This window comes from Bacteroides xylanisolvens, assembly GCF_018289135.1.
Taxonomy (GTDB): Bacteria; Bacteroidota; Bacteroidia; order Bacteroidales; family Bacteroidaceae; genus Bacteroides; species Bacteroides xylanisolvens.
Genome location: NZ_CP072219.1, coordinates 1 through 57671, shown reverse-complemented (window position 1 = coordinate 57671; position 57671 = coordinate 1). Strand labels below are relative to the sequence as shown.

The following is a 57671-nucleotide window of genomic DNA, read 5'->3' as shown; positions in this document are numbered from 1 at the left end:
TCTTTACTGTTTTGCACACCGGGAATACCTGCTCAACGAAAAGGGAGAATGGGAACAATTTACCGTTATCGGCAAACAGGTAGTGACTATCGGAGAACTGGAAAGGCTTCTTTTGGCAATGAAGCAAAAGGGGTTCAACCAATACAGCCGTGAGGAATATGAAGAATTAATGTCTTCATATTTGAAAAAGTGAAGAATTAAAACCTTCATTACACATTTAAATACGAAAACAGGATGAAAATAGGATATGCCCGTGTTTCCACCAAGGAACAACATCTGGATATGCAACTGGAAGCGTTGAAGGCTGCCGGATGCGAGAAAATCTTCTCTGAGAAAATGACCGGACGTCAACAAAACCGCCCGGAACTGGATGCCTGCCTGAGCTTTCTCCGGGAAGGCGACACACTTGTCGTATATAAGCTGGACCGGCTTGGCCGTTCGCTGAAGAATATCCTTACGCTATTGGAAGATTTCAAGAATAGGGGCATCCAATTCACCTCACTGCAAGACAACATCAGTACGGAAGGCGCAATCGGCCAACTGATGAACAACATTCTCGGTGCTTTCGCTCAGTTTGAAAGAGACCTTATCTATGAGAGAACCCAAGAAGGCAGAAGAATCGCCAAGGAAAAAGGTGTCAAATTCGGCAGAAAGACACTTATCAACAAAAACAACATCGCCAAGCAGAAAAGCTGCATCCAACTCTATGAATCCGGAACGCCGGTAAGGGAGATACAGAAAATATTAAACATAGGCAGTAGCGGAACAGTATATCGCCTATTAAGAAGGAATGGAATTGCGCTGAAATCCGAGAACAAAAATAACAAATAACGAATAAACCTCTGCCCATCCTTCAAAGATGATTCTCAAAGATCGTCTGCAATTCCACCTCTCAGCAAGATTATAGGAAAGTCCCCTTCACGGGGACTGATTTTTTTTAATTTTAATACAATAACTCCATGCACTCCTGTACCGCTTTTTCCAATGCTTCTTCCAAACAACAAAAAGCGTCCGCATTACTTTCGGAGTCATACAACACATAATCTCCAGCCCTCACAACCACATGCCAGACCGCCACGTTTTGTTCTGTTTGAAACGTATATTCACGAGTCTGTATCATCCATTGGATACATGCTGCCAGTGTCGGGCACTCGCACATATACATCGGGGTATTCCTTCCCTCAATATCGGTGCGTAGCCTATCCTGTTTGTCATACCAATACTCACAAGGCACGTAATAGTATAATTCCTTCATCATAAGAGCTGTGTCGCTATTAACCAATCTCTCTTTGTTGATTTGTGTAATCAAATTTTCCATATTAGCATTATTTAAGTTGAACATCTGATTTATTCTTCAGCTAGATTCAAGACCTTTTCATTTTTTGTATCGGGAAGGTCTTTGGTCAGCCGACCTTTTTTTTGATGTCATTCCCCATCTGAGTTCTGAGCCTTTTTTCGGCATATCAAGGTCTGGATTGCAAGCAATAAGCCAAGTTTCACTTATGGAAAATGTCGGGAAGACACTTCTTCATCGTTATTTTCCATACAGTAAAGGCGCATGGCCGTAACTTGCCATTTGCGGAATCCCGAAACCTTTGCCGAGCAAAAAGCCGGACTCGGATCGGAGGAAAGAAGCCGGGGGAGGCAGCCCACAGAAAGGGCAATCCGATACAATCAAGAAATTAACCTGCTATACCCTTGTGCGAGTGAAATAATCCATCATAGACACTACATACCTAAGTAGTGGTATCAATACACCGATCACATATATCATAGCGTAGCCCAAAAGGACAAAAGGTAATGTTTTACGATAAAGACATGCAACAGCGAGCAATATAAACGAAAAAGAAAAGCCATAAACCCCATATTGAAAACCGGGTATCAACTCATAAACAGGTACGGGTTCCGGATGAAGCATGGCTCCGGCCACAATAGAATAAAGGCTGGTCAATAATATAAGCAGCGTATATAAGCAACTCTTAAGAATCCTGGGATCATTCCTTTTACAATAGAGAATCGTTCGGATATCACTTCTAAGAAACTCAATGCCCAGTAAGAGAGCCACCATAACGCCTGTATCAAAAGTAGAAAATACATTCATTCCGATCACCTTTGGCGCGAAGATATGTATTTATTCTGAAAAGCCACGTCTTTGCGTATTTTACGATGTCGCATCCGATAGTCCGGGAAGCATTTTTTTGGTTCTTTTTTGGGGTGACTGCCAAAAAAGAACCCCGAAGCCGAAATCCCGGGCAGACGGGATTTCTCCCGTCCACCTTACCTATTTTGCAATCTTCCCTCGTCCGCATAGCTATAATAGTTATTGCCTGCCACAATCACATGGTCAACCAAACGGATGTCTAATGTTTCAGCGGCTTTTTTAACTGCTTCCGTCAAGCGGTCATCCGCACTGCTGGGCTTGCGTGCTCCTGATGGGTGGTTATGTACCATGATAAAAGATACGGCGTTATAATACAATGCCTGCTTCATGATAACCCGTATATCCACAGGGGCGGTATTTATCCCGCCGCATGAGATACGGACTTTACGGATGAGTTTGGACGAACTGTTCAGCAACAGCACCCACATCTCTTCAGTAGCTATATCGCACAAAACAGGATGCATCATTTTATAAACATTATTGCTGGATAAAAGCGCAGGACTTTCAACTTGCCCTTCTTTCAGCCGTTTATATAGCTCAATCGCCGCATAAGCGACTTTTTTACGGCTGGGTGTTAGTGTTTCCAGTACATCAGACAAGCACAATCCTTCTATTTCCATCTGTTCATACTTATATTCTTCACGTTTCAGTTTCTCACTGTTCGTCAAGGTATAAATCAACTCGCTGTTTTCCATCACCCGATAAACGTCATTCACTTCAAATACGGTTCTCTTCGTTTTCATACTGCCAAAAATTAAAAGATTAATACTCGCAAACATCGCTTGTCGCCCCAACCATAAATTTTTCCTCAACTGATTGGGAACAGTGCATTGAAGAGAAAGCGGGAAAGACGGATCAGAACGGGATTGAACTGGTAAATACTACCTCCCGGAATGGGAGGATGGAGATTTGGCTTTTCAATATCGGGCGTTCCGGCCACGCCTACCTTCGCAATGTTCCTATCAGTTCAGGAAAAAATCATCATACCTCTCTTCCGGCATAGCCGGAGCGTAGAGCGTTAGGGATAGCAGGGAAAAGCCTGGAGGGTAACGAGGACTTGCAACGAATAGCCCGGTCAGAAGGGAACGCCCTGAAAAACTAATTCGGATACAGAAGATGAACAGAACCGCCTTCCAATCATATAAAAAAGCGTGAAAATCAACACATACTTCCGAAAAATCTTTTTCCGAAAGTACGTATAGGGCATGTGAAGGGAAAATTTATTTTCCCAGTCATTTCTATGTTATCGCTTTGGGGATATTTAAAGGGGTTAGGAGTTTAGGTCTTTATTATGTATTTTGGTGGATGGTTTTACACAGCCGATACCTTTTATTTAAAAATTTCTCTCTTTTATTTCACTGATATACCGACATATAAAAAAAACAGGGATTACCTATTCCCTTCATTAACGGGTGGACGGTTTTACACAGCTGACAAGTGAAACCGGACGCTTTTACACAACTAAAGCAAAAGGAGTGGACGGTTCTACACAACTAGAAGCAACAAACGGGACACTTCTACACAACTAAAACAGGCAAAGCGGATGACTCCACACATCTAATCACCCCAATAGGGACACTTCTACACAACTAATTCTATAAAAAACCGTGAAACGTGGACGGTTCTACACAGCTGGATCGTCCATGTTCACCGCCCCGTCCGTCTCCGGAGATATGAACTCTTCAGGAGCAGGAGCAACTTCCGTTCCATTGGCACTCTCCAACTCTTCCTGTGCCCATCCTTCCGGAAACCTGCCGAATACAGCCACGAAATCACTGATATATATCTGTTTCTTCTTTTCTACGCTTTCCGGGGAGTTTGCCCATAAAAGGAACTCTTTATACAGTCCGGCATCTTCCTCCACCTCTTTGATCTTCTTCCTCCTGACAGCCATATCCGTGTCCGGGTAGGCAATCTCGACATACAGCCCAAGCAGGTTCTTATAGAATTTCTTCACCACGACAGCATATTGTCCTTCATCAAAATAGTGCAGCGTATGCCTAGGAAACGAGAACAACACGGTATATGCCCATCTCTCATGATCGCCTTTCACAAAAGAGAAATTGAAATTGGTATATTTCAGGTAAGTATTCATCTTTTTCAGTATCGAGGCGACCTTCTTTTTCCGGTCTTTGGGTTCGGCAATCTCTATGCCGAGCTTTTTAGCCAGCTGATCGACTGTCAGCACATAAAAAGGAGCCTCATTCTTGGTGGTCTTATACTTGATCAGGTAAACCATCTTGGAAAGTTCCAGATAGAAATAGCGGTAACGGCTGGGCAGGCTACGGTAATCCTGAAGTTCCAAGAGGTTATAGAGCGAGAACATGAAATTCTTTATCTCCGGGCTTACCACTGCCGAGTACAGCCTTTTCGTTGACTTCTTCGTCTTGAAATCGGTCATTATGTCGAAACGTTTCAAGATCTGCACGAAATTATAGGATGTACGGCCATCCTCGCCAATGGTCGGATAGCAGAGGTTCTCCAATCCCAGTTTATAGAGAGCCGCCTCAAAAACCGTCTCGATAGGATGGCTGATTCTCTGTCCTGCCGTGTCGGTACATACATATTCCGGCTGCATATTCTTTCCGAACATGGCCGCGAGCTGCCGGCTATCCAGCTTGCGCTGCAAGTTGGTACGGTCATACCCCATCTTACGGCAGAAGTCTTCTACGGAGAACCAGGAAGTCCCGAACAAGTCTTTGAGGTGATAGCTGCCCAGGTATATGATCAGATCGAGCATGACATTTCCACCTGCCTCATACAACCGTTCAATCAGCACGGAATTATAGCTTTCCCCAAGCACCCTAGGGACACGAATCAGTTCTTTTGCCATGATAATACTTACAAAATCAATCCTTTCTCTGTTTTCATTGCCACAAAGATAGGCATACCGGCCAACATACGCGTCATAATTATCAATCAGTTTTAACGGTATGACCGGTATGGGAAAAGGAGAAGTACTTTCCTGAAGAATGCTTTATCCGCCCTTCATCAGAAAGAAAGCATCTTACACCTGTACCCCATAGACATCCTATATTACTTTTTCAGTTCTTCCGATAAAAAGGAACGGTCTATCAATACTTGCACCAATGGTTTCTCTTTGACAAACTCATCAAGCTCACGCTTTATCAATTTATTGCCCAACCCTATGCGTCGTCCAAATTCCTCGAAATCCTTCCGCCCTACCTGATGAGCAATTTGACTCCACATTGTCATCTGTAATCGACTCAACCCTCGGTCTAAGGTGTAGATCGTTAGGTTATCAGTACAGCGAAATCATCCGTTCTCTCATGAGTATCTACTTCTGTGGTGGCTCATGTATTGAGGATGTCACTACTCATTTGATGAACCATCTCTCGCTTCATCCGACACTTCATACTTGTAGTTCTGATACTATCCTCAGAGCGATAAAGGAACTGACGCAAGAAAACATCTCATACACATCAGATACGGGTAAGAACTACGATTTCAACACGGCTGACACTCTCAATACTTTACTGCTCAATTGTATGTTTGCATCTGACCAACTGAAAGAGGGTGAGAAGTATGATGCAAAGCCTACATACAAGAAGTTCTCTGGTTATCGCCCTGGCGTGGCGGTTATTGGTGACTTGATTGTTGGCATTGAGAATAGCGATGGTAACACAAAAGTTCCATTTCATGGCACGTTTTCTCGCCATGGCAGAGCTTAAGTAAACTTAGCTCTGCTCATCTGGCTTAACGAAAACCTTCGTTTTCATCAGAAGGACACGCTGAAGAGGTTCTTTGAGAGATTTGAACAGAACAGGCTCACTATCAATCGTTTCAGAGCTGATTGCGGATCATGTTCCGAGGAAATCGTGGAGGAAATAGAGAAACACTGCAAGTCCTTCTATATCCGCACTAACCGCTGCAGTTCGCTCTACAATGACATATTTGCTCTCAGAGGCTGGAAGACTGAGGAAATCAATGGCATTGAGTTTGAATTGAACTCTATCCTTGTTGAGAAGTGGAAGGGTAAAGCATACCGACTTGTGATTCAAAGACAGAAACGGATGGATGGTGTGCAGGATCTTTGGGAAGGAGAATACACATACCGTTGTATCCTGACTAACGACTATGAATCTTCCGTAAGAGAAATTGTCGAGTTCTATAACCTTCGTGGAGGAAAGGAACGTATCTTTGATGATATGAACAATGGTTTCGGGTGGGACAGATTGCCCAAATCCTTCATGGCCGAGAACACTGTGTTCCTTCTTCTTACAGCACTTATCCGTAACTTCTACAAGGCCATTATCCAAAGACTTGACGTAAAGAGGTTCGGACTCAATGCAACAAGTCGCATAAAAGCGTTTGTCTTCAGGTTTATCTCTGTACCAGCCAAGTGGATCAGGACATCAAGGCGGTATGTGCTGAATATCTATACCTGTAACAATGCTTACGCAGATATTTTTCAGACTGATTTTGGATAACGCCTACAACTTATGGGTATGATACTGCGTATTGTCTCAAGTCGCATTGTGGGGTAAGGGGATGTTGTAGGCAGAAGTGGGTGTTTCTGCCTCAATTTATCTGATAATTCAGTAATGAGAGGACGTGTACACGCAAGAAGGACGTTGAAGGGCTTAGTTGCGGATTTGAGGCAGGTAAGAAAATACAAAGAATTAACAGCAACCGAGAAACTGAAATACCGTATCGCAGTGAAAATGACGGCAGCCGACTACTTCCGCCTGCTGACACGATCGCATGAGGCGGGCGTATCACCAAGCGAGTACATGAGGGAATGTTTCCGTAACGGTCATGTGAAAGAACGGCTGTCGGAGGAACATGCCGGATACATCCGCCAACTCTGCGGCATGGCTAACAATCTCAACCAGCTTGCGCGTAAGGCAAACGCCGGAGGCTTCCACGATGAACGGTGGGACTGCAAGGTGGCAGTGGCAAGGATTCATGAACTTATAACCAAGATAGGGATATGATGGCGAAAATCGTAAAAGGAAGCGACTTCAAGGGTGCGGTGGATTACATCATCGACAAGAAGAAGGATACGCAGATAGTAGCAAGCGAAGGCTTGTTTATGGAAAATCTGGAAACTATCGCCATGAGTTTCAATGCCCAGTCACGGATGAACGATAAGGTGACAAAACCTGTCGGACATATCGCGTTGAGTTTTTCCAAAGAGGATGAGTTACGGCTGACGAACCGTATCATGGCAGGCATCGCGCTTGAATATATGGAACGGATGGGAATCAAGAATACGCAGTTCTTCATCGCCCAGCATTTCGACAAGGAGCATCCGCACGTGCATATTGCTTTCAACCGCATAGACAACAACGGCAATACCATATCGGACAGGCACGAGCGTCTGCGCAGTACCCGCATCTGCAAGGAATTGACCTTGAAATACGGCTTGCATATGGCTGGCGGAAAGGACAATGTCAAACGCAACCGCCTGAAAGAGCCAGACAGGACGAAATATGCGCTTTACGACATCATCAAAATGGAAGTCGGCAGATGCGGCAACTGGAACGTGCTTATCGCCAACCTGAAACGGCAGGGAGTGGAAGTACATTTCAAGCATAAGGGGCAGACCAGCGAGGTGCAGGGTGTTGTATTCTCCATGAATGGCTACCATTTCAACGGCTCCAAAGTGGACAGGCGTTTCAGTTATTCCAAGATTGACGCGGCTTTGCAGCACAACAGATGCAGGGAACGTATGGGAATAACAGCCGGAATATATGAAACGGCTACACCAAGCGCACCGTCCGGCACGGCACAAAGCGAGTTGTTCAACGGCTCTTGGGGATTGCTAAAAAGCAGTGGCTCATCTTATAACACTGCTGATGCGGAAGCCAATCAGGAAATGGTGGATATACTTCGCAGAAGGAAGAAAGTTAAGCGCAAGAGAGGTGTTGGGTTCTAATATTCTGTACTAATCCAATTCTCACGACACTTGCGCTCTATATTCATTCGGAGTGTAACCTACCTCTTTCTTGAACAGTCGGGTAAAATGTTGCGGGTACTGAAAACCGAGATTATAGGCGATTTCATTAACGGTGTCGTCTGTAGATGCAAGTTCCGTCTTGGCTATTTCAATAGACTTGTCATGAATGAAATGCAGGGCGGTTGAACCTGTTTCTTTTTTCAATAAATCACTGAAATAGTTGGGCGAGAGGCAGAGCTTGTCTGCACAATACTGTACAGTGGGCAAGCCTATCCGTTTAGCAGCCCCATCATGGAAGTATTCGTCAAGCAACCGCTCAAATCTTGCGAGGATGTCTCGGTTTTGGTTGTCGCGTGTGATGAACTGACGGTCATAGAAACGTGTGCAGTAATCAAGGAACGTCTTGATGCTGTCTGTGATGAGGTTCTTGCTGTGACGGTGTATCGGATGGTTCAATTCATATTGAATCTTGTGGAAGCAATCCATGATGATTTGCCGTTCTTCCACACTAAGGTGCAATGCCTCGTTTGTCTCGTAGGAAAAGAACGAATATTCACGCATTATCCGCCCGAGAGGTGTATTCCGCAGCAGGTCGGGATGGAACATAAGCAGGTAGCCATCTGGTTGGAACTGCATGCCGTCATCTTCCGCACCGAACACCTGTCCGGGCGCGATAAATATCAGTGTGCATAATTATTCCTAAGTCTGTGAAACCGGAACGCATGAAGCAGAATCTCGACATATTAGACTTCACCCTGTCGGCCGACGACATGGCACGGATAAAGACGCTGGATACCGACAAGCCTTTCTTACTCGGCTCGCACGAAGATCCAGAAATCGTAAAATGGTTCATGCAGTACAAAAACGCCTGAACATCAACAACCATATTTCGATAGCCGCTATCGACTATATTAAGAAGTTATTCGTATATGCCTTTATTGTAATCCGTCATGTACTGAGTAAATGTTTTGCCTGTTTGCTGTTTGAAGAAGCGCATGAGATGGCTCGGATCAGAGAAATTGAAATCATCCGCCATTTCACTGACAGTGCGGTTGGAGAATAGCAATTCGTTCTTCAGTTCCTCAAGCAGACGTTGTTTTATCAAATGGGTAGCTGATACTCCGAATTGGGCTTTTACTGAGTTATTGAGTGTGATGCGACTGACATGAAGCATGTCTGCATATTCCTGCACCCGCTGGTGGGTGCGGATATTCTGTTCCAACAAGTCCTTGAACCGAAAAGCGAAATTGTTTTTAGCAATTTCAGCGGGCAAGCAATAGGCGGCAGCGTATGTACGATTGATAATCAGCAAAAGATAATATAGTAAGGAAACAATGATATTGTACGTATCGGACACTGGATTCATCAGCTCATACTTAATCTTTCCGAGCAGCCGCATATATTCCTTCATTTCGTCATGTGTGGCATTGATGTAAGGCGGCGTATCTGTCTGGTAACAATACAAAAGGCGAAAAACGAAGAACTTGTCGGCGATAAAAGTACGCATGAAATCTTCGCGGAATATAAGGAACGTGTAATCCAACGCCGTCTCATCTACATGCCACTCTTGTTGCTGATGGGGTGAAAGCAGGAGAACCATGCCGTCGCGCAGTTCAATCTTGCGGAAGTTCAGTAGCAAATATCCGTTTGCCTTACGGAAAAAGTAGAAGCTGAAGAAGTCTGTCTTAAACCGCTTGTTTTCTGTCAGCACAAGTCCGATGTCCTTGTTTATGGCAGTATTGATGTAAAAATCCACGCCGCAGCGTGTCTTGTTGAACGGTACGCTGACCAGTCGATCAGGGTTGATTATCTCGTCCATATCCTTGTCGTTTTTGCAAAGATAATAATTTCATTTATCAAAATGGCATAATTACCGTTTTTTCAGGCATAGATGTTTCGCCGGATTCTTCCGAACTTTGCACCCGTAATCAATAACAAGACATATAGTCATGAAAAAGACATCTACAGTACAATTGGTGCGCAATGCCACCTTGAAAATCAGGTATGCGGGACACACCATGCTAATTGACCCCGTTTTAGCCGACAAAGGCACTTTGATATCGGCCCTCGGTGTGAATAAAACACCGAGGGTACACCTCACCATTCCTATTCAGGATATTATCGGAGGCGTGGACATGGTGCTCCTGACCCACAATCACATCGACCATTACGAGCCGAGTGTCCCCACACATTTGCCCAAAGAAATTCCTTTCTACGTTCAGCCCCAGGACGCGGACGCCATCAGAAACGACGGATTTACAAATGTGATACCCATCGAAGAAATAAAAACAATAGACGGCATATCCATTTACCGCACGACCGGACATCATGGTTTCGGGCAGATCGGGCAGATGATGGGACCTGTATCAGGTTATGTGCTAAAAGCCGAGGGCTTCCCGACCGTTTATATAATGGGTGACTGCCGATGGGAAGCATGTATCCGAGACACCGTGGAACGGTTCAATCCTGACTATATCGTGGTAAACTCCGGAGGTGCAATCTTTCCCGAATTTTCCAAAACGGACGGTCCTATCATCCCCGACGAGAACGAAGTGATGCAGATACTTGACGAATTGCCTTCGCATATCAAGCTGATAGCCGTACACATGGATGCCATCGACCATTGCCAGACCACCCGTGCAATTCTGCGCAATGAGGCAACGCATCACGAAGCCGACATGAGCCGGCTGATTATCCCGGAGGACGGAGAAACAGTTGTGTTATGAGTGTCTGCATTAAATCCCTGATAAAAAACATGAACATAGTGGTAGGGTGCACTATAGGATGCCCTTACTGCTATGCCCGTAACAACTGCCGCCGTTTCCACATTACCGACGACTTTTCCGTGCCTGAATACATGGAACGAAAACTGCGCATCATCGATACGTCCCGTCCTCATGTGTGGCTCATGACAGGAATGAGCGATTTCTCCGATTGGAAGCCTGAATGGAACGCAGAAATTTTCGAGCGGATCAGCAGCAATCCCCAGCACGCCTATATCTTTCTGACGAAGCGCCCTGACAAAATCAGTTTCTCCTCTGACGACGAGAACGTATGGATGGGCGTGACCGTTACGCGCAGTTCCGAGAAAAGGAGGATTGATGATTTGAAAAAGAATATCAAAGCACGACACTACCATGTCACGTTTGAACCTCTCTTCGATGATATCGGCGAGATTGATTTCGAGGGAATTGACTGGATTGTCATAGGCACAGAGACCGGAAACCGAAAAGGAAAGTCATATTCGCGCCCCGAATGGGTGCTTAGCATTGCAGAACAGGCAAAGGCTCATGGCATACCGGTGTTCATGAAAGAGGATTTGCTGCCGATTATGGGCGACGAAAGAATGATTCAGGAATTGCCGGAACAATTTACCAGACGAATACAATGAATATGGATACAATAAAGGAAATAGATGTAAAGAGTGTAATGACCAAATCCTCTCTGCCGGTGGGAGGATATTCGGTCAACCCTTATGTAGGGTGTCCCCACGCCTGCAGGTATTGCTACGCATCGTTCATGAAACGGTTCACCGGGCACACCGAGCCGTGGGGTACGTTTTTAGATGTAAAAAACTGGAAGCCGATAACGAATCCTCATAAATACGACGGTGAACGTGTTGTAATAGGGTCTGTGACGGACGGTTACAATCCGTATGAAGAAGAATTCCACCGTACCCGAAGGCTGCTCGAAGAGCTGCGAGGAAGCGATGCCGAGATTATGATATGCACAAAGTCCGATCTTGTCCTTCGCGATCTCGACCTGTTGAAGAGTTTTCCCAAAGTGACTGTGTCATGGTCTGTCAATACGCTCGACGAGCAGTTCTGCGCAGATATGGACAACGCCGTAAGCATTGAACGCCGTCTGAAAGCGATGCGTCAGACATACGAGGCAGGTATCCGCACCGTATGCTTCGTCTCGCCCATATTCCCCAGAATAACAGACGTAAAGGCAATAATAGAGGAGGTAAAAGATTATGCTGATTTAATCTGGCTTGAAAACCTGAATTTACGCGGGCAGTTCAAAGGCGGGATAATGACGTATATCCGTGAGAAGTATCCTGACCTCATACCGCTTTACGAGGAAATTTACAATAAAAAAAGGCTTGAATACTGGCAGGCATTGGAGCAGGACATTTCAAATTACGCCAAGGAGCAGGGCTTCCCGTATCGTATAAACGATCTGCCATACGGACGCTCGGAAAAAGGCAAACCTGTCATCGTAAACTACTTCTACCACGAAAAAATACGATTGACAAAATGAGGCTATGCCGGACTGATGCAGAAAAGTTGTAGCGCGGATAAAAGCACCATGTATGTGGATAATATCCGGCAATCTTCCGAGCGTATGCGGGAGATGCTCAACACGCTGCTGGATTTCTTCCGTCTGGACAACGGCAAGGAGCAACCCAACCTTTCCCCTTGCAGGATTTCCGCAATCACGCATATTCTTGAAACGGAGTTCATGCCCATTGCCATGAACAAGGGGCTGACTTTGATAGTGGAGAGCCACACCGATGCGGTGGTTTTGACCGACAAGGAACGTATCCTGCAAATCGGCAACAACTTGTTGTCAAACGCCATCAAGTTCACGGATAACGGTAGTGTATCATTGGCAGCGGATTATGATAACGGTTTGCTGAAACTTATCGTTGAAGATACCGGTACGGGCATGACCGAAGATGAGCAACAACGAGTATTCGGTGCATTTGAACGTCTTTCAAATGCCGCCGCAAAAGACGGCTTCGGATTAGGCTTCCTGCAACCAGCCGTTATCCAACAGCCGGGTTAAATGCGTCCTCCCTATCTCGGCCGTCCCTTGCAGGACGACACAGCGGTCTTTCTCCTGGAGCTTTCTTAATTCCTCCAGTGAAGCCGCCATTTTCTCCGCCATTGTTGCCATAACCGTTTTTATTTAGATTCTGATTATTTTCGTGCAAATACTCGTTTTTAGACACGTGTAAATACTCGTTTTTAATTATGTGCATTTACTCGTATTTGTTGCAAAAATACAATATTTGTTCCGATAATCAGCTACTAATGAAGTCTTTTTTTACTTGTTGTATCGTCGAAACGGCCTTTCCCGTGAGCTTCGCCACGTTCCGGATCGAGTAGCCTTTCTTTAACAAGGCGATCGCCTCCCGGTATTCCTCTTTCCTCTGTTCGGCCGTTTTCCGGCTTCCCGGCTTCCGTCCCAGCCTGCCCCCTTTCTGGATGTACAACTCCCGTCCGCTATTAAGGCGGTCGATGATCCCCTGGCGTTCGATCGCGGCCAGTTCCCCCAACAGGGTAGTGATCAGAGAGGACAAGGGGTTTACCGTCTTGTCCGGCCGTAACGTTTCCAGGTTCAGGTTTTGAATATACACGCATATTTTATGCGTGTGCAGCGTATCGAGTGACTTTAGGATCTCCAGGGTTGAACGCCCCAGGCGTGAGATCTCGGTCAGCAACAACATATCCACCCGGTTCTGCGGATCTGTGCAGTATTCCAGGCAACGGCTTAAAACCGGGCGTTCGATATTGGCCTTTCGTCCGCTTATCTTTTCCTCAAAGACCGCCGTCACCTCGTACCCCCGTCCGGCTGCGAACCTCTCCAGATCGACAACCTGCCGTTCGGTCGATTGCCTGGCCGACTGCGAGCTTACACGTGAATAAATAACCACATTCATCCCTTTTGCTTTTGTTCTTCCTTATCTATTGTTTTAATCACCTTATCCACCTCTTTCAAGGAGGCATTATTTCCGGATCTATCCAAAAAAGAAATTCGCTAATTAACCTATAATTACTATCTTTGCATTGTAATGCTTGGTAAAGCCTCTGTTATCAAAACACGTAACCAAGTCAAGGATATACCCGTTCATCAAGAACGGGTTTTTCTTTTGCGACAGCCCATTCATAAGACAAAGGATATTATAACAGGTCAGTAATCACAGCCGCCGGAATATCCAGCTTTGAGAAAGCGAACATCTTTTTCCCCAGATCCTTTAACGAGGCTCCGATATGGTACACGTCCGTTTCATCAACGATCAGGAAACGGTCGTGACTGTCCCGGTACGTCCTGATGTCGATAGGTGGGTACTGGCTGTTATGCCTGTCAAGATCAAGTTGGAGTTGCTGCGTGATACGCTGGGTGTAAATGGTGGCCGAGACACCGACGCTGCGTTTACTCAACATGAGCAAGACCGTTTCGTCCACATAGTTGTCGATAAGCACGATCGAACGCCTGGCCGACTTTACCAGATCGGTAGCGAACTTGTACGCATCGAAAATCTGGCCGTTATAAAAAATGCCTTCGACCGGGGGCAAGGCAGTACGCACAAAAAAATCTATCTTCTCGGTATGTTGAGCGACAGTCCTTTCAAGTTCTGACAAACGTTTATTAATGGAATACCCTTTTAAAAGATAGTCCTTTAAAACCTTATTCGCCCATTGCCTAAATAAAATACCTCTTTTACTATTGACACGAAACCCAATGGATATGATCGCATCCAAATTGTAATAAGTCAGATTGCGCATCACTTGCCGTTTGCCTTCCTGTCGAACTGTTCGGAAATCCCGAACAGTTGAACTTTCCTCTAATTCTTTCTGATCATATATGTTTTTTATATGCTCGCTTATATTTGCTTTGCTGGATTGAAAAAGATCCACAATTTGCGCCTGTGTCAGCCAAACGGTTTCATCTTCCAGCCTCACTTCCAACCTGACCGCTTCATCCGGCTGGTATAATATGATTTCTCCCTGTTCCATTACTTATTTACCTTTTCTTAATTCATCAAGCCTCTGCATCGCACCGCTGAACTTCTCACTAAACATCATATCATCGGGCAAAACAAACCAGGTGGGAATACCTCTCGACTGTGGATTACCTATACATTCATCTTGCCCGTTCTGTTTGCGGTAATCGTCCCATTCACTATAAGCGATGTTCCAACGAATACCTAATTTATAGGTATTTTCCCATTTAATAATAGCCAGTGAATAGGCCGGATCATCTTTGCCGTCATAAATCACTTCTACAACTTCAACCACCCCTTTAGGGGAATTTATAAACTTCGGATTTTTATACGAATAAGTGCTCATGTCTTTTATTTTTTATTCATAGCACACAAAGATACTCAAAACAAATATATACATATATACATACGTATGATTAACGTATAAAAACATTTATGGTTATTCTAATCTTTGATTAATTCCGGTACAGAAACAAAACGTACCGAAAGACGGAAACAGGATTTATTTCGGTACGCTTCCCCGATCGGTACAAAAAACACGCAAAAAACGAAAATACTACTTTTAGTCTTTTAGTATATTAGTATTTTGACTATATGTTGCGGACATGACAACCATTTAAAAAACTGAATTTATGAGCAAAGCAAAAGTAATCTCCGTATTGAATCACAAGGGGGGAGTAGGAAAGACCACAACCACGATCAACCTGGGCGGTGCGTTACGTCAAAAAGGGTACAAGGTTCTTTTGATCGACCTTGACGGGCAGGCCAACCTGACCGAATCGCTGGGCTTCTCTGCGGAGCTTCCCCAAACGATCTACGGTGCGATGAAAGGCGAATACGACCTGCCGATCTACGAGCATAAGGACGGCCTTAGCGTCGTTCCCTCCTGCCTGGATCTCTCGGCCGTTGAAACGGAGTTAATCAACGAGGCCGGACGGGAGCTTATCTTAGCCCACCTTATCAAGGGCCAAAAGGAGAAATTCGATTATATCCTGATCGACTGTCCCCCCTCGCTGTCGCTGCTCACGCTTAACGCACTGACGGCCTCGGATCGGTTGATTATCCCGGTTCAGGCTCAATTCCTGGCAATGCGTGGAATGGCCAAACTTATGCAGGTCGTCCACAAGGTGCAGCAACGTTTGAACTCGGATCTTTCGATAGCCGGGGTTCTGATAACCCAGTACGACGGAAGAAAGAACCTGAACAAGAGCGTTTCGGAACTGGTACAGGAAACATTCCAGGGCAAAGTGTTCAGCACCCATATACGCAACGCCATTACGCTGGCCGAAGCCCCGACACAAGGGCAGGATATTTTTCACTATGCCCCCAAATCTGCCGGGGCAGAGGACTACGAAAAGGTATGTAACGAACTGCTAACAGAAATAAAGTAACCATATGGCAAAGAAGAACGATTTAAAAAACAGTATGTCGGCCGGGCTGACCGGGGGATTAGACAGCCTGATCCAATCCACGGCCGGGCAAAAAGAGGCTCAAAAGCCGAAGAAAGCGAAAACCGTGCATTGTAATTTTGTCATGGACGAAACCTATCACCAGAACTTAAAGCTGATCGCGATCCGCAAAGGCGATTCGCTAAAATCGGTATTGCAAGAGGCTATATCTGACTACTTGGATAAAAACAGTTCCCTGCTATAACAGCGTATCGGGAATATACAGGGCAAACACTCCACAAAAGAAATTCTCCAGGAAAAAGGTACGCAAAAAGCACCCCTACACATCAAAAAGTATATTGAAAATGCGATTCCCTATAAAGAACCCGTTGGCGGGATTAATCTTGCGTATGTTTAACCTGCCAACGGGTACGATATTGATAAACTTTTTGTTTAAGGTTTAACGTTTACGTTGCTATTTGCATCAACCCAGCCTGTTGTCTCTGCATCAAACTGGATCGGATTCAACACAGCCTCTCCCTGATCAGTATAACCACCACCGAAAATCAACGTGTAGATATGACGCTTGCCCGCTACCCATGTATCTCCGAACGGAACATAAATTGTTCCGTAACTATCTGCTGAACCCAACAGATAACCTCCGGACTGCTGGATTTTGCAGGTGATCGACAGGTAACATTGATGCGCACCGTCGGCTTTTATCTTGGTATTGGTGGCTTCTTCGGAAACTTTCCATGCTGTCAGCTTCTGTGGTATATTCAGCATAGGAGTTTTTTCGGAAATATCGGTAGCTGTGGTATTACTATTGACCTCGATGAATTTGCCTTGCACTACGGTAATAAAACCTCCTCCTGTAGAGCTTTCAGGCCAATCACCCACAGCCCAACTTCCCGTTCCATCGGCTGTCGCAGGCAATGTGTAGACGCCGCCCATTTTTACATTAAAAATCTTGATGTCCTTTATATTCACCTGCATGTTATCGTATTCGGTCTTTGCTTTGAATACGACCTGTGACAGAATATGCTTGAAGTTAAATTTCACTACTCCGTTGTTCTTGTCTTTTGTCTGGCCTTTGGCTATGGCATACATCACGTCGTAGTTTTCATGAGCATTGATACCAGATCCATACTCATCGGAGCAGGAATAAGTTATCTTTTGAGTATCCTTGGTGGCTTCCCACATATAACTCCACTGCATGGCTTCATCAACCGTTCCGGGATTGAATGCGTAAAAGTCCAAAGCCTCGGTAGGCCAATAACGAAGGTCGCTCGCATTTTTATAATCCCACTTACCATTATTGTACACGATATTCACTCCGTCATGTCCAAAATCCGTGTCTACCTTTCCCATGAAGGCAGTACCATCCGCCGTAAAAGCGAACACGTCGAAATCGGTGTTCTTCAAGTTGGTGTTGGTAGTAGGGGTAGCCCTCGTTTCCGCCGCATTACTTAACACGTTAAAACCAATCGCATTCCGTGAGGAGGTTTCCACATTCGCAATCTCCTCGTCTGAGCAACCCATGAGTAGAGCTCCAAAGATTGCCCAAAGCATTACTGTACTTTTTTTCATAAATAAAAATAAATCAAATTGATACATATAATTAATAAACTCATATTACAACACTATATCCATATTCACATCATCCCAATCATCAACGTCCACATCAAATCCCGCACCGTCACTTCCCGGCTCGGATGGAACCTCATAATCAAAATTCAACACCAGATGCACATCACCGACATGCCCCACTACCGGGACATCATGCACTTGGCCGCTCACGTCCTGTTCCAATACAGACATGCTGCCTGAACGGTTCTTGAGATACAACCGGAAAACATTGGGCTCTCCTTCAAGTGCGGAATGTCCAAACGTATAGAATCCGCCTATAATCTGATTCCGTGAAACCATTCCATCAAAGAGCAGGCTCTCCGAAAGACCGGCGGGCAAACTGTCGGCGGACATGTTAAGCGAGCCGGACATGCCGGAAAGAGCGGCCCGCAAATCCGCCACCCTATCCAGTCCCCGAAGACCGTTCACCTCATACGTGTAGTGACATACCATGTTTACGGGAGTCAGCCGTACTATCTCCGCGCTTCCTCCCGGAATGTCCTTGAGGATAACTTCGTCTATATGGTCGCCACACAGCCAAGGTGGGGTGACAGCCATTGTCCGGTTATCCGGCGACTGCACATCACGCGTATCGGCAGTAAAAAGCGTGTAACTGCCGTTTTCTTTCCAAACCATCCCGTCGGTATCGTAGTTGAAGCAAATTACCCGGTAATCATTCTCGGGAAGCTCCACTTCCCCATCCTCTCCTCCGGGGAAATCAAATATCCACGTGTTGCTTTCATCGTCGGTCGGATAAAATACGACCCTCATGCCTTCAGGCTTGTCATGATTGGAAATCTTGGTCCAGTCGAATATTACCCGCACCGTGGCAAAGTGCGGATGATCGTAACATAAATCCTTATGCTCACAAGCCGTCAGTCCTATCCATAAAAATATGAACACCAGACTAAAGCGTATCCGTATCACTGCCTGCCTCCTTTCTTCCGGCTATAATTCCCCCGCCCGATCAACCACACCAAAGAGATACCCGCCTTGGTCGGGCCGAACCAGCGGCGGTTTTTAGTGGTCTGCCATACATAGTGACCGTCCAAAGGGATGTACTCCTTGTACGATCCTCCAAGGTAGCCGATTCCCAACGTGAAATCCACATTGAACCGATGTCCCACAGGTAACGAGTAGCCGTAAGCCACGCCTCCCCCGTAACTCCATTTATCCCCCAAGTAACCTTTCCCACCCAATTCGAAATCATAGGTGACGATCTGCCCGTACAATCCGACATGATGCCCGGAAAACGGTTTTTCCACCGCTCTCCGACCGAACCAGCGGCGCAACTCCACATCTCCCCCATAGATACGCCAATAATTATGCTTCCGATCACTTTTCCACCAGGCATACATCCAATTCCCGGCCACAGACCAGTTCTTCCCCAAACAGAACTCAACCCCGATGTCAGGTATCAAAACAGCGTCATAAAGCAAGTTTGTTTTCACCGCCATGCAAAACGGCCGTTTCTTTACCGGAGCTATGACGGTAACGGTATCACGGATGCACAACGTATCACGTGTATGTATATATACCGTATCTCTGACGGGATTTATCGGATCACTATCATAGCATATTTTCACCATCGACGAACGAAGTTTCGGAAAATGGAATTTATACAAATATGAGTATGGCCTCCCCCCTTTCAGTCTTTTCAGTTCTCCCCCCAAATAAGGGCTGTCCTGGTTTTCCAAACGGACGATCTTCTCCAACAAACGAAGGACATCCTCCCTCTCCGGAACATTCACATCCGCTCTCACCATCGTTATAAGTCCGTTCCAGTCGCTTCCCGAAAAATGAAAATCCTTCTCCAATACCGGAATCTTTATATAAGGTGATATATACCGCCACAAAACCTCTGCTCGTTTTTCAGACAGCCTTCCATTCAACAGCCCCCCTCCTTCCGGGGAAGCTCCTCCTATTATTTGAATTTTCCTGATAAGACGGACGGAGTCGTTCAATGCGGAACAGATTTTAGCAAACCGCTCCATCTCGTTCCCATTGTCAAGTAAACATGTATCTATATTTACCTTTCCTTGATGAAAATAGATCCTTACCGAATCACGCTTCTCCTGAGCGGATATTTCTCCGCTTATACTCAACACGAGCACGAACAATACACATTTAATATAAAAAAAACATCTTTTCGTCATTTAATCATTTGTTAATATGACAATCCAAACCCAGGCTTTTACACCCCCTGAATTTCAACCGCTAAAGATATGCACTTATAAACCAACCTCCAAAGCAAAAAACAAGTATTTTAAACTTATAAATACTTAAAAAGACAACCACACAACAGCTACAACACTTACCACAGCAGCCAATCACGCTTACACAACAATTAAAAACACTTAACATCATAAAGAAAAGTACTTAAACATACAAAAAAAAAAAAAAAAACAGTTATTTTTGCAGGAAACATTATACTTAATAACACTTAAAACAATAAAACACATGAAAATCAGCACAAAAGCCGCCTCTTTTCTAAGTTCAATAAAAACTCAAACTTACGACAAAAAAGAAAGAGAAATGATAATAACGTATCAACAAAAACGAGTCTTTCATCTATCCCTGCTCATGCTGGTCTTATGCGCACCCATATACATATATTCAGTTCCATTTCCCAATGAACAGTTTTATTATATTAACAGCGTATTATTCCTGTTTATCATTATGTGCACTCTCGCTTATTTTAAAAAGAGAGTAAATCTGACCACGACCTTTTCCATTATACTGATAGCCATACATATCGAGATTTTTATCGAAATAATTTATTGCTCAATATGTAGCGGATATGAATATAGTTATCAAAGAGCATTGATAATGAGTAACATTACTATCTCTCTCTTATTTACCATGCTTTCCATCTGTGCCTATATGAGTAATATCTCCATCCTATTGTCCTCCCTTACCATAGCTTCCTATACAATCTGCACACTTATCACCGACGAACCGTTCCTATACAGTTATCTGCCTTTGATCATCATCATATACACCATGATCCCCTTATTAGGAAGATCCTTACACAGTAATATCAGCAGCTTGCTAAAAAGTAGCAACTTGCTAAAAGAGGAAGAGGAAATGCTTTTGAAACGTCTCCAAATGAAAAAGGAAGAACTATTCGCGTTCGCCGAGTTGTTAAGCGAGAATAACCCGGAAGAAAAGACAAGCTCCCTGTTAAACATAATAGGGGAACAATCCAAAGAAAATCTTTTTACAGCCCTTGCCGCATACCAGAAAAAGGAAAAAAGTAAACTTGATACAATCAGGAGAATATATCCCAATTTATCCCCGTCCGAATTAAACATCTGCCGTTTAATACTGCAAGACAAGACCGTCAGCCAAATATGCGAATTATTACATCGGAGTAGCGGAAACATAACCAGCCAACGAGCGAACATACGTGCCAAACTCGGACTGAAAAAAAGCGACAATTTAAAAGAAGCATTACAAGAACGCATGAGGCTGTATGAAGAAGAAGAACACCGGCAAGAAGAGTTTTCAGCCATGCGTTAGGGATTGCAGAGTAAAGCCCACAGCCTTTAGGCGAGGACTTGAAACGTAAAGCCCGACCGTCCCACAGGAACGCCCAAAAGAAAAAGAATCCCCCGAACATTCATCCGGGGGACATCCAAGCCGTCACATCAATTATAATACAGATTCAGATCATCCGTGCCAATCTCCTTTCCGTCCCGGAAAACAAGGCGTAAATCAATCCTCTCTCTGTTTTCATTGCCACAAAGATAGACATACCGGCCAACATACGCATCATACTTATCAATCAGTTCTAACGGTATGACCGGCATGGGAAAAGGATACACCTATATTGCATATAGCGGAAAATTTGTAAGATTACCCTGTACTTTATAAGGCAACATAGAAAATCTCTCCGCATGCAATTCCGGTCTTTTTCCCAGTAATGCTGTCAACGAATTGGCCCGGACATTCCCTTCGGCCTTCACTTCTATCGGCACCATTTGGGCATTACGTTGAATAACAAAATCCAACTCAAGACGCGAATTGTCTGTGTTATGGTAATAAATCGGTGACACGCCCTTACTTTTCATCTGCTGCAATACATACTGTTCAGTCATTCCTCCCTTGTATTCCTTAAATATGTCGTTTTTAATCAAGACTTGGGCCGGATCTGTCTTGACCATAGCACCCATAAGCCCCAAATCAACCATATAGAGTTTGAAAGCCGACAGGTCTTCATAAATATCAAGCGGAAGCTCCGGTTTGGTACATCGAGGCACTTTATACAACAACCCGGCATTTACAAGCCATTGAATGGCCATCTCAAAATCATTGGCTCTGGCACCTTTTCGCAAAGCTCCGTAAATGAATTTCTTGTTTTCTTTAAATAATTGGGAAGGAATGCTGTTCCATACCATTCGGACACGCGGAACCTGTTCTTTGGGCGCATGTTTTGAGAAGTCAAGATCATAGCCTTGCAAAATCTCCGACTGTATTCTTCTGACTTCCAGCAAGGAATCCGTTTCTACATATTTGAGTACAACTTCCGGCATACCACCTACATAATAATATTGCCGAAGGAGATCCGTATATTTGTCATGCAGGAGGCTTATCGTTTCAAAATCCCCACTCATAAGCAATTTACAAGCTTCTTCTTCTCCCTTGGCGACAAGAAACTCTTCAAAGTTCATAGGAAATATATTGATGACATTTACCTTCCCTACGGGATAAGACACATCCTGATGAAGGGATATCCCCAAAAGTGAACCTGCCACAGCTATATGATACTCCGGAACCTCCTCTTTAAAATACTTCAAAGATTCCAGTGCTTCCGGGATATCTTGTATCTCATCAAGGATAATAAGCGTATCACCCGGAGTAATGTCAACGGAAGTCATCGCACGCAGCCCCCGTAAAATTCTGTCAACATTGAAATCCTGAGAAAAAAGCTGGCGTGCAAGGTTATTCTTACGGCATACCACATAAGCCTCTTTTTTGTATTCAAGTTTGGCAAACTCATGGAGCAGCCATGTTTTCCCAACTTGTCGGGCACCATTTAAAATCAGAGGTTTTCTATCCTCACGGTTTTTCCATTCTATAAGTTGTTGCAAAACAAATCTTTTCATCTACAAACAGCATTTTTATACATGTAAAAACAGCGTATAATACATTTATCCGCACTTATTTAAAGCACAAATATACTAAAATAAACAGATAATAGAAGCAATCTTATACATTTTTCCGCACTTTAATCAACTCCAATGGAAAGCAGTAGCCAATTTAGGATTGCCTTCTCCACGCTCGATGGCCACCAGCGTATTGATGCCCACGCCCGCCAGTTCGGAGAAGTTCCAGCTGATTGACCTTCAAACTCTTCCTGCACTCTTTAATCATCTTTCCTAGCTCTTTCATATTCACAACACATTGTGATTTTAGTCAGTTTTCATCCTAGTTCAAAGAAAAAAACAGCCGATAAAGCAACTATAATCATTGTATTCATATAGATTAACATCATATATTCAAGTTAATCTATATATTTACATGGATTATTTGTATATTTGCAAAAAAGGAACAACCATGTGGAATGAAATGAGCAATCCAGCTGTGCTGATGAGAATCGGCCAGCGCATCAAAGAGACACGTATCAGGCAGCATATCACGCAGGAAGAACTGGCAACGGCTTCCGGTGTAAGCCCCTTGACCGTTGCGAACATCGAGAAGGGCAAATCGGTATCGCTGCTGTTGTTCATCAGCGTACTCCGCTCGCTCGGCCTGCTGGAGAACCTGGAGCAACTGGTACCGGAAATCCGGGTCAGCCCGATAGAGCTCAAAAAACTGCAAGGAAAGAAACGCTACCGTGTACGCCATTTAAAACAAGATAACCATGAATGATTTGATAGTAGATGTAAAGCTATGGGGAGAAAGCGTAGGCTCTCTCTATTGGGAAAAGGAAAGCAATGCCGCCTTGTTCGACTATGAACGGAAGTTCATCCGCTCCGGTCTTGACATTTCTCCCATCATCATGCCCATCAGCCAGTACAGGAACACCCCCTACCGGTTCCTTGAAAACCGTACCGACTGTTTCAAGGGGTTGCCCGGCCTGTTTGCCGATTCACTGCCGGACACTTTCGGAAACCAGATCATCAATGAATGGTTTGCCAGCAAGGGATTGTCCGGAGAAGAGATTACCCCTTTAGACAGGCTTTGCTATGTAGGCAAACGTGGCATGGGCGCACTGGAGTTTGAGCCGTCCTCGCCAATCAACGGCATGAACGAATCATCAGTGCTCCATATCGAGGAACTGACTGAGCTTGCCAAATCCGTATTCACGGACAGAATGGCTTTTCAGGTCCAACTGCGCCAGGAAGGAAGAAACATTCTGGATATACTGAAAGTGGGAACATCTGCCGGAGGTGCCAAGCCCAAGGCCATCATCGCCTACAACGATATTACCGGAGAGGTACGCTCCGGACAGGTAAAAGCTCCTGAAGGATTCGGGTATTGGCTGTTGAAATTTGATGGCGGCAAATACAGCGAACACACGCAGATAACGGACAATCCACAAGGAATAGGAAATATCGAATATGCCTATCACCGGATGGCAAAAGCCTGCGGTATCGATATGATGGAATGCCGGTTACTTCAGGAAAAAGAGTCATATCACTTTATGACACGACGTTTTGACCGTATGGAAGACGGAGAGAAGATCCATGTACAGACATTGGCCGGGCTTGCCCACTATGACCGTGACCAACGCCATTCATACGAAGAGATATTCCGTATCATGCGGCAGATGAACCTCCCTTATCCAGAGCAGGAGGAACTATACCGAAGAATGGTGTTCAACGTCATGAGCCGGAACCATGACGACCATAGCAAGAACTTATCTTTCCTGATGGATAGACAAGGGAAGTGGAAACTGGCCCCAGCATACGACCTCTGCTACTCATACACACCGGGCGGCAAATGGACGAACCGCCACCAGCTGTCACTCAACGGCAAACAAGACAATTTCACGATGGAAGATCTGCAAAAGGTAGGTGAGAACATGGGTATCCGGAAACACAAACAGATTATCGAAGAGATACAGGAAACCGTATCGCATTGGCATGAGACTGCCAAGGATTGCGGGGTCAAGCCGGAACACGCCGATTTTATCGGAGAAAACCTGCTCTTGTTCGGCAAGCAACTGCATACGATCCATATGCCGGACATTGCCAACGAACAAGAGCAGGCTTTCATGAAGGCTATGCGAAATGATGACTTCAATACCATTCTGAAACTGAAGATGAGAGGATATCAGCCATCGGAGAACACACTGAAAAGCCTCCAGCCGGATGTATCCGCCACCACCTTCATCGCTGCCGCCAAAATCTTCCAAATGGAAGGGATGCTAAAAAGCCTTCAGGACATAAAACCCGCGCAAAGCCCGATTACAGGCGGCAATAAACGTAGCATGGAATTGGGGGATTAGCACACAAACTACATCGCGCACAATTCAATATAACAGTAAATATATTAATTGTTATATATCATATTTTGATTTAACAATTAATATATTTACCTTTGTAAAATGACAACGAATCACATCACCCAAGCCATGGCCAATCCGGAAATCATAGTGGAACTGGGCAGACGATTTAAGGAATACAGGCTAACCTATAGGCTCACCCAAAAAGAGGCTGCCGAGAAAGCCGGTGTCAGCCTTATCACCTTACGCCAGTTTGAGAACGGGAAGGCCTATAACATCAATATGGGCAACTTTCTTGCCCTGTTACGAGTAGTGGACTGTCTGGAACAGATGGATGATCTGATGCCGGAAATACCTGTTTCAGCCTATACAATGGAACGAATAATGAATAAAAAGCCGAAAAGGATAAGACATGGAAAATAATGTTGTGAGTGTTATGTTATGGGGAGAAGAAGTCGGAAAGCTCTATTGGGACGAAAGAAACAAAAGAGCCGTCTTCAACTATCATCCGGATTTCATCAAGAAAGGAGTGGAAATCGCCCCACTGACCGCTTCTGTCAAAGGACCGGCGGCAAAGGGTATGCCCATACTCGGAAACAAAGAAAAGACTTATCAAGGTCTCCCACCGTTTTTGGCAGATTCATTGCCTGATCGGTGGGGTAACATGGTCTTCGACCAATGGGCGGCACAAAACCATATCCCCAAGCGCAAACTCACACCGGTAGATAAACTGTCTTTCATCGGGAAACGGGGAATGGGAGCCTTTGAGTTCATCCCGGCCACTCCTGGATTGGAATCCTCTTCCACTCTCCAGATAGAGAGTTTATACCAACTGGCACGCCGTATCTTTGAGGAACGGGAGGAAATATCCGTGCAAGATGACGAAGCACTGCAACTGCAAAGTATCTATGAGATAGGTACATCAGCCGGAGGGCAGCACCCGAAAGCCATCATCGCCATCAATGAAACGACACATGATATACGTTCCGGCCAAGTCCCTTTACCGGAGGGCTATACCTACTACATATTGAAGTTTGCAGAAGGGGACGATTTTCCGTTCACGCAAATGGAAATGGTATATTATGAGATGGCAAAGGAAGCCGGGATTACGATGATGCCTTCCCGACTCATTCAAATTGAGGGAAAACATCACTTCCTGACGGAGCGTTACGATAGGATAAACGGAGAGAAGATACATACACAGACACTTGCTGCCATGAATCCGGATGCAACGAGCTATGAGGATTTGTTTGAAGTCTGCCGAAAACTGAACATCCCGGCAAGCGAACAGTCCGAACTCTACCGTAGGACGGTATTCAATATCATGGGCGGCAATGTGGATGACCACATCAAGAATTTCTCTTTCCTGATGGAAAGAAACGGCACATGGCACATCACCCCAGCCTACGACATGACATTCACCACCAATTTGGACGGTGCGGCATACGAAAACGCACACTCCATGAGCATTGCAGGAAAAGATAACGACATCACGGAAGATGACCTGATGCAATTTGCCAAACAGAACGGAATAAAGAATGCGAAAAGGATAATCGAAGAAGTCAGCCTTGCCATCAGCCATTTTTACGATTATGCCACCAATCATCAAATCGATGACTATTGGAAAGACCGCATCGAAGAGCATCTTTCCGGTTTGGTATCTCCGATCATAGGGAAAACCATGAAACACTACCTGCCCACCATTGTCGAACCCTACGAGACAGAGGATGGCTTTTTGGTATCAGAAATCAACATCATCGAAAACACCCGGCATGATTTCCGTATCGAGGCCTTCATAAACGGAAAGCGACAGAAATACATTGCCGGGCGTAAAAGCGATTTGGCTGCTGAAGTCATTGCCAAAGGCAGAAACAAGATGCCCGTTGAGAACAAGAAAGAACTTGTGGAACGGTTGTTACTGCCTTTAGCTAGAAGATAAAAACAGACGAATAGCGACACTATTACATTAATAAAAAGTCTGTTCTTGTTCGGCAAGCAACTGCATACGATCCAAATCCGGACATTGCCAACGAACAAGAGGAGGCTTTCATGAAGGCTATGCGAAATGATGACTTTTCAATACCATTCTGGAACTGAAGATGAGAGGATATCAGCCATCGGAGAACACACTGAAAAGCCTCCAGCCGGATATATCCTCCACCACCTTCATCGCTGCTGTCAAAATCTTCCAAATGGAAGGGGTACTAAAAAGCCTTCAGGACATAAAGTCTGCGCAAAGCCCGATTACAAGCGGTAATAAACGTAACATGGAGCAAACAAATTTACTATTCAATTTTCAGTTTTTTTCTATTTCTATACTACTGTACGCCATAAAATAACGAAGAAACTTATTCCTATATCAATTCATAATCAATAACATACAATTCACCAAGAATATTAGGGAATGCTACAGTATCATATATCACCTGCCCTACTCCATTAAAATTACCCGGAGATATTACAGATGCTACAACACCATGATAAGCTGTGGGAGAAAAAGAAAGATCTGCTAATCCATTTATCCCAATAACATTTTTCTGTACACCAGCATTATTAACATTACAAAAAATTGCATAATGAATAGTTTGATGTAAATTTACAGCAGCATTAGGAAGATGCACAAAATATAATATATCTCCATTATTACATTTAGCTAAATCATGATAGGTATTTATTTTTTGTATCATACTTTCTAAAGAAGCTCCAAAAGGATTAACTGAAATTCTTTTTCCTGTTGCCTGTTCTATAATTCCTCTAACTAAATTAGCACACCCTCCACCATTTGTAGGTAAATTAACATTCAAATTCTGAGTATTAGTAATAAATTGTGTAATCAATTGTCTATCATTTATACTTATAGCCATATATTATAACTCATGTTCTCCTACTCTCTCAAAGGCTTTTCGGAACCTGCCTATAAAAACTGTCTCTGTAAGCTTACCCCACAAATCTACCCTATAATCCCCAAACCGCTATCATCCCTTTTCTGAATGCCATGGAATTTTTTCCGAATACATAAGTTAGAAGATGAAAAAAGATTGTATTCAAAGTTTTTGGTTCTTTTTTGAAAAAAGAACCGCTGGCCAAAAATCCAACGGTTACTTTACTTTCGGAAAAATATGCAATGAAGTTTATAGGCCGAATGAGGAACGCAGCTTCTTCATGGCATTCTCCACATCAAAGAAAGACACATCCATAAGATCTTCTCCCCATGCTTCCGGAAAGTCAAGAATGGAACGTCCGTTATTAAGAACCGCATCACGGATGGCTTTCATCACATTCTGCCGAGTCGGTTCCAGCTTGAAGAAAAGGCAATGCCTGACTGCCATTGTAAGGGTATCATCATCTATAAAGAAACGGATGGTGACGGTCATGTGTACCTGCGTCCGTTTCTCCAGTTTCTTCTTTTTAGTTTCCAGTTTGGCCAACCGGGAAACATAGAATGAAGGGATATGTTTCCCGGATTCAACGCAAGTCTTCATCGCTTCATGTATTTCAGCGATGCCGTCACGTATATCCGTCAAGTCGGTGCAGTTGGATGCAACCGTATAAGCCGATAACTTTTTCATCTCAAAAGCCGTTTTTATATGGCAAAAGCCCTGTTTGTGAAACTTATAATATATGAATCTCCTTATCACCTACCTTCTCGTCCGATACGACCAATACCTCGTACTTCATCCTCTTGTAATTATAGACTACGGCAAGCGTATTAAAGCCACCGTTATCATACCGCCTGTCATAAACGGTATGTACATACTCATACATCGCATTCCCCATCATGAACTTTACGGAAACATCCGTAAAGTAAAATGCCACCGCATAAGCCAGCGTTTTCTTTTTATCAACCTTTTTTGTTTTCATAACCATTTGTCCTTTATTGTTTTCTGATAAAATATTCAATGGCCGAATGAACCAATATATAATGTGTGGGTGTCTGCCTGCACTGTTCCGCATAAGGATTATAGAACTGGAGAGCCAGCGCATGGTATAATTCCGGCAATTCCCGCTTGATTCTCGCCGTAAGCAGCCGATAGGAGCATTTTCTACCGTACTTCATCAGCTCACGCCATTTGTCCTGTGTTATTTCCGTGCAATTCGTCTCGTAAACCATAACTTCCGTTTTTAAGTTCAATATTCCGGTTGGAAAGCGGAAAGGGGTTGTTCCCTCTCCGTTTATTCTCTAATCAATTCAGGCAAGCTTTTACCGTTATACCGGTTTTCAGTCCTTTATCCAGCTGCACGGTCAACCCACGAACATTCACCTCTTGAATTTGAGAAAGAAGCACATAACCCCATTCCCATTCTTGAATATGGCAATAACCGAAAAAAAGCCAGTCACCGTCTTCCTGCTGTTCGGCTTCCGTTACCAACCATACCACCGAAGAAAAAGGAAGGAAAAACCTTGCGATGACTTCCGCATTAAGCCCCTGCCCCTCTTTTGAGTACAAAGGGTTGGCTTCAAACACATTCTTTAGTTGTTCCGTCACTGTAATCATATGTCACATTTTTAAAGGGTTAAACTTCTAATTTTATGCTTCAGCTAGATTTAAAGACCTTTTTTTAAAACCCCTTTCCGGGATGACCTTTTCTTTCTGCCGACTTTTTTTTTGAGCTTTCATGCCCCATCTGAGTTTATAAGCCTTTTTTTTACGGCACACAACAAGAAGGAAGGAGGGATTGAGAAAAGTTTTGGACGACAAAAAATGTTGGGGACAGCGAAGCCGTCCGGCGTTATTTTTTTCGGTACAAAGGGCGAAGACCGGAACTCTTTCGTATCCATCCACCGAAATAAATTTGCCGTTCAAAAACAAAGGCTCTCAGACGGGGCTATGAAAAAACGTACATTAGGGGAGGCAGAAAACAAGGAAAAGGGCAGTACGGAAATAAAAGAAGAATAAAATCCAACATTATTCACATTGATATATAATAGCCAAGTATTTCGCCATATCAATATAAATCCAACTATAATCAAAATCAAACAGTTATCTAATTTATTGGTTATTAAACATATAATACGCCAAAACATTTATTTTGGAGAATATAATATTAATTAAACAAAAAAATGGCATCATTAAAAATAAAGTATCGACATTCCTCTATAGAAGGAAAAGCGGGAACATTGTTCTATCAAGTAATTCATAATCGTGTAGCAAGGCAGATAAATTCAGGATACAAGATTTATCCTGACGAGTGGGATATTTTCAATTCCCAAATAATCATACCAGCAAAGACAGGAGAAAACCGGCATCGGTATTTGGTTTCTTTAAAAAAATGTATTGAGGAAGACACCTCACGTCTAAAAGATATTATGATAAGATTTGAGAATCTTGGATACAAATATACGGCAGACGAAATCATTGAATATTATTCCGCTCCTCCTGTGAACGAGTACTTTGTGTCATTTTGTGAGAATCTCATTGAAGAATTGAGACAAATAGGTAAAATACGCACCACAGAAACTTATACCACTACGCTCAATAGCTTCAAGCGATTCATGAATTTCAGAAAGAAAGGCAGAGACATCCCTTTCGACAATATAGACTCCAACCTGATGATGGAATATGAACAATATCTAAAATCTAATGACATTTGTCCGAACAGTACTTCCTATTACATGAGAAACCTCAGAGCCATGTATAATCGTGCCGTAGAAAAAGAATTGGTTATACAGCGATATCCGTTTAAACATGTATATACGGGCATAGATAAAACTGTAAAACGGGCAGTTCCGGCCAAAATTATCCGACAGATACGCGATATGGATTTAAGTCACGACTCCTCTTTGGAATATGCAAGAGACCTATTTATGTTCAGTTTTTATACCCGAGGGATGTCATTTATAGACATGGCTTATCTAAAGAAAAGTAATTTGCAAAACGGTTTTTTATCATATCGCAGAAAAAAGACCAACCAACAGCTAGTAATCAAATGGGAAAAGCCCATGCAAGAAATCATAGATAAATACGATACCATAGGTTCTTCTTATCTATTGCCGATCATTCTCGACGCAAAAACGGATGAACGGAAACAATACAAGAATGCAGCCCAGCTGGTGAATTCAAAACTAAAGAAATTGGGAAAACAAATCGGCCTTCCTATTCCGCTGACGAGTTATGTGGCACGTCACGCCTGGGCTTCTATCGCCAGAAGCAAAAACATTCCGTTGGCTACCATCAGCGAAGCTATGGGACATGATTCAGAAAGCACTACACGGATTTATCTTGCATCGTTAGACACCTCCGTAGTGGATAAAGCGAACAGTATTATTTTAAATACACTTTAATTCACATTATAAAACAGTTTACGCCATAGGTTTCAGCATACGTGCCCAATCGGCCCGCTGTTATTCTATGGCAATTATTATTTTTATTTATCTGACAAAAAATAAGTTGGAATTATGTTATACAAATTGAAGTTTTCTTTCTGAGAGAAAGATTTGTAAATGCAAAAGTACAAAAGATAACACAAAAAACACTAAAAATCAGAAGAAAAATATTAGTCATACCATAAAAAATAAGAGGTATGATTAGAAAAAACTGATTATTTGTTGAGCAAATTGATTATACCAATCTTATAAATATTTGATATACATCAAAATACCAATCACCCCATTTCTCTCAGAAAGAGAAACACCGAAAATAGGAGAAATTTCCTATACGAATGCCATAGGAATATAATGAACAAGTATATACCCTATACTTTCAGTTGTATGACAAGATGGATTCAGAAAGGAAAAAGCCCCGTGAAAGTACAAAATTCTTGCTTGAAAAAGATTGAATAAATGACGGTTTTCTCCATAAGAGAAATGTTTTGAATATGCAAAAATACATAAATTATTGAACATAATAGCATAAAACAAAGAAAAACCTTAATAGCCACCTCGTTAAATGTCGTGGTTACATAACAAATGTTGAGTAAACTAGATTGTATTTACAGCGAATAATCCCTGTAAATCAATTATATATGTTAAATATTTATGTCCTCTATTTCTCTTATGGAGAAAAATAGGAATGCGGCAAGATAAAAGACGGCATGAATGGTTGATATGACAGCCAAAAAAGACATAAATTACTATAATACAGACCAATACATAAGTTGGGATGAACTATGGGTATATCTTGACCTGCCGTAATAACTAAAAAACACACGACGAATGAGTACTCCCATAACCACAAGGGAAGATCTAACTAGAATCCAATGGTTCGCCATGAGCGCTTATAAAAACGAGAAAAAGGCGGAAGAGATGCTCAAAGGCAAGGATGGTCTAGAGTATTTCATACCGAAACACTATGCCGTAAGGGTCTATCACGGAGTGAAATCCAAAAGGCTTGTACCAGTCATCCCGAATCTCGTCTTCGTGCATGCTTCCCGAAAACAGATCACGGATTTCAAAAAAAAATATAATTTCTTACAATTCATGATGTGGGAGAAAAGCACGGGACTGAAATATATCGTGGTGCCGGATAAGCAAATGGAGAGCTTTATCAAGATTGCCTCGCAGTATGAAGAAAACACTATTTATTATAAACCGGAAGAGATTGACATACGGAAAGGTACCCACATATGTATTTACGGTGGCAAGTTCAATGGAGTAAAGGGCGTATTCATGCGGGTGAAAGGAAAACGTCGCCGCCGGGTGGTTGTGATGCTTGAAGGGATTATGGGTATATCGGTAGAAGTTCATCCCGATTTGATTGAAGTCATCAATGATTCCGATTGTGACAAATTTTGAGAGATGACACAAAAAGGAGATGATGAAGTTCCCCTTCCTCGTGGCCTTACACAAATAAAATAATATTTGAATATATGTATTTTTGGATTGTAAATTGTTCACTGGCATTTTTGCTTTGTGTTCTCTGTGCGGGTATCGTCATTCCCCAGATTCTGCTAATCGCTTTCCGTAAGAAATTGTTCGACTTTCCCGATGAGCGGAAGGTACATCATTGTGCGGTGCCCCGATTGGGTGGTATCGCATTCAAGCCGGTAGTGTTTTTCACCATAGCCCTGTTGCTAGGAATCAATATGGTGCTGGGACATTCGGAGATATTGTCCGAAATCGGGAACGACGTGTGCTCTTTGGCTTTTGCTTTCTGCTCCATCATGGTACTATATCTGGTTGGCATGGCCGATGACCTGATCGGTATCCGTTATCGTGCCAAGTTTGTCATCCAGATTCTGTGCGGCGTGATGCTTATTGCCGGTGGGGTATATATCAACAACCTATACGGTGTTCTGGGCATCCATGCGGTGCCGTTATGGTTAGGATATCCCCTGACCATCCTGATCGTGGTCTTCATCATCAATGCCATCAACCTGATTGACGGCATTGACGGGCTGGCTTCCGGGCTATGCAGTATCGCCTGCCTATTTTATGGACTGACTTTCTTTATGCTCCATCAGTATGTTTATGCCATGCTGGCGTTTGCCACATTGGGAGTGTTGGTACCATTCTTCTATTACAATGTTTTCGGGAACGCCAAACACGGAAGGAAGATCTTCATGGGCGACACAGGCAGTTTGACCATCGGCATGATGCTCTGTTTCCTCAGTCTCAAACTGACCATGTGCGGACTAGACGATAATACAGGAAATGTACATCCGATGGTGCTGGCCTTCTCACCCTTGCTGGTTCCATGCTGTGACGTGGTCAGGGTTTACCTGCATCGGGTACGCAACGGAAAGAACCCGTTCCTGCCGGACAAGAACCATATCCACCATAAGCTGCTTGCTCTCGGAATAAAGCAGCGCAATACCATGATCATCATTGTTTCCGTGTCAACTATATTCATACTGCTCAATATTCTTCTGTCCCTTTATCTCAATGTGAACTGGATCGTTTTGGGTGATATATTGATATGGACTCTCGCCAACATCAGGCTGACAAAATCTATCGCACAACTTCAATCGGAACAGAAAACCAACAAATAAAAATCAATAAATATGAAAATCAGATACATTTTATCCTTATTAACCGTGGCCTTTCTATTGGGATCATGTGCCACACCGAAAGTCGCTTATTTCACGGACCTGAAACGGGGTACCGCAGAGCAAGTCTTGAACCCGCTGGAAATCCGGATACGTCCAGAAGACAAGATTTCCATACAGGTCAACAGCAAAGACCCCTTATTAATGAACCTTTTCAACCTTCCGATCATATCCCGACAGATTGGTACGACATCAGGTACATCCAATAGTCAGGGAATATCAGGATATACAATAAATAAGGATGGGGATATTGATTTTCCTGTGCTGGGACATATCCATGTGGCAGGAATGACACGCGCGGAGATCGCCTCGTATATAAAAGAGGAATTGGTTTCAAAGAATCTCGTGAAAGACCCCGTTGTTACAGTGGAGTTTATGAACCTGACCGTTTCAGTGTTGGGCGAGGTTGCCACCCCCGGACGTTTCAATATCGAAAAGGACAAGCTGACACTTTTGGAGGCCTTAAGCATGGCCGGGGACCTTACCGTCTATGGGAAACGGGAAAACGTGCTGGTACAACGGGAGGAAAACGGGAAAAAAACCCTGTATCAGGTCAACCTGAATTCGGGATATGACCTTTATGCCTCTCCTGCGTATTATTTGCAGCAGAACGATATCGTTTATGTGGAACCCAACTCAATGAAAGCACGGCAGGCGACCGTCAACGGCAATAACGTCCGCTCAGCCTCTTTCTGGATGTCATTGGCCTCGTTGCTGACGACCATTACCGTGTTGATTGTAAAATAATATAGAATCAGATATGATGACCGTAAATCAAAAGAATATAAAACCGGGGCAGCAGGATGATTTCCTGCGAATACAGGACCTGTTATACCTGTGCCTCGCAAGATGGAAGTGGTTCGTCTTGTCTTTAGCGGTAACGATCGGTGCCGCTACTGCCTATCTGTTACGCACTCCTGCCGTATATACACGTACCGCTTCGGTATTGATCAAAGAGGATTCCAAAGGCAAGTCGGTCTCCTCGGATTTGGAATCCTTCTCGGAGTTCGGGCTGTTTCAATCCGGTACAAATGTGAATAACGAACTCATCACCTTTCGATCACCGTCTTTAATGACCGAAGTGGTTAAACGGTTGCGTCTGGATATGAATTACTTCGTTCGGGGAAAATTCCACCGTCAGGTAGCCTATGGACTGACATTACCGGTGGATGTAACGATAAATGACTTGCCTGAGAATGAATCAGCCGGTTTTACGTTGGAAATACAGCCGGACGGTACGTTATACCTATCCGACTTTATACGTAACGGGACAGATCTTGAAGAAAAGGACGTAAAGGGAAGCTTGCTCGACTCCATCACTACGCCATTGGGAAAAATCATTATCCATACAACACCCAATTACGTGAAAGGCGAGGCATATACATTATATGTAGGCAAATCCAGTCTGTATAACGCCGTCAACTCCTGCTCGTCCAATCTGTCCGTTTCATTGAACAGCGAGAAAGCGTCAGTCATAGACTTGTCATTCAAGGATAACTCCACACAGCGGGCAGAAGATGTATTGAGCATGTTGATTTCCGTTTATAACGAGAATTGGGTGAAGGACAAAAACCAGATCGCTGTCAGCACCTCAATGTTCATCAACGAGCGTCTGGGCGTAATCGAACGGGAACTGGGAAATGTGGACGAGGATATCTCCTCTTACAAGTCAGAACATCTGTTGCCCGACGTGCAGGCGGCATCGAGTATGTATATGGCTCAAAGCAGTGCGGCCAACGCGCAGATCCTGTCCCTGAACAACCAGCTTTATATGACCCGTTACATCCGGAACTATTTAGCCAACGATGCCAACCGTACCCAACTGCTTCCGGCCAACTCCGGCATTGAAAGCGCCAATATTGAATCGCAGATTGCCGAATACAACAAGCAACTGTTGCAGCGCAACAGTCTGGTTGCGAACAGCAGCACGGAAAATCCGCTGGTCGTGGATATGGATCAGGCTCTGGCATCCATGCGTGGGGCGATAATCAGATCTATCGACAATCAGATAGTGACCTTGAATTCGCAGATAAAAAGTTTGCGGCAGACGGAGCAACAGACGACATCACGTATAGCGGCCAACCCAACACAGGCCAAGTACCTGCTTTCGGTGGAGCGCCAACAGAAGGTAAAGGAAGCTCTTTACCTATTCCTGTTGCAAAAGCGTGAAGAGAACGAACTCTCACAGGCGTTCACGGCTTATAATACCCGCATTGTTACCCCGCCACACGGCAGCATGTTGCCGACATCCCCTGTGCATAAAAATATCTTTATGGTCGCATTCGCTCTGGGGCTGCTCATTCCGATAGTCATTATCTTCATGCGCGAGAATATGAATACCCGTGTACGGGGAAGGAAAGACCTGGAAAACCTGACTATACCGTTCATCGGTGAAATTCCGCTGTTCACAAGAAAGAAAAAAGGGATATTAGGAAAGAAACCGCAGGAAGTCAAGGCCGTTATCGTCAAGGAGGGCAACCGTGACATCATCAACGAGGCATTCCGCGTATTGCGTACCAACCTGGAATTTATGACCGGCAAGGACAAGACTTCGAATGTCATCATCATGACCTCATTCAATCCGGGCAGCGGCAAATCGTTTCTGACCATGAACATCGCCGTGAGCCTTGCCATCAAAGGAAAAAAAGTGCTGGTAATCGACGGAGACCTGCGCCACGCCTCTGCATCATCCTATATCGACTCTCCTGACAAGGGATTGAGCGACTATCTGGGAGGTCGTATCGATAATCTGGATGAGATCATCGTACCCGATCCGAAACATAAATCTATGGATATACTACCCGTGGGAACGATTCCTCCTAACCCAACGGAATTATTGTTCGACGAGCGGTTAAAGCAGACAATCGATACTGTAAGGGAGCAATATGACTATGTGCTGATCGACTGTCCGCCCGTTGAACTGGTGGCCGACACGCAAATTATTGAGAAACTGGCCGACCGTACCGTTTTCGTAGTTCGTGCAGGATTACTTGAACGGAGTATGCTTGCTGAATTGGAGAAAATCTACGAGGAGAAAAAATACAAGAACATGTCCCTGATCTTGAACGGGACCGAGGGAAGTGGCGGTCGCTATGGATACCGTTATGGCTATCGATATGGTTATCACTACGGTTACGGCTCAGGATACCACTAAGGTTCCGACGGAAAACAGGGTGGGGATAAATGGATGATTATTAATTAAAAAAAATAAAATGTTTTATATAAAAATACTCGTATCATTGTGTGGCCATTCAGGAAACGTATATCGCTGAAAGATAGCGGTATATTCAAGAATTTTACCGACTGTCACTCGCACATTCTGCCGGGTGTGGACGACGGTGTGCAGACGATGGAAGAAGCATTGGAAATACTGCGCCTGTATGAAGAGTTGGGCATAAAATCCGTATGGCTTACACCGCATATCATGGAAGATATGCCCAACACCACACTGCACCTCCGGGAGCGTTACGCTGAACTTCAAGCCACCTATAGCGGTCCGATAAAACTGCATCTGGCCTCAGAGAACATGCTTGACAACCTCTTCGAGGAACGGTTGGAAAAGAACGATCTGCTGCCCTTGGGTGAAAGCGGTGACCATCTACTGGTGGAAACCTCCTACTTTAACCCTCCGATGGGATTGAACAACATTCTGCTCCGCATCAAGGCTAAAGGCTATTATCCCATTCTTGCCCATCCGGAACGGTATGTTTATATGGGTGAGTCGGATTATCAACAATTAAAAGACATGGGAGTGAAGTTTCAGTTCAATCTTCCGTCAATAGCGGGTATGTATGGCAACCGGATTAAGAAAAAAGCCATGCTGCTATTAAAAGAAAAGGCTATTACTCATATAGGAACGGACATTCACAATTACAATATATTTCAAAAGTTCATTTGTACGAGTATTACAAAAAATATACAAAACTGTTTAATTGATAGTCAGACTGTTATAGTTTAAATAGATTATAATTATCGGTTATTAAGACCTGTAGATTCTGTTTAACTTTTTCTCTCTAGGTGGATTTGCATAAAATACATACAAAAAAATCCAACAGGCTGGAATTCAATGGAAATTGTAACAATCGACTTGGAGCAGATACACACAATCTCTCTTTTATCCAAACCAGTCTTAAAATAAATCATTACACCCCTATCAAGCAATAGGCTTGCAACTTCAACATAAAACAACAATCCATATGTCATTAACAAAAGTTTTAGTTACTGGTGGAGCGGGATTCATCGGCTCCAATTTATGTGAGTATTTATTGGCTCACGACTATGATGTAATCTGTTTGGATAATTTTTCCACAGGTAAACCTGAAAACATTTTTCCATTTCTACAACGATATCCGAATAAGTTTAAACTTATCGTAGGAGATATACGGAATCTGAACGATTGTAAGAAAGCTGTAGAAAATGTAGATTACGTTATGCATGAAGGAGCATTAGGCTCAGTTCCACGTTCTATCAAAGATCCTATAACTACAAATGAAACTAATATATCGGGATTCTTAAATATGCTGACAGCCGCTCGCGATGCCAATGTAAAGCGTTTTATATATGCAGCAAGTTCTTCTACATATGGAGACAGTCAGTCTCTTCCCAAAGTAGAAGATGTGATTGGTAAACCGCTTTCGCCTTATGCCATAACAAAGTATGTAAACGAGCTTTACGCCGATGTGTTTGCCAAAACCTATGGAATGGAATGTATCGGCTTACGATATTTCAATGTTTTCGGTCGTCGTCAAGATCCATTCGGGGCATATGCTGCGGTGATTCCTTTGTTCGTTAAGAAATTCATGGCTCATGAGAGTCCTGTCATTAACGGAGATGGTGAATATAGCCGCGATTTTACTTATATAGACAATGTGATTCAAATGAACATGCTGGCTATGACCACGACAAATCCGAATGCAACCAACCAAGTATACAATACTGCTTTCGGAGAACGCACCACATTAAACCAGTTGGTCGGTTACTTGAAAGAATTTTTGAGTGAATTTGACCCCGAAATTGCCAACGTGAAAATAATTCATGGTCCCAACCGCTTGGGGGATATTCCCCATTCCTTGGCATGTATTGATAAAGCAAAATCCCTTTTAGGTTACAATCCTCAATACAGTATGCGTGACGGTTTGAAAGAGGCTGTCAAATGGTATTGGAAGAATATTTAAAGTAATAATAACAGATGAAATTATGAATGAAACTAAAATTTGCGTAATTGGTCTTGGTTACGTAGGGCTCCCTTTGGCTCGTCTTTTCTCGACAAAGTATAAAACGATAGGTTTTGACATGAACCAAGCTCGTGTGACTGCTTTGATGGCAGGTCATGATGCGACACTCGAAGTGTCAGATGAACTACTCCAATCTGCCCTTGCCAATGGTTTTAAGTGTACTGCCAATATAGAGGAAATCCGTGATTACAATTTTTATGTAGTTGCCGTTCCCACTCCGGTAGACAAAAACAACAATCCGGATTTGACTCCGCTTTACGGTGCCAGCACAACTGTTGGTAAGGTAATCTCCAAAGGGGATATTGTGGTGTATGAATCTACTGTTTATCCAGGTGTTACAGAAGACGAATGTATCCCGGTTGTGGAAAAAGTGTCCGGATTGAAATTTAATGAAGATTTCTTTGCTGGCTATAGCCCTGAACGTATAAATCCGGGAGATAAACTTCATACAGTAGAAAAAATCAAAAAGGTTACTTCCGGTTCTACGCCTGAAATAGGTAAGAAAGTAAATGAGGTATATGCTTCTGTAATTACCGCCGGTACACATCTCGCTCCTACGATGAAAGTAGCGGAAGCAGCCAAAGTAATAGAAAACTCACAGCGTGATATCAATATCGCATTTGTGAATGAGCTATCCAAGATATTTACTAAAATGGGCATTGATACACAGGATGTACTGGAAGCAGCTTCTACCAAATGGAATTTCCTGCCATTTAAGCCTGGGCTGGTTGGAGGCCATTGCATTGGAGTTGATCCGTATTATTTGGCTCAATGTGCACAACGTCACGGTTATAATCCTGAGATAATCTTAGCCGGTCGCCGAATGAACGACGGTATGGGGGAATATGTGGCCAACCAAGTTGCGAAATTGATGCTGAAGAAAGGAATACAGGTGCTCAACTCTCATATCCTCATATTAGGGTTTACTTTTAAAGAAAACTGTCCTGATGTGCGGAACACAAAGGTTATAGATATTTACAATGCTTTGCGAGAGTATAACGTACATATCACCGTATATGATCCTTGGGCCAATCCTGATATAGTTATGCGAGAATATGGAATCTCGGTAACGAACCAACATCCTTTGGATAAGAAATTCGATGCGGCAATTATAGCTGTAGCACACGAACAGTTTATAGGCTTTGATGTAAAAACGTTACTAAATGCTCAACACGTCATATTCGATGTTAAAGCTATCTTTGAAAAAAACGTTGTAGATGGTAGACTCTAATCGGATTGTCTCCTTTGACATATTGAAAGGGGGAGGAATTTTATTGGTCATCCTTGGTCATATACAAATCCCTTACATGTTGAAAACCGTTATTTACAGTTTTCACATGCCCCTTTTCTTTTTTGTGTCAGGCTGTTTCTTTCGTCCAATCAGTTTGAGAGAGTTTTTTGCAAAAAAGACCAGACAATTACTGATTCCTTGGGCCTTTTTTGCCTTTTTGTTGTTCGCATATTTGTTCGTTTTGAAACTTAACGAAACTCATAATTGGGCAAAAGCGATCTCGCTCCCTGTAACGAGTATGTTTGATGGTTTTCTCGGTGATGAAAACTCTTTTATTTTATTTCATGTAATTTGGTTTTTAATTTGTTTGTTCGAGGTTTCATTCGTTTATTTATTGATACATAAAATCACCCCTACAATAAAGCATTAACAATCAGCGCATTATGTATATTATTATATGGAGTAGGATATTGGTTAAATGCTAATAACATTGATTTGCCATATTTTATTGACACAACAATGTCTACCTTGATTTATTACCATCTTGGTTTTTGCTTCATGCGGAACAAATGGTACGGCATGAAGGTTTCACCGATATACTCATTATTCTTGCTTATTATCGCCATTGTTTTCATCGTTCTATTTCCCTCTTACGTTGACTTAAAATCAAACAATTTTCCATTGCATCTATTGTTGCTTTCAATGGTTTTTATTATGAATTTTTATTGGTTTATCAATTCATATTTTAATTCGAGAAAGCTGAAACTTATTCCATTGGATAAAATATTGATTTGGTGTGGAATTAACAGTTTGGCATTATTGGGGCTACATATATTATTTGTAGATACATTCTGGATCGTGCGCAATAAGTTACATCTTGTAAACTACAGTTGGACCATATTGGAATTTGCACTCATTGTTGCAATATGCTATTTTGCGACAACCTTAATAAAAAGATACATTCCGTCTGTATTAGGAAGATCATAAGCTTGCTATGAATAAGACATCGTCCGTAAATAATAAAAAAATATTCAAGAATACAGTGGCACTTTATGCACGTATGTTGCTGTCCATGATTGTATCACTATATACATCACGGATCGTGTTAAATGCACTTGGTGTAGATGATTATGGCATTTATGGACTTGTCGGCGGTATTGTTGTCCTATTTAGCTTTTTGAATGTAACGATGAGTGGAGCGACTTCACGCTTTCTTACAGTCGAACTTGCCAAAAATGACCCTCGACAACTCCAACAAACATTCAATACAGCCTTTATATTACATATAGGAATTGCAATTATAGTCTTGTTTTTGGCTGAAACGGTCGGACTTTGGCTGTTATTCGAAAAATTGAACATTCCAGATGAGAGAATGAGTGCAGCTGTTTGGGTGTATCAATTTTCAATAATTTCCTCAATGGTCAGCATCACTCAAGTTCCATACAATGCGACTCTTATTTCGCACGAAAAAATGGACGTGTATGCTATTGTGGAAATTGTTGGATCACTGTTGAAGTTGCTGATCGCTACACTTCTACTTATTACAGTATGTGATAAGCTCATTTTATATGGAGGACTTATGCTCTTATCTTCATTCTTGATTGCAATGACATATCGCATTTATTGCATTAGGCATTATGACGAATGCCGGATTAATTGGGAATGGAATAAGGTTATCGGCCGTTCTCTGTTTAGCTTTTCAGGATGGAATCTTTATTCCAATATTTGCTTTACTACTCGTCAACAGGGAACAAATATGTTGCTTAATATATTTGGCAGTACAGCTGTTAATGCCGCAGCCGGATTGGCAACAACTGTGCAACTGATGATTGAACAAGTATCAACCAATTTGGTAATGGCTTCGAGGCCGCAAATTATAAAGCAATACGCATTGACCGATTTCAATGCCATGATACAATTACTAAAGCAAACTACTTGTTTGGCAAATGTGTTATATCTGTTGGTTGCTATTCCTTTTATCTCTGAAATACATTATGTAATGAATTTATGGCTCGTGGAAGTTCCTCCATATACAATTGAATTCTGTATTTTATTGATAGTCTCAAGCTTCATATCATTGAATAATAATATTATATATATTGGAATACAAGCTGTCGGACGTTTGAAATTTTATTCATTTATGGCGGGGACAGTATCATTATCAGTCATTCCGATACTTTGGTTATTGTTTAGTAAAGGTATCGGCTTGACTTGGGCTTTTGGATTGCCTATAGTGAGCACATTATTGATTTATATCGTTTGCTCATATACACTCCATCATTATGTTGAAGATTTCAAACCGATACGTTTTTTCTTCACAACGATGGTAGTGAATCTTTTCATAAGTATTCCTTCTTTTACCGCAATCCTACTCATACAACATATCTTGGTTGAGTCCTTTACAAGAGTGATTATCGTGGCTCTTAGTTCTTCAATAATATTGGTTGTTCTGTCCTATTATGTGCTATTAGACAAAGAAAATAAGAAAAAAGTAAAAGCATTGATTTTAAACAAATTAAAACGATGAATAAAAACATACTTATAATTACTCCTTTTTTTCCGCCACAGACTCATGCTGCGGTATTTAGGGCATTTAAACTTGTAAAATATCTTAAACGTACAGGTTGGAATCCGATAGTACTGACGGTTAATCGTAATTATCTATATTTAGAAGATCCTGATTTGTTGGACGAAGTCCAAGACGTGCCTATTTATCAAGCCAATTATATAGAACCGACATTGCGCGGCCTTAGAATGTTGCTTGGAGGAGAAGATACTTCACTCAAAGCCATTACAGCCAAAGCAAAAACTATTGGTGCACAGTCAAAAAGCACGGATACAGTCACCTCTAACAAGCAATCTTTATTCGGTAAGTTTTATAAATATATACTAGACCGATGGATTCAAGTTCCCGACCGCTTTAGATTCTGGGAAAGAAGTGCCGTGAGGATGGGACGAAAAATAATTAAAGAACATGATATATCTATCATATATACCACTTGCCTGCCTTTTACCTCAAATAGAATCGGTATGCGACTTAAACATCTAACCGGAGTAAAATGGGTTGCTGATTTCAGGGATCCTACCACATACGCTAAGCGAATGTATTCTGATTATTTTCCTGTTTTTGCCAAGCAAAAGAAAATTGAACAAGATACTTTTAAATACGCTGATGCTATTACTGGTCTGTCGGGAGCATACCTGAATATATTTAATGATTTATATGAGGGACGATACTCAAATAAATCATATTTTATTCCAACTGGAGTAGATGATGATTATTTGCCTTCTTTTCAAAATAGAGAAAAAGAGAATTATATAATATTCGTGGGTGAATACCTCCATGAATATAAAGATAATTTCTTGAAAATATTTGCCGAAGCTGTCAATTCTAAGGAATTAAAAGGCAAGGGTTGCACCCTTAAAATTGTGGGTAATAAGAATATCAATCAAAAACAAACGGAAGAATTTGTCAATGATTTGGGAATCTGTAACAACGTGGAATATATCAATCATGTACCGCAGCGTAAATTGTATGAATTGATAGTTAATGCAAAAGCAGCAGTACTTATTCCCGGACACACGGCTTTATGGTGGACTAATTTCGCAAAAATGGTCGATTATATCGCATTACAAGTGCCTGTATTAGCAATGGTGCCCATGACTAGCGAAGCACGAACCGAATTGATAAAAGCAGGCATAGGTATTTTTATAGATACTCCTCAGCAAGGTGTTACTGTCATCAAACAAGTATTTAGCGAAAAATTTCCAATGACGGCAAACAAAGAATATTGCCGCCGTTACTTGGCATCGCAACAAACAAAATCTTTCATTGATATTTTCCAAAAAATACAATAGAGATGCATATAGCGTTTTTAACTACAGAATATCCGATATTGGGTATGAAATGTGGCGGAATCGGAATTTTTATCAAACATTTGTCTCATCTTATCGTTAAGAGTGAGACTGGTGTGAAGGTATCAGTTGTGTATTGGGGCAATAAGTTTACAGAAACTGTGTGGGACGATGGTATATCTGTGATACCTATAAACCAGCCTCATAAGTCTCCATTTTCTTCTTTTATCAATAGAAGGTATCTAAATAAAAAGTTAAATCTATTAGTGGCAAAGATTGGCATCGACCTCGTTGAATCTATCGACTGGGAGGGACCTTTGGCTTTTTGTAGTTTATCTGTACCAGTAGTTACAAGATTACATGGTTCAAATGTGTATTTCGATCATTTGTCTGGAAACAAAACTCCATGGAACGTACGGCTTATGGAATATAATGCTTTGCGTAATTCTGATGCCTATATAGGAGTTAGCCGACAGGCTCTCGACCTGACGGATAAATTATTCAGTCTGTCTTCGAATAAGAGAAAATGTGTAATATATAATCCTGTGGATATAAACATGCCCCCTCTTTCATCTAGTGACATGAACAAAAATACAATAACGATACTTTATTGGGGGACAATTGTTGAGAAAAAGGGGGTACTTGATTTGCCTCTTATTTTCAACAGGATATGCGAGCAAAACGACAATGTCAAACTCATTCTCATCGGACAGGATGCAGTAGTGAATGGTTCTTCGACATGGGAAAAATGCAAATCTCTCTTTTCAAAGCAATCGATCGGTTGTGTATCGTATTTAGGTCGCTTACCTTATGACAAGACTATGTCATACGCTAACAGTGCCGATATTTGCATATTTCCAAGCCATGCAGAAACTTTCGGTTTGGTCTTACTGGAGGCAATGTTACTGCGGAAGGCAATTGTTTGTTCCGATATCGATTGTTTTCAAGAGATTATAGGAGACAGTAACTGTGTTTGCAAATGCAGGGTGAAACGTATCGATGAATTTGCAGAGGCTTTGCAACGGCTAATCTCGAATCCCATTTATAGGTGTGAACAAGCCGACAGGGCTTATCTAAATGCAACTGCTAGATTCAACACCAACGAGATAGTGGCACAAAACATCGAATTTTACAATCGAGTTATAAGAGATAGCTCCAAACATCATGTAGAAGAATCCTAACTCAACTGCTTTATTAGAAAATTTAAACGGACTTTTTATTTATAAAATCACATATTCATACGAAGGGGAGTTAAGGCTTTTTTTGTATTGCCATCTTGAAGAAAGTCAAACATTTCAGTACAACTACGTAAAATATAGAAATGCTTCATTATAGTGAAATTTCTGATAGAGTATAATTCCTAAACGAAGTGATTAATTTCTTAACTCTTGATTCATATTATTCATAAACGCCTTATGCAAAAAGGGATAAGCATTATTTTGCCCACACTTAATCGGGCTGATTATCTGGCAAGTACAGTTGATTGCTTAATAGAGCAAGATTTTGGGGAGCCGTATGAAATAATTATTGTAGACCAATCGGCAGCCATTGACAGTACTATGTATAGTCGTGCAAAAGATAGTGATACATTGATTAAGTACTATCATGTGACTGAATTTAGAGGGCTACCTGAAGCTCGTAATTTCGGTGTGCAACACACACAATACGCCTACATCCTATTTCTAGATGATGATATCGAGTGTGACTGCAACCTGCTCAAAGAGCATTACAAGTTCTTGTCACAACCTGATATCGCAGTAGTGGCAGGGGGAATTACAGAAAAATATAAGAATAATCCCAAATCGAAAAATGTAGGCAAGTTCCATTTCTATACGGCAACTCCAGAACGGGGATTCCACATTAATCATAAAGAATATGTAGATCATGGCGGAGGTGGAAATTATAGCATAAAAAAAGACATATTTTTAGAAGTTGGTGGTGTTGATGAATATTTGAATTATGGAGCTGCTCTATATGAAGAAACCGAAATATGTTTACGAGTAAAGGAACTTGGATACAAAGTTTTTTTTAATTATGATGCTCATGTATGGCACTTGGCTGCTGATACAGGCGGTTGCAGGGTTCTGGATATCAATCGCTATATTGCTTCATTAGTACATAACCGGGCTTTATTGATTAGCCGTCATCTCAAATGGTATCATAGGCCGACTGCTTACATCTATTTGTTGCGTCTTGTTGCATCATACGCTTTTACTTACCGCAATCCCGGACTGTTTAGACTTTTTGCAAAAACTTATAAAGAAGGTTATAAAAAAGGAAAACTAACTCCTAAATATACTCATTATGCAAACATCTAACAAACACATTTTTATTGTAACCTATGATTATCCACCAAGTAATGGTGGTATTGCAAGGCTTTGTTTTGAACTGAAAAAATATTTAGAGAAAAAAGGACTGAATGTTACAGTCATTTGTCCCCAAAGTACTTCTACCGATGCAGAGGAGGATAATAATGTGGTGAGATTGCATGGAAGAAGAGGAATATTGGAGTTGCGTACATTGAAGTATTTACGCAAAAAAACTGTTCCCGGTGATATTGTAATTACCGGGAATTATCATCCAGAGGGAATGCTGTCTCTATTGTCAAACAGAGAAACCTATATATTGGCACATGGAGCCGAATATCTTGCCGGAAAGAGTTTTTTCCGACGCTGTATTTGGCCTACTTATCGACGTTTTATACTAAGAAACGCCTCTTGCGTGATTGCTAACAGTCATTATACAGAGACATTAGTAAAACATTGTTCTCCAAATGCTAAAACAATCGCTATTCCGTTAGCGGTTGATGCAATTCATTTTCGCCCTACTTGTGAAAAATATAAGGATGGCTTGCTACACCTCTGTTCTATTTCTCGATTGGAAAAATTTAAAGGACATGATTTTATTATCCGGACGATAGCTTCTTTACCGGCAAAGTATAAGCAACAAGTGCGATTGCATCTCGGAGGTAAAGGAAAATATAAGAGTGCACTTGAGCGGATGGTTACCGATTTAGGATTGTCAGATATTGTATCATTTGAAGGTTTCATTGATGATAATAAACTTTGCGATTTCTATTCAGCCTCGCATATATTCATTCTCTGTACACGTGAAGAAGCGGATAATAGGAATGTAGAAGGATACGGGCTTGTTTTTGCCGAAGCGCAAGCTTGTGGAACCGCCGTTATAGGTACTCGTACAGGTGGCATTCCCGATGCTGTCGAGGAGAATAATGGCGGTTGGTTGATACATCAGGACGCCCACGAAGAATTGGAGAATTTACTCATTAAGTTAATCGACGATAAATCTCTTGCTATAAATGAAGGTCGTAATGCACGTCGGCGCATAGAAGCTAAAATTACGTGGGAACATTATGTGGACCAAATTTGTGATGTCATTTTATGAGTATTAGTCTATATATAGCCTTATATTACAACTTGTTGCTGCTATTAGTTGTTTACATCGCTATTCAACCGGTCAGGGCAGAAACAGTAAGACAGCCTTATATCAACAACCAGATATTTAGCCTTGCTTTACTCTTGATTGTATATGTTCATGTAACTTTCCGACCGACCGATTATCACTACTTTGGAGATACTTCAGCTTATGCCATGGCTTTCCAAAAGAAAGCCTTCTATGGTACGGTTGCTATAAGAGATAGAGATATTGGTTTTGAGTATCTTACCTATTGGCTTTCACAACTCGTCAATTTAAAAGGGTATTGGTTTGTTCTTTGCTCATTATATATATTGCCTGTTTTCTTTGCTTTAAAGAAACGATTCAAACAACAATATGCTGTAGCACTAGTGTTGTTCGTTTGTTCTTTGAGTTTTTGGGGATACGGAGTAAATGGACTGCGTAACGGAATAGCTACATCGTTAGTTATCTTCTCTTTTCTTGTTCCAAACAACGATATTAAACGAATTCCTGTTTGGATTATAGCATGTCTTTTCCATCAATCCGTCATGTTGCCAATTGGCTGTTTCTTGCTGACCCGACTTTCAAATAATCCCAAACACTACTTATACTTATGGGGAACGTTTTTCCTGCTTATGCTTGTTGCACGTGATTCTTTCTCCACTTTGTTGACAAACATTCCTTGGTTTGAACAGGATAAAAGGATGTCTGAATATTTGAATATGTCTTATAAAGGCATGGAGCAAATGTTCTCTAATATTGGATTTCGCTGGGACTTCATTATTTATAGTTTGATACCCATTATCGCAGGAGTGAAATATATCTATACATATTGCTACGAAGACAAATTGTTTATCCGTTTATTTAATACTTATATAGCAAGTAATGCGTTCTGGCTATTGACCATTCATGTACCGTATAATAACAGATTTGCTTATCTATCTTGGTTTCTTTATCCTATAGTATTGATATATCCCTTGCTAAAAGATAACTTAATAAATAACCAGGGAGAACGAATAAAATGGATTATTCTATGTTATTATATGTTCACTTATGTAATGTGGATAAAATAAAATACAAAACAATAGAAAAAGATTTTTATGAAAGATTTAGTTACTGTATTTACACCGGTATATAATAGGAAGAATTTAATTGGAAATCTATATCAGAGTTTGTTGTCTCAAACCTATAAAAATTTTGAATGGATTATTGTTGACGATGGGAGCACTGATGATATTGATGAAATTATAAAATCTTATCAAAATGAAGATCGTATATTAATTCGTTTCATCAAACAAGAGAATGGTGGAAAACATAGAGCAATCAACAATGGCGTATTACATGCAAAAGGAGAATTATTTTATATTGTAGATAGTGATGACTATTTAACAAAAGACTCTATAGAACGAATAGTTTTTCATTATCAATATATAAAGAATAATGATAAATTTGCTGGAGTTTGTGGTATGAAATGCTTTCCAGATGGTTCTCGTATAGGGAAAGAGGTTACATGGAAAATTTTAAAAGATTCTTGGATTAACTATTGGATTATAAAAAATATAAAAGGGGATGTTGCGTTTGTTTTTAAAACATCAGTCCTGAGAAATTATTTATTTGACGATATACCCGGAGAAAAATTTTGTGCAGAAAGTTTGGTTCTAAACCGTATTGGAAAAAATTACCTTATGTTATTTTTTAATGAAAAAATATACATCGCAGAGTATTTATCAGACGGTTTATCTGTTTCATCAATCAAAAACAGAATGAATTCACCTAATTATGCCATGAGAATTTATTCAGAAATGGCATCACTAGATATTCCATATTTAAAAAAAATAAAAGCTCATATAAATTACTGGCGTTTTGCTCCTTGCTCTAAATTGAAAATGAAAAATAAAATAAAACAAATAGGAATTTCTAGTTATATTATTTTTATGCCTATTGGCTATTTGTTTCATATGAAAGATAAAAAAAACAATTATATAGATATTAGACATGTCGGATCTAAGCGGTAGAACTTTATTTAAACGGATTAAACCATTAATTAAGGTATTCGTTATAGTAGATTCATATCTTCCTAGGAAACTTAATAATTTTTTATTTGTAAGTTTAAGAGGTATTGGAGGAAAAGTTGGTATTGTGATTAGATACATATTGGTGAAAAATCTAGCAAAAAAATGCGGTGATAATGTTGTAATTAAAGAAAATGTATATATATCTAACATAGAGAAACTAGAACTGGGAGATAATATCAGTATTCATCCGATGTGTTATTTTGAATGTAGCGGAGGATTGATGATCGGAAATAATGTGTCTATTGCCCATTCAAGTTCAATACTAACAAGTACTCACACTTATTCTGATTTTAATTTACCTATTAAATATAATGAAATCCTAAAAAAAACGGTAGTTATCCATGATGATGTATGGATTGGTTGTGGAGTGAGGATTTTATGTGGAGTTCACATTGATACAAGATGTATAATAGGCGCAAATAGTTTGGTTAATAAAAGTGTTGACTCATTCTCTATTTATGGGGGAGTTCCTGCAAAAAAAATAAAATCTTTTCAATGAAAAAAAAGAAATTATTCAAAATAACAAATTCAGCTTATTTTCAAGTCCGGCAACTTCAAGGTCAATTGAATTATTTTTCCGCATATTTCGATGTCATTGCCGTTGCCCCTAAAGGAGAAGGTTGGGAGGAATTACAGAAGCAACAGGCACGTTGTATTCCGGTAAAAATGTCAAGAGCCATAAATCCGATTTTCGATTTAATAACTCTTTTCCAATTGGTAAAACTTTTTATCAAAGAGAAGCCGACTATTGTTCACTCGCACACCCCCAAAGCTGGTCTTTTGGGTATGTTAGCAGCATGGATAGCACGTGTGCCGATCCGTATGCACACGGTAACAGGCTTCCCATTGACGACGGCTACGGGCATAAAAAAACAAATTCTTCGTTTTACGGAACGGTTAACTTACGCTTGTGCCACAAATGTATATCCCAATTCACAAAAGATGTGTGATATTATTTGTTCAATGGGGATCGGCAATCCTAAAAAAATGCTTGTTATCGGTAATGGTGGTTCAAATGGAATTGATACGGCATTCTATTCGCGAAATGCTACACAAGATATTAAGATTTCAACTTTCGATTTCACGTTTGGTTTTGTAGGTCGTATATTTTATGAGAAAGGAATCAATGAATTAGTAGCTTCTTTTATTCGATTACAGAAAGATTATCCTAACATAGGATTACGTTTAATCGGCTTTATGGAAGAAAACCTTTATCCGGTTGATGATTGGGTAAAACAAGAGATTAGCACAAATTCTCACATTGAGTTTGTCGGCTTTCAACAAGATGTTCGTCCCTATCTAATGGGGTGTGAGGCTTTTGTTTTTCCCTCCTATCGTGAAGGTTTCCCTAATGTTGTCATGCAAGCTGGGGCCTTGGAATTACCACAAATCGTTACAGATATCAATGGTTGTAATGAAATAATTGTTCAAAACAAAAATGGAATAATTGTTCCACCACAAGACGAACACGCATTGTATAAAGCCATGAAATATTTTTTGGATAATCCTAATGAGGTAAAAAGAATGGCAAAGAATGCAAGGGCAATGATTACATCACGTTACGAACGCAATAAATTTTGGAAATTGATGCTTGAAGAATACTATCGGCAAATTAAAAATCGAATTAAATAACATCTATGCAAATCATACTGTTATCCGGCGGTTCTGGTAAACGCCTATGGCCGCTTTCCAATAATACACGGTCAAAACAATTTATCAAACTGTTGACTGCGCCCGATGGCTCGAAAGAGTCGATGGTGCAGCGGGTGGTACGGCAATTACGAGAAACCGGCATCTGTGATTCGATTACTGTGGCAACAAGCCAGTCACAACGGGATATCATCATCAACCAGCTTGGAGAAGAGATTCCTGTAGTTACGGAACCGGAGCGTCGCGATACATTCCCGGCTATCGCTCTCGCAAGCTCGTATTTGGCCTACAAACGAAAATGTTCCACCGATGAGATTATAATCGTCATGCCTTGCGACCCTTATACCGAAACAGGTTATTTTGAAACGATTCGCAGGATAGCGGATGCAGTGAAAAACAATGTAGCCGAACTAGTATTGATGGGAATTAACCCCACATATCCGTCAGCAAAATACGGATATGTAGTGCCAGTCAATGATGTACAGAACAAAGGAATATTTCAAGTATCACGCTTTACGGAAAAGCCAGATATGATAACTGCCGAGAAACTTATTTCAGAGGGTGCTTTCTGGAACGGAGGCGTATTCGCTTTTCGGTTGGGGTATATGACAGATATTGTAACCCGACACATCAAAACCGACACTTTTTCAGAAATTCGTTCTCGCTATGGGGAATTTCCGAAAATCAGTTTTGACTACGAAGTCGCTGAAAAAGCGCAGTCGGTAGCCGTCGTACCTTTTGCCGGAGAGTGGAAAGACCTTGGTACATGGAATACGTTGACTGATGAACTATCGGAACACACCATGGGCAATGTTGTCATGGATGAAGAATCCGAAAATACCCACGTCATCAACGAACTTGGACTGCCAATCATGTGCATTGGCACACGGAATCTAGTTATCGCAGCATCAAATGATGGAATCCTAATTTCGGACAAAGATAAAAGCGAGAACATCAAAACTTACGCTGACTGCCTACAACATCGGCCAATGTTCGAAGAACGTCGCTGGGGTGAATACAAAGTTGTCGATACCGCCGAGTTTTCCGACGGTTACAAATCACTTACCAAGCAACTGAAAATCAAATCCGGTAAGAGTATCAGCTATCAGGTACACCGCCATCGCGATGAAGTCTGGACGTTTATCGACGGCGAGGGAGAACTGGTACTCGATGATATCAGGTCGGTTATCAGCAGAGGCGATACGATTACAATCAAGAAAGGTGTTAAACATGCAGTCAGGGCTATCTCTGAATTGACGTTCATCGAGGTGCAGTCCGGAAATCTACTTGCAGAAGAAGACATTGAACAATTTGACTATAAATGGTAAAATCCTTCGTTAAAACCTCTGACAAAAGAATGAAGTTGGTTTACAAGAAAGTTATCGAACCTCAATTAGGCAACCTGATATCCATATTGAAAAAGAAATGATAATCTATAGCATTGATTATTATCAACAAGATCAAGATTGTACTCAATGTGGAAAACATTCGGAATGTATTTGCCGGTAAAATGATAAAATATCACTATCCATATGTAAGTAAGTATATATACCGGACACAGGATCTTGCGAAAGTAGCTTCGTTTTCAGATTCTAAACCGCAGAAACAGCATTACGCAAAAATTAATGGGTTGGAAAAACTTATTATAAATACTGGTAATGAACCTTTTCATTGATTTTTCTAATGAAAAAGACCATCCTTCAATACATGACCGATATCTATCAGGAAGATATTCCCAAACATATCCTTCAAGAAAACAAGATACGCCTGAATTCTTTTTTCCTGGAACAGGAATCCGTACAGAAGAAAGGGACTCAGTTTATATTCAGATATGCATTCTACTCCGTTGAGAAACCCCGAAAGATCACGAAGCAGCATCTATTGAAAGAATATGCAGGGGTGCCTTTGGAAAAAAGGAGCGTACAACCGGAACAAATACCCGATATGAAGCAATATAGTGATATAATACTGTATGGAGATGCCAGCTCTCCTGAAGCACAGCAACAGCTGGCGGAATACCTCCAACAACATAATTCATTAAAAGTCCAGTTGTCTTTTTTTGACAAGAGAAATGATTCCACTAGCAAGGATGAACAAGCCATCGCATATGCGGAACTACAGAAGGCGCTATTTTTTTGCCAAAGAAAAAAGATACCTCTCCTGTTCGTTTCCTTAAAAGGGATGATAGACGACATCCGTTTTCTCAATCTGCTGGAGGAGAGCCATGTCGATTTCAGATGTATCGATTTTCCATGGTTCTGCAAGGAGAATCTGCCTCTGATAAAGGCAGTTGTGCTATATGAAAAGTTGGAAATAAGAATAAATGTATAAGATATCAAGCTTACAGATTGGACTTCAATGTTGCAGCATTGAGGTTTATGAGAAACAATTCTAAATATATTTCTGTTTGGCGAAATCTTATTCTAAAAGGAACTCTAAATAAAAGAATCCACCTTCAGATATCTTTCTTCACTTATCCTCAAAGTATATAATCCAAACATAAATATCAGACCTATTTTCCCTATAACTGAGTAATAAAAAGATTATTCCCCAACACCGTAAACAAAGAAATAACAGAAGCACTTTAAAATGGTGTATCTAACTCACTTTTTTAAGGATAATATCCCTGTTACAGTTATCTGTAGCAGGTGATCCTTTCAAATTGGGCATTAGATGCACCCTTTTCCTTATTCCAACAAATGCGCCTCTTGTAACCTCACCAATTCCCAATACATCTTCAAAAACATCTCCAGATACACCTTCAGACTCGGGAAATAGACGAAAGACTTCCAGCAAAAGAAAGGCACATGAATGGCCGTTCATTCGGAACCTCCATTTCTGGATAGCGTTTCTTTGTCCATCCAAAATAATCTCTATCGGGACAGAACAATAAACAAAAGCATAAATATCAGGCAAAATTGTCCCGATAAAAGAATTATAACATGACTATTGAAGATGAAATCCTCCAATACCTGCACTATCATCCTCTATCAAACAGGGTTGAGATAACGCTTGGGATAACCAATCCTCCCAGTGGCAGGATTGTAAAAAGACTACTGGCCGATGCCGTAACCAAAGGAATGATAGAAGTACTCTAACAATAGTAGTGCCACTATTTTATAAGCAGCACTGCAATTGTTCCTTACCCCAGCAAATGCACCTCCTGTAACCTCACCAACCCCAAATACATCTTCAAGAACACCTCCTGATACACCTTCAGATCCGGGAAATAGACGAAAGACTTCCGGGCAAAAGAGAGGCACGTGAATGGCCGTTCATTCGGAACCTCCATTTCCGGATAGCGTTTCTTCGCCTGGTCAACCGCCATCTTGTTCAGTGAAGCCACGAAGTTAGCCTGGCGTATCGGATTCCATTTCGGGGTTTCAAGAATCACCATCCCATCTTTCCGCTCAGGAATAACCAAATATTCATCCTGCACGTTACGGACGTAATAGCACACAAAAGACAAGGCCTCATAGACATTATCCCCTACATGAATACCGATAACCCGTTCTTCAACCGGTGTACCGGCAAAGCATTCCGCAATCTGTTTCATGGCATACCCATGCAACAAGGCAGCATCAGAAGCCAACAGATAAGCCGGTGCGGTACGCTCTCCTCCCTTATCGATGGCAGCAAAGACAGAAGGACTCCAACAGAGATGGATGAGCTTTCCTTTTTCTTTCTCACGAAGGGAAGCGACACATAAACGGTTATCAAAGACCAAACGGGCTTCTTTCGTTTCCGGATGGAACTGGAACACGTTCCGTACCCTGTCCGGCTTATGGATATCCATCATCAGATAGCCCTGCCAACCGGACACGTGCTTTGTCTTCAAGACGGTTTCGCTTTCCTCCACATCGAAAAGATAAGACAAGAGCTTTTCTCGCTTACAACATACGAAGAGAGAAAGCTCGTCCTGTTCTTTCATCTGCTGCATATCCAAGGAAAGAACAAAAGCCAATTGCCAAGGAGTAAGCTCGGAAAAGCCATGTAATTCAATACAAGACAACGCATCCTTCTCCGGTGAGTAAACGACATATCCCCGGCCACCTATCTCATATCTCAACATGAAATCCCCCTGTTCAGTGGGATGATAATTCTGTAAAACGGTCTGATAATTCATAAAGCAAATATATTAAGTTAGTATTCATCATAATGAGAAATCGGGACCACTCTTGCGTTTCCGTTTCTTTTTGGACGGTATGAGATCATCCTCTTGCGACTTCTTCCCGCTGCCGGTAATGTCAAGTTCCGGAATGGCCATAACTCCCCCACCCTGCATATAGAAAGCCTCACGATCCACCCGCTCACGGAACTCCCCTACCCTATCGATATGTGGCGAGAGACCGACAGCCACACCATCGAAATGCTTCTGGATATTCTGATAAGTGAGCTTACGGGAAAGATCCGCACCTTTAAAGACATGAGCATTTTCCACGTTTTCCATATAAAAGGAAATCCCGTATGCGCCTTTGCTGTTTACATGTTCCGTCACACGGATCGATTCTTCCGCCAACCTTTTCTTAAAATCCTCATAGCCTAAAGAAGCGTTCAATGCCTTAAACACATGGTCATAGAGATAATGCTTCTGTTCATCGGCGCTCATGCCCCGGCCATCAAAACGAATATTACCAAAACGATATTTCTGAGGAAGTGAAACGTCCTTCAGGTAAAAGCCTGAATCCTTGATGCCATAGACATAATAGGATTTGTCCTTCTTGGTGACCAGACGCATATACAATCCTTCTTGTTCCAGGTTCCTTCGGAAATCGGATGTACTTTCGGAAAAAGAGTAGATGCGGTCAAGCTGTTGTAACAGTTCATCCTTGAACAAGGGGTTGAAAAAACCTCCTTTTTCCAGCAATGCGAAAAGGTTGTCATAGCTTTCATCCCCCAATAGGACACGCCATTCTTCATTGGCCAATTTTATTTCTTGCAAGGGTTTATTCAAAGACCGGTATGTATCGGATTGTTCCAGGACAGCCGATACCTTATCCTTGTAATTATAACTACGCATGGCTTTCTTCAAGGCCGCATCGAAATAATAGTTACGGTATTGCGCCTCTCCCAACGTGGTTCTCTTGCCTCCTTCCCTTTCCAAAGGCAACAGACCGTACTTCTGCTCCAGTTCCCTTGAGATCTTTTCGGAACGGCTGTAATTATTTCCGGAAGGAATGCTTTTGCCTTCTTCATCAATTGTGGTCAGCAGCACATGCACATGGCTGTGTGCCTTGTCGGTATTTAGGACAACGGCATAACAGGACTTTCCGTACCCCATCCTCTCGATATATTCCCCGGCAAGAGAAAGCCACTGTTCATCGGAAAGGCTTTCTCCCGGATAGAGGCTCAGAATAAATTCCGCATAAGGTAGTTTCACCCGGTCATTCAACTGGGAGATAAGTTTCATGTAGGCTGGCATGGCGGCCAGTTCGTCACCAGTGGAGGTGTAAAGCACTTTTCCGTTTCCTTCCTTGACCTTGGAAAGCTGGTATTCAATTTTCCGGCTCATGGACAGGTGGGATGAGAAAGAAGGTTGTATCTCGGCTATCATAACAATTTCCGGTTAATGGTTTCTACATCCGAAAGGTATTGGTTAATCCGATCCAATGAATACAATATATTTTCATCGGACGGAAGCGTATTGATATGTTTGGCAAGCTGGTTGATATTGGCTCCTATTTTACGAAGTTCATATATCATTTGCACATCGGTTTTCGATATGCTTCTGCCTTTCAAGGCAGACTCTCTGATAAAGGAAGAAAGGGATTTTCCCTCTTCCTTTGAACGTTGAAGAAGCTGTTCTTTCTCGGCTTCCGTCAAGCGGATCTTTATACTTATATCTCGATTCTCTTTCATATATACAGAGTATGTGAGTGTAACGAACATTGGTCGGCAGCTCGGCTGTCGCAAGGTTTTTTGTACCCACAAAAACAT

At 41.9% G+C, this 57671-nt stretch carries 60 protein-coding genes and 3 pseudogenes (1 of these 63 running past the window's edge); 38 read left to right on the top strand and 25 right to left on the bottom strand.

Annotation, left to right across the window (positions count from 1 at the left end):
* On the top strand, positions 1 to 193 hold the 3' portion of the coding sequence (locus INE92_RS26525; protein WP_005868780.1) for a hypothetical protein. It extends 137 nt beyond the left edge of the window; only the last 193 of its 330 coding nucleotides appear in the window; its start codon lies beyond the left edge, outside the window; the stop codon is at positions 191 to 193.
* A gap of 41 nt (positions 194 to 234) precedes the next feature.
* The gene (locus INE92_RS26520) at positions 235 to 831 is read left to right on the top strand and encodes a recombinase family protein (RefSeq protein ID WP_005868781.1); all 597 of its coding nucleotides are present in this window, start codon (positions 235 to 237) and stop codon (positions 829 to 831) included.
* 112 nt (positions 832 to 943) lie between these two features.
* Here the strand turns inward: INE92_RS26520 and INE92_RS26515 are convergent, their stop codons facing one another.
* The 5 genes from INE92_RS26515 to INE92_RS26495 form a co-directional block, all read right to left on the bottom strand.
* The gene (locus tag INE92_RS26515; protein ID WP_005868782.1) at positions 944 to 1342 is read right to left on the bottom strand and encodes a hypothetical protein; all 399 of its coding nucleotides are present in this window, start codon (positions 1340 to 1342) and stop codon (positions 944 to 946) included.
* A 348-nt stretch (positions 1343 to 1690) separates the two neighbouring features.
* A complete protein-coding gene (locus INE92_RS26510; RefSeq protein WP_005868783.1) occupies positions 1691 to 2101 on the bottom strand; it encodes a hypothetical protein in 411 nt (136 codons plus the stop codon).
* Between the two features lie 176 nt (positions 2102 to 2277).
* On the bottom strand, positions 2278 to 2904 hold the full coding sequence (locus tag INE92_RS26505) for a JAB domain-containing protein (protein ID WP_005868785.1): 627 nt from the start codon (positions 2902 to 2904) through the stop codon (positions 2278 to 2280).
* An 881-nt stretch (positions 2905 to 3785) separates the two neighbouring features.
* Positions 3786 to 4994: a hypothetical protein gene (locus tag INE92_RS26500; protein ID WP_005868786.1), complete on the bottom strand. Its 1209-nt coding sequence runs from the start codon at positions 4992 to 4994 to the stop codon at positions 3786 to 3788.
* 203 nt (positions 4995 to 5197) lie between these two features.
* A complete protein-coding gene (locus tag INE92_RS26495; protein ID WP_224201638.1) occupies positions 5198 to 5371 on the bottom strand; it encodes a hypothetical protein in 174 nt (57 codons plus the stop codon).
* Here INE92_RS26495 and INE92_RS26490 point away from each other — a divergent pair.
* From INE92_RS26490 to INE92_RS26480, 3 genes and pseudogenes are all read left to right on the top strand, one after another.
* Positions 5353 to 6612 (top strand): annotated as a pseudogene (locus INE92_RS26490) (IS1380 family transposase); the annotation flags it as partial. The gene INE92_RS26495 and the pseudogene INE92_RS26490 sit on opposite strands and share 19 nt — an antisense overlap.
* Before the next feature lie 144 nt (positions 6613 to 6756).
* On the top strand, positions 6757 to 7119 hold the full coding sequence (locus INE92_RS26485) for a MobC family plasmid mobilization relaxosome protein (RefSeq protein WP_008782420.1): 363 nt from the start codon (positions 6757 to 6759) through the stop codon (positions 7117 to 7119).
* Entirely contained in the window at positions 7116 to 8063 is a 948-nt protein-coding gene (locus tag INE92_RS26480; protein WP_005868790.1) for a relaxase/mobilization nuclease domain-containing protein, read from the top strand. Before INE92_RS26485 ends, INE92_RS26480 begins: the two co-directional genes overlap by 4 nt.
* A 21-nt stretch (positions 8064 to 8084) precedes the next feature.
* On the opposite strand, the gene INE92_RS26475 is transcribed toward INE92_RS26480, so the two are convergent.
* Positions 8085 to 8744, bottom strand: coding sequence for a helix-turn-helix domain-containing protein (locus tag INE92_RS26475; protein WP_004329304.1), 660 nt, complete (start codon positions 8742 to 8744; stop codon positions 8085 to 8087).
* Between the two features lie 23 nt (positions 8745 to 8767).
* Between INE92_RS26475 and INE92_RS26470 the strand changes: the two genes are divergently transcribed.
* The gene (locus tag INE92_RS26470; RefSeq protein WP_005775886.1) at positions 8768 to 8956 is read left to right on the top strand and encodes a hypothetical protein; all 189 of its coding nucleotides are present in this window, start codon (positions 8768 to 8770) and stop codon (positions 8954 to 8956) included.
* Positions 8957 to 9003: 47 nt separating this feature from the next.
* Here the strand turns inward: INE92_RS26470 and INE92_RS26465 are convergent, their stop codons facing one another.
* A complete protein-coding gene (locus INE92_RS26465) occupies positions 9004 to 9903 on the bottom strand; it encodes a helix-turn-helix domain-containing protein (RefSeq protein ID WP_004329302.1) in 900 nt (299 codons plus the stop codon).
* Between the two features lie 130 nt (positions 9904 to 10033).
* On the opposite strand from INE92_RS26465, the gene INE92_RS26460 reads away from it, so the two are divergent.
* The 4 genes and pseudogenes from INE92_RS26460 to INE92_RS26445 form a co-directional block, all read left to right on the top strand.
* The gene (locus tag INE92_RS26460) at positions 10034 to 10810 is read left to right on the top strand and encodes an MBL fold metallo-hydrolase (protein WP_004329300.1); all 777 of its coding nucleotides are present in this window, start codon (positions 10034 to 10036) and stop codon (positions 10808 to 10810) included.
* Positions 10807 to 11475 (top strand): radical SAM mobile pair protein A, encoded by a 669-nt coding sequence (locus tag INE92_RS26455; RefSeq protein WP_004329299.1) that lies wholly within the window; start codon positions 10807 to 10809, stop codon positions 11473 to 11475. Before INE92_RS26460 ends, INE92_RS26455 begins: the two co-directional genes overlap by 4 nt.
* Positions 11472 to 12347 (top strand): radical SAM mobile pair protein B, encoded by an 876-nt coding sequence (locus tag INE92_RS26450; RefSeq protein ID WP_004329298.1) that lies wholly within the window; start codon positions 11472 to 11474, stop codon positions 12345 to 12347. Before INE92_RS26455 ends, INE92_RS26450 begins: the two co-directional genes overlap by 4 nt.
* Positions 12348 to 12839: pseudogene (locus tag INE92_RS26445) on the top strand (sensor histidine kinase); the annotation flags it as partial. It abuts the gene before it with no gap.
* A 274-nt stretch (positions 12840 to 13113) separates the two neighbouring features.
* Here INE92_RS26445 and INE92_RS26440 read toward each other — a convergent pair.
* The 3 genes from INE92_RS26440 to INE92_RS26430 form a co-directional block, all read right to left on the bottom strand.
* Complete coding sequence (locus tag INE92_RS26440) at positions 13114 to 13752, bottom strand: recombinase family protein (RefSeq protein WP_007564634.1); 639 nt, start codon at positions 13750 to 13752, stop codon at positions 13114 to 13116.
* Between the two features lie 241 nt (positions 13753 to 13993).
* Positions 13994 to 14830, bottom strand: a complete 837-nt coding sequence (locus INE92_RS26435; RefSeq protein ID WP_005868798.1) for a virulence RhuM family protein — start codon at positions 14828 to 14830, stop codon at positions 13994 to 13996.
* A 3-nt stretch (positions 14831 to 14833) separates the two neighbouring features.
* The gene (locus tag INE92_RS26430) at positions 14834 to 15163 is read right to left on the bottom strand and encodes a hypothetical protein (protein WP_005868799.1); all 330 of its coding nucleotides are present in this window, start codon (positions 15161 to 15163) and stop codon (positions 14834 to 14836) included.
* A 286-nt stretch (positions 15164 to 15449) separates the two neighbouring features.
* Here INE92_RS26430 and INE92_RS26425 point away from each other — a divergent pair, with 286 nt between their 5' ends.
* A complete protein-coding gene (locus tag INE92_RS26425) occupies positions 15450 to 16208 on the top strand; it encodes a ParA family protein (RefSeq protein WP_005868802.1) in 759 nt (252 codons plus the stop codon).
* A 4-nt stretch (positions 16209 to 16212) separates the two neighbouring features.
* Complete coding sequence (locus INE92_RS26420; RefSeq protein ID WP_005648607.1) at positions 16213 to 16470, top strand: hypothetical protein; 258 nt, start codon at positions 16213 to 16215, stop codon at positions 16468 to 16470.
* Positions 16471 to 16658: 188 nt separating this feature from the next.
* On the opposite strand, the gene INE92_RS26415 is transcribed toward INE92_RS26420, so the two are convergent.
* From INE92_RS26415 to INE92_RS26405, 3 genes are read right to left on the bottom strand one after another with little or no spacing between them, the layout of a single operon-like run.
* Positions 16659 to 17795, bottom strand: a complete 1137-nt coding sequence (locus INE92_RS26415; RefSeq protein WP_171030154.1) for a fimbrillin family protein — start codon at positions 17793 to 17795, stop codon at positions 16659 to 16661.
* A gap of 45 nt (positions 17796 to 17840) precedes the next feature.
* Positions 17841 to 18761, bottom strand: a complete 921-nt coding sequence (locus tag INE92_RS26410; RefSeq protein ID WP_005868808.1) for a DUF5119 domain-containing protein — start codon at positions 18759 to 18761, stop codon at positions 17841 to 17843.
* Positions 18758 to 19990, bottom strand: a complete 1233-nt coding sequence (locus tag INE92_RS26405) for a DUF3575 domain-containing protein (RefSeq protein ID WP_005868809.1) — start codon at positions 19988 to 19990, stop codon at positions 18758 to 18760. The genes INE92_RS26410 and INE92_RS26405 overlap by 4 nt, the downstream gene beginning before the upstream one ends.
* A gap of 304 nt (positions 19991 to 20294) precedes the next feature.
* Between INE92_RS26405 and INE92_RS26400 the strand changes: the two genes are divergently transcribed.
* Positions 20295 to 21356: a helix-turn-helix domain-containing protein gene (locus INE92_RS26400; RefSeq protein ID WP_005868810.1), complete on the top strand. Its 1062-nt coding sequence runs from the start codon at positions 20295 to 20297 to the stop codon at positions 21354 to 21356.
* Positions 21357 to 21661: 305 nt separating this feature from the next.
* Here INE92_RS26400 and INE92_RS26395 read toward each other — a convergent pair whose 3' ends face one another.
* Both INE92_RS26395 and INE92_RS27050 read right to left on the bottom strand, forming a co-directional pair.
* Positions 21662 to 22942: an ATP-binding protein gene (locus tag INE92_RS26395; RefSeq protein ID WP_005868811.1), complete on the bottom strand. Its 1281-nt coding sequence runs from the start codon at positions 22940 to 22942 to the stop codon at positions 21662 to 21664.
* Between the two features lie 126 nt (positions 22943 to 23068).
* Positions 23069 to 23228, bottom strand: a pseudogene (locus INE92_RS27050) (helix-turn-helix domain-containing protein).
* 129 nt (positions 23229 to 23357) lie between these two features.
* Between INE92_RS27050 and INE92_RS26390 the strand changes: the two are divergent.
* The 4 genes from INE92_RS26390 to INE92_RS26375 all read left to right on the top strand — a co-directional run bounded on the left by INE92_RS26390 (position 23358) and on the right by INE92_RS26375 (position 27226).
* Positions 23358 to 23708, top strand: coding sequence for a helix-turn-helix transcriptional regulator (locus tag INE92_RS26390; RefSeq protein WP_005868812.1), 351 nt, complete (start codon positions 23358 to 23360; stop codon positions 23706 to 23708).
* Complete coding sequence (locus INE92_RS26385) at positions 23701 to 25290, top strand: type II toxin-antitoxin system HipA family toxin (protein ID WP_005868813.1); 1590 nt, start codon at positions 23701 to 23703, stop codon at positions 25288 to 25290. The genes INE92_RS26390 and INE92_RS26385 overlap by 8 nt, the downstream gene beginning before the upstream one ends.
* Before the next feature lie 99 nt (positions 25291 to 25389).
* Positions 25390 to 25710 carry a helix-turn-helix domain-containing protein gene (locus INE92_RS26380; protein WP_005868815.1) on the top strand — a complete coding sequence of 107 codons (321 nt, stop codon included), beginning with the start codon at positions 25390 to 25392 and terminating at the stop codon, positions 25708 to 25710.
* On the top strand, positions 25700 to 27226 hold the full coding sequence (locus tag INE92_RS26375) for a type II toxin-antitoxin system HipA family toxin (protein ID WP_005868817.1): 1527 nt from the start codon (positions 25700 to 25702) through the stop codon (positions 27224 to 27226). Before INE92_RS26380 ends, INE92_RS26375 begins: the two co-directional genes overlap by 11 nt.
* 22 nt (positions 27227 to 27248) lie before the next feature.
* On the opposite strand, the gene INE92_RS26370 is transcribed toward INE92_RS26375, so the two are convergent.
* The 7 genes from INE92_RS26370 to INE92_RS26340 form a co-directional block, all read right to left on the bottom strand.
* On the bottom strand, positions 27249 to 27479 hold the full coding sequence (locus tag INE92_RS26370; protein ID WP_176702577.1) for a hypothetical protein: 231 nt from the start codon (positions 27477 to 27479) through the stop codon (positions 27249 to 27251).
* Between the two features lie 162 nt (positions 27480 to 27641).
* Positions 27642 to 28151: a hypothetical protein gene (locus INE92_RS26365; RefSeq protein WP_007569216.1), complete on the bottom strand. Its 510-nt coding sequence runs from the start codon at positions 28149 to 28151 to the stop codon at positions 27642 to 27644.
* 267 nt (positions 28152 to 28418) lie between these two features.
* Positions 28419 to 28856, bottom strand: a complete 438-nt coding sequence (locus INE92_RS26360) for a hypothetical protein (protein ID WP_005868821.1) — start codon at positions 28854 to 28856, stop codon at positions 28419 to 28421.
* Positions 28857 to 28899: 43 nt separating this feature from the next.
* Positions 28900 to 29148 carry a hypothetical protein gene (locus INE92_RS26355; RefSeq protein WP_005868823.1) on the bottom strand — a complete coding sequence of 83 codons (249 nt, stop codon included), beginning with the start codon at positions 29146 to 29148 and terminating at the stop codon, positions 28900 to 28902.
* A gap of 13 nt (positions 29149 to 29161) precedes the next feature.
* On the bottom strand, positions 29162 to 29398 hold the full coding sequence (locus INE92_RS26350) for a hypothetical protein (protein WP_005868824.1): 237 nt from the start codon (positions 29396 to 29398) through the stop codon (positions 29162 to 29164).
* 73 nt (positions 29399 to 29471) lie between these two features.
* Complete coding sequence (locus INE92_RS26345) at positions 29472 to 29783, bottom strand: DUF2958 domain-containing protein (RefSeq protein ID WP_005868826.1); 312 nt, start codon at positions 29781 to 29783, stop codon at positions 29472 to 29474.
* Between the two features lie 33 nt (positions 29784 to 29816).
* Positions 29817 to 30092, bottom strand: coding sequence for a hypothetical protein (locus INE92_RS26340; RefSeq protein ID WP_196048370.1), 276 nt, complete (start codon positions 30090 to 30092; stop codon positions 29817 to 29819).
* A 257-nt stretch (positions 30093 to 30349) separates the two neighbouring features.
* Between INE92_RS26340 and INE92_RS26335 the strand changes: the two genes are divergently transcribed.
* The 21 genes from INE92_RS26335 to INE92_RS26235 all read left to right on the top strand — a co-directional run bounded on the left by INE92_RS26335 (position 30350) and on the right by INE92_RS26235 (position 54832).
* The gene (locus INE92_RS26335; protein ID WP_005868829.1) at positions 30350 to 31570 is read left to right on the top strand and encodes a tyrosine-type recombinase/integrase; all 1221 of its coding nucleotides are present in this window, start codon (positions 30350 to 30352) and stop codon (positions 31568 to 31570) included.
* An 870-nt stretch (positions 31571 to 32440) separates the two neighbouring features.
* A complete protein-coding gene (locus INE92_RS26330; protein ID WP_005868833.1) occupies positions 32441 to 33019 on the top strand; it encodes a UpxY family transcription antiterminator in 579 nt (192 codons plus the stop codon).
* 74 nt (positions 33020 to 33093) lie between these two features.
* Positions 33094 to 34215: an MraY family glycosyltransferase gene (locus INE92_RS26325; RefSeq protein WP_005868835.1), complete on the top strand. Its 1122-nt coding sequence runs from the start codon at positions 33094 to 33096 to the stop codon at positions 34213 to 34215.
* 12 nt (positions 34216 to 34227) lie between these two features.
* Positions 34228 to 35019, top strand: a complete 792-nt coding sequence (locus INE92_RS26320) for a polysaccharide biosynthesis/export family protein (RefSeq protein WP_211421161.1) — start codon at positions 34228 to 34230, stop codon at positions 35017 to 35019.
* A gap of 16 nt (positions 35020 to 35035) precedes the next feature.
* Positions 35036 to 37426: a GumC family protein gene (locus tag INE92_RS26315; RefSeq protein WP_008782414.1), complete on the top strand. Its 2391-nt coding sequence runs from the start codon at positions 35036 to 35038 to the stop codon at positions 37424 to 37426.
* An 87-nt stretch (positions 37427 to 37513) separates the two neighbouring features.
* Entirely contained in the window at positions 37514 to 38230 is a 717-nt protein-coding gene (locus tag INE92_RS26310) for a tyrosine-protein phosphatase (RefSeq protein WP_005868841.1), read from the top strand.
* Between the two features lie 238 nt (positions 38231 to 38468).
* Positions 38469 to 39446 (top strand): SDR family oxidoreductase, encoded by a 978-nt coding sequence (locus INE92_RS26305; protein ID WP_005868843.1) that lies wholly within the window; start codon positions 38469 to 38471, stop codon positions 39444 to 39446.
* 22 nt (positions 39447 to 39468) lie between these two features.
* Positions 39469 to 40737: a nucleotide sugar dehydrogenase gene (locus INE92_RS26300; protein WP_005868845.1), complete on the top strand. Its 1269-nt coding sequence runs from the start codon at positions 39469 to 39471 to the stop codon at positions 40735 to 40737.
* Positions 40724 to 41167 (top strand): acyltransferase family protein, encoded by a 444-nt coding sequence (locus tag INE92_RS26295; RefSeq protein WP_005868848.1) that lies wholly within the window; start codon positions 40724 to 40726, stop codon positions 41165 to 41167. The genes INE92_RS26300 and INE92_RS26295 overlap by 14 nt, the downstream gene beginning before the upstream one ends.
* A gap of 564 nt (positions 41168 to 41731) precedes the next feature.
* Positions 41732 to 43264, top strand: coding sequence for a lipopolysaccharide biosynthesis protein (locus INE92_RS26290; protein ID WP_005868853.1), 1533 nt, complete (start codon positions 41732 to 41734; stop codon positions 43262 to 43264).
* Positions 43261 to 44595 carry a glycosyltransferase gene (locus tag INE92_RS26285; protein WP_005868855.1) on the top strand — a complete coding sequence of 445 codons (1335 nt, stop codon included), beginning with the start codon at positions 43261 to 43263 and terminating at the stop codon, positions 44593 to 44595. The genes INE92_RS26290 and INE92_RS26285 overlap by 4 nt, the downstream gene beginning before the upstream one ends.
* A 2-nt stretch (positions 44596 to 44597) precedes the next feature.
* Positions 44598 to 45773, top strand: a complete 1176-nt coding sequence (locus INE92_RS26280) for a glycosyltransferase family 4 protein (protein WP_005868857.1) — start codon at positions 44598 to 44600, stop codon at positions 45771 to 45773.
* 234 nt (positions 45774 to 46007) lie between these two features.
* Positions 46008 to 46910 carry a glycosyltransferase family 2 protein gene (locus tag INE92_RS26275; RefSeq protein WP_005868858.1) on the top strand — a complete coding sequence of 301 codons (903 nt, stop codon included), beginning with the start codon at positions 46008 to 46010 and terminating at the stop codon, positions 46908 to 46910.
* Positions 46897 to 47997 (top strand): glycosyltransferase family 4 protein, encoded by a 1101-nt coding sequence (locus tag INE92_RS26270; protein ID WP_005868860.1) that lies wholly within the window; start codon positions 46897 to 46899, stop codon positions 47995 to 47997. The genes INE92_RS26275 and INE92_RS26270 overlap by 14 nt, the downstream gene beginning before the upstream one ends.
* Positions 47994 to 49082 carry an EpsG family protein gene (locus INE92_RS26265; protein ID WP_005868861.1) on the top strand — a complete coding sequence of 363 codons (1089 nt, stop codon included), beginning with the start codon at positions 47994 to 47996 and terminating at the stop codon, positions 49080 to 49082. The genes INE92_RS26270 and INE92_RS26265 overlap by 4 nt, the downstream gene beginning before the upstream one ends.
* Positions 49083 to 49109: 27 nt before the next feature.
* Positions 49110 to 50024 carry a glycosyltransferase family 2 protein gene (locus tag INE92_RS26260; RefSeq protein WP_005868862.1) on the top strand — a complete coding sequence of 305 codons (915 nt, stop codon included), beginning with the start codon at positions 49110 to 49112 and terminating at the stop codon, positions 50022 to 50024.
* Positions 50005 to 50583: an acyltransferase gene (locus tag INE92_RS26255; RefSeq protein WP_005868863.1), complete on the top strand. Its 579-nt coding sequence runs from the start codon at positions 50005 to 50007 to the stop codon at positions 50581 to 50583. Before INE92_RS26260 ends, INE92_RS26255 begins: the two co-directional genes overlap by 20 nt.
* Complete coding sequence (locus INE92_RS26250; RefSeq protein WP_005868864.1) at positions 50580 to 51716, top strand: glycosyltransferase family 4 protein; 1137 nt, start codon at positions 50580 to 50582, stop codon at positions 51714 to 51716. The genes INE92_RS26255 and INE92_RS26250 overlap by 4 nt, the downstream gene beginning before the upstream one ends.
* A gap of 5 nt (positions 51717 to 51721) precedes the next feature.
* Entirely contained in the window at positions 51722 to 53062 is a 1341-nt protein-coding gene (locus INE92_RS26245; RefSeq protein WP_005868865.1) for a sugar phosphate nucleotidyltransferase, read from the top strand.
* Positions 53063 to 53417: 355 nt separating this feature from the next.
* Positions 53418 to 54065: a hypothetical protein gene (locus INE92_RS26240; protein WP_005868866.1), complete on the top strand. Its 648-nt coding sequence runs from the start codon at positions 53418 to 53420 to the stop codon at positions 54063 to 54065.
* 611 nt (positions 54066 to 54676) lie between these two features.
* Complete coding sequence (locus tag INE92_RS26235; RefSeq protein WP_005868867.1) at positions 54677 to 54832, top strand: hypothetical protein; 156 nt, start codon at positions 54677 to 54679, stop codon at positions 54830 to 54832.
* Between the two features lie 44 nt (positions 54833 to 54876).
* Here INE92_RS26235 and INE92_RS26230 read toward each other — a convergent pair whose 3' ends face one another.
* Genes INE92_RS26230 through INE92_RS26220 form a run of 3 tightly spaced genes read right to left on the bottom strand, consistent with a single transcriptional unit; the run spans position 54877 to position 57623 of the window.
* Positions 54877 to 55860: a hypothetical protein gene (locus INE92_RS26230; RefSeq protein ID WP_005868869.1), complete on the bottom strand. Its 984-nt coding sequence runs from the start codon at positions 55858 to 55860 to the stop codon at positions 54877 to 54879.
* A 27-nt stretch (positions 55861 to 55887) separates the two neighbouring features.
* Positions 55888 to 57288, bottom strand: coding sequence for a relaxase/mobilization nuclease domain-containing protein (locus INE92_RS26225; protein ID WP_005868870.1), 1401 nt, complete (start codon positions 57286 to 57288; stop codon positions 55888 to 55890).
* Positions 57285 to 57623, bottom strand: a complete 339-nt coding sequence (locus INE92_RS26220; RefSeq protein WP_008770294.1) for a plasmid mobilization protein — start codon at positions 57621 to 57623, stop codon at positions 57285 to 57287. The genes INE92_RS26225 and INE92_RS26220 overlap by 4 nt, the downstream gene beginning before the upstream one ends.
* Between the last annotated feature and the right edge of the window lie 48 nt (positions 57624 to 57671).

Bases quoted from the DNA above. Each gene is read 5' to 3' on its own strand.
- INE92_RS26405 (WP_005868809.1), bottom strand. From the start codon at position 19,990: ATGACGAAAAGATGTTTTTTTTATATTAAATGTGTATTGTTCGTGCTC.
- INE92_RS26325 (WP_005868835.1), top strand. From the start codon at position 33,094: ATGTATTTTTGGATTGTAAATTGTTCACTGGCATTTTTGCTTTGTGTT.
- INE92_RS26515 (WP_005868782.1), bottom strand. From the start codon at position 1,342: ATGTTCAACTTAAATAATGCTAATATGGAAAATTTGATTACACAAATC.
- INE92_RS26460 (WP_004329300.1), top strand. From the start codon at position 10,034: ATGAAAAAGACATCTACAGTACAATTGGTGCGCAATGCCACCTTGAAA.
- INE92_RS26505 (WP_005868785.1), bottom strand. From the start codon at position 2,904: ATGAAAACGAAGAGAACCGTATTTGAAGTGAATGACGTTTATCGGGTG.
- INE92_RS26300 (WP_005868845.1), top strand. From the start codon at position 39,469: ATGAATGAAACTAAAATTTGCGTAATTGGTCTTGGTTACGTAGGGCTC.
- INE92_RS26420 (WP_005648607.1), top strand. From the start codon at position 16,213: ATGGCAAAGAAGAACGATTTAAAAAACAGTATGTCGGCCGGGCTGACC.
- INE92_RS26455 (WP_004329299.1), top strand. From the start codon at position 10,807: ATGAGTGTCTGCATTAAATCCCTGATAAAAAACATGAACATAGTGGTA.
- INE92_RS26295 (WP_005868848.1), top strand. From the start codon at position 40,724: ATGGTAGACTCTAATCGGATTGTCTCCTTTGACATATTGAAAGGGGGA.
- INE92_RS26510 (WP_005868783.1), bottom strand. From the start codon at position 2,101: ATGAATGTATTTTCTACTTTTGATACAGGCGTTATGGTGGCTCTCTTA.
- INE92_RS26500 (WP_005868786.1), bottom strand. From the start codon at position 4,994: ATGGCAAAAGAACTGATTCGTGTCCCTAGGGTGCTTGGGGAAAGCTAT.
- INE92_RS26230 (WP_005868869.1), bottom strand. From the start codon at position 55,860: ATGAATTATCAGACCGTTTTACAGAATTATCATCCCACTGAACAGGGG.
- INE92_RS26380 (WP_005868815.1), top strand. From the start codon at position 25,390: ATGACAACGAATCACATCACCCAAGCCATGGCCAATCCGGAAATCATA.
- INE92_RS26220 (WP_008770294.1), bottom strand. From the start codon at position 57,623: ATGTTCGTTACACTCACATACTCTGTATATATGAAAGAGAATCGAGAT.
- INE92_RS26435 (WP_005868798.1), bottom strand. From the start codon at position 14,830: ATGGAACAGGGAGAAATCATATTATACCAGCCGGATGAAGCGGTCAGG.
- INE92_RS26480 (WP_005868790.1), top strand. From the start codon at position 7,116: ATGATGGCGAAAATCGTAAAAGGAAGCGACTTCAAGGGTGCGGTGGAT.
- INE92_RS26520 (WP_005868781.1), top strand. From the start codon at position 235: ATGAAAATAGGATATGCCCGTGTTTCCACCAAGGAACAACATCTGGAT.
- INE92_RS26240 (WP_005868866.1), top strand. From the start codon at position 53,418: ATGAAAAAGACCATCCTTCAATACATGACCGATATCTATCAGGAAGAT.
- INE92_RS26415 (WP_171030154.1), bottom strand. From the start codon at position 17,795: ATGAAAAAAAGTACAGTAATGCTTTGGGCAATCTTTGGAGCTCTACTC.
- INE92_RS26375 (WP_005868817.1), top strand. From the start codon at position 25,700: ATGGAAAATAATGTTGTGAGTGTTATGTTATGGGGAGAAGAAGTCGGA.
- INE92_RS26255 (WP_005868863.1), top strand. From the start codon at position 50,005: ATGTCGGATCTAAGCGGTAGAACTTTATTTAAACGGATTAAACCATTA.
- INE92_RS26275 (WP_005868858.1), top strand. From the start codon at position 46,008: ATGCAAAAAGGGATAAGCATTATTTTGCCCACACTTAATCGGGCTGAT.
- INE92_RS26390 (WP_005868812.1), top strand. From the start codon at position 23,358: ATGGATTATTTGTATATTTGCAAAAAAGGAACAACCATGTGGAATGAA.
- INE92_RS26450 (WP_004329298.1), top strand. From the start codon at position 11,472: ATGAATATGGATACAATAAAGGAAATAGATGTAAAGAGTGTAATGACC.
- INE92_RS26440 (WP_007564634.1), bottom strand. From the start codon at position 13,752: ATGAATGTGGTTATTTATTCACGTGTAAGCTCGCAGTCGGCCAGGCAA.
- INE92_RS26355 (WP_005868823.1), bottom strand. From the start codon at position 29,148: ATGAAAACAAAAAAGGTTGATAAAAAGAAAACGCTGGCTTATGCGGTG.
- INE92_RS26315 (WP_008782414.1), top strand. From the start codon at position 35,036: ATGACCGTAAATCAAAAGAATATAAAACCGGGGCAGCAGGATGATTTC.
- INE92_RS26285 (WP_005868855.1), top strand. From the start codon at position 43,261: ATGAATAAAAACATACTTATAATTACTCCTTTTTTTCCGCCACAGACT.
- INE92_RS26400 (WP_005868810.1), top strand. From the start codon at position 20,295: ATGAAAATCAGCACAAAAGCCGCCTCTTTTCTAAGTTCAATAAAAACT.
- INE92_RS26270 (WP_005868860.1), top strand. From the start codon at position 46,897: ATGCAAACATCTAACAAACACATTTTTATTGTAACCTATGATTATCCA.
- INE92_RS26320 (WP_211421161.1), top strand. From the start codon at position 34,228: ATGAAAATCAGATACATTTTATCCTTATTAACCGTGGCCTTTCTATTG.
- INE92_RS26245 (WP_005868865.1), top strand. From the start codon at position 51,722: ATGCAAATCATACTGTTATCCGGCGGTTCTGGTAAACGCCTATGGCCG.
- INE92_RS26360 (WP_005868821.1), bottom strand. From the start codon at position 28,856: ATGAAAAAGTTATCGGCTTATACGGTTGCATCCAACTGCACCGACTTG.
- INE92_RS26330 (WP_005868833.1), top strand. From the start codon at position 32,441: ATGAGTACTCCCATAACCACAAGGGAAGATCTAACTAGAATCCAATGG.
- INE92_RS26290 (WP_005868853.1), top strand. From the start codon at position 41,732: ATGAATAAGACATCGTCCGTAAATAATAAAAAAATATTCAAGAATACA.
- INE92_RS26365 (WP_007569216.1), bottom strand. From the start codon at position 28,151: ATGGCTATAAGTATAAATGATAGACAATTGATTACACAATTTATTACT.
- INE92_RS26280 (WP_005868857.1), top strand. From the start codon at position 44,598: ATGCATATAGCGTTTTTAACTACAGAATATCCGATATTGGGTATGAAA.
- INE92_RS26225 (WP_005868870.1), bottom strand. From the start codon at position 57,288: ATGATAGCCGAGATACAACCTTCTTTCTCATCCCACCTGTCCATGAGC.
- INE92_RS26350 (WP_005868824.1), bottom strand. From the start codon at position 29,398: ATGGTTTACGAGACGAATTGCACGGAAATAACACAGGACAAATGGCGT.
- INE92_RS26305 (WP_005868843.1), top strand. From the start codon at position 38,469: ATGTCATTAACAAAAGTTTTAGTTACTGGTGGAGCGGGATTCATCGGC.
- INE92_RS26395 (WP_005868811.1), bottom strand. From the start codon at position 22,942: ATGAAAAGATTTGTTTTGCAACAACTTATAGAATGGAAAAACCGTGAG.
- INE92_RS26235 (WP_005868867.1), top strand. From the start codon at position 54,677: ATGACTATTGAAGATGAAATCCTCCAATACCTGCACTATCATCCTCTA.
- INE92_RS26425 (WP_005868802.1), top strand. From the start codon at position 15,450: ATGAGCAAAGCAAAAGTAATCTCCGTATTGAATCACAAGGGGGGAGTA.
- INE92_RS26250 (WP_005868864.1), top strand. From the start codon at position 50,580: ATGAAAAAAAAGAAATTATTCAAAATAACAAATTCAGCTTATTTTCAA.
- INE92_RS26385 (WP_005868813.1), top strand. From the start codon at position 23,701: ATGAATGATTTGATAGTAGATGTAAAGCTATGGGGAGAAAGCGTAGGC.
- INE92_RS26465 (WP_004329302.1), bottom strand. From the start codon at position 9,903: ATGGACGAGATAATCAACCCTGATCGACTGGTCAGCGTACCGTTCAAC.
- INE92_RS26345 (WP_005868826.1), bottom strand. From the start codon at position 29,783: ATGATTACAGTGACGGAACAACTAAAGAATGTGTTTGAAGCCAACCCT.
- INE92_RS26260 (WP_005868862.1), top strand. From the start codon at position 49,110: ATGAAAGATTTAGTTACTGTATTTACACCGGTATATAATAGGAAGAAT.
- INE92_RS26335 (WP_005868829.1), top strand. From the start codon at position 30,350: ATGGCATCATTAAAAATAAAGTATCGACATTCCTCTATAGAAGGAAAA.
- INE92_RS26430 (WP_005868799.1), bottom strand. From the start codon at position 15,163: ATGAGCACTTATTCGTATAAAAATCCGAAGTTTATAAATTCCCCTAAA.
- INE92_RS26265 (WP_005868861.1), top strand. From the start codon at position 47,994: ATGAGTATTAGTCTATATATAGCCTTATATTACAACTTGTTGCTGCTA.
- INE92_RS26495 (WP_224201638.1), bottom strand. From the start codon at position 5,371: ATGTGGAGTCAAATTGCTCATCAGGTAGGGCGGAAGGATTTCGAGGAA.